48 protein-coding genes and 1 pseudogene (1 of these 49 running past the window's edge) are annotated in these 57,671 nt (G+C 39.9%); 19 read left to right on the top strand and 30 right to left on the bottom strand.

Annotated features, from left to right (window positions below; translation table 11 throughout):
* Positions 1-268 precede the first annotated feature (268 nt).
* From H5154_RS06180 to H5154_RS06205, 6 genes are all read right to left on the bottom strand, one after another.
* The gene (locus H5154_RS06180) at positions 269-829 is read right to left on the bottom strand and encodes an LPP20 family lipoprotein (RefSeq protein WP_145234255.1); all 561 of its coding nucleotides are present in this window, start codon (positions 827-829) and stop codon (positions 269-271) included.
* Complete coding sequence (locus tag H5154_RS06185) at positions 819-2,117, bottom strand: transglycosylase SLT domain-containing protein (RefSeq protein WP_145234252.1); 1,299 nt, start codon at positions 2,115-2,117, stop codon at positions 819-821. The genes H5154_RS06180 and H5154_RS06185 overlap by 11 nt, the downstream gene beginning before the upstream one ends.
* 9 nt (positions 2,118-2,126) lie before the next feature.
* On the bottom strand, positions 2,127-2,912 hold the full coding sequence (locus tag H5154_RS06190) for an ETEC_3214 domain-containing protein (RefSeq protein ID WP_182717752.1): 786 nt from the start codon (positions 2,910-2,912) through the stop codon (positions 2,127-2,129).
* A 67-nt stretch (positions 2,913-2,979) separates the two neighbouring features.
* Positions 2,980-3,816, bottom strand: coding sequence for a TonB-dependent receptor (locus tag H5154_RS06195; protein ID WP_220493323.1), 837 nt, complete (start codon positions 3,814-3,816; stop codon positions 2,980-2,982).
* A gap of 54 nt (positions 3,817-3,870) precedes the next feature.
* On the bottom strand, positions 3,871-4,938 hold the full coding sequence (locus H5154_RS06200) for a hypothetical protein (RefSeq protein WP_145234248.1): 1,068 nt from the start codon (positions 4,936-4,938) through the stop codon (positions 3,871-3,873).
* A 273-nt stretch (positions 4,939-5,211) separates the two neighbouring features.
* Positions 5,212-5,565, bottom strand: a complete 354-nt coding sequence (locus H5154_RS06205; protein ID WP_246175457.1) for a MarR family winged helix-turn-helix transcriptional regulator — start codon at positions 5,563-5,565, stop codon at positions 5,212-5,214.
* Between H5154_RS06205 and H5154_RS06210 the strand changes: the two are divergent.
* Both H5154_RS06210 and H5154_RS06215 read left to right on the top strand, forming a co-directional pair.
* Positions 5,557-5,742: pseudogene (locus H5154_RS06210) on the top strand (hypothetical protein); the annotation flags it as partial. The gene H5154_RS06205 and the pseudogene H5154_RS06210 overlap by 9 nt on opposite strands.
* A 357-nt stretch (positions 5,743-6,099) precedes the next feature.
* Complete coding sequence (locus H5154_RS06215; RefSeq protein WP_182717754.1) at positions 6,100-8,832, top strand: choice-of-anchor I family protein; 2,733 nt, start codon at positions 6,100-6,102, stop codon at positions 8,830-8,832.
* A gap of 305 nt (positions 8,833-9,137) precedes the next feature.
* On the opposite strand, the gene H5154_RS06220 is transcribed toward H5154_RS06215, so the two are convergent.
* From H5154_RS06220 to H5154_RS06230, 3 genes are all read right to left on the bottom strand, one after another.
* Positions 9,138-9,530, bottom strand: coding sequence for a GreA/GreB family elongation factor (locus tag H5154_RS06220; RefSeq protein ID WP_182717755.1), 393 nt, complete (start codon positions 9,528-9,530; stop codon positions 9,138-9,140).
* 230 nt (positions 9,531-9,760) lie between these two features.
* Positions 9,761-12,850, bottom strand: coding sequence for an efflux RND transporter permease subunit (locus H5154_RS06225; protein ID WP_182717756.1), 3,090 nt, complete (start codon positions 12,848-12,850; stop codon positions 9,761-9,763).
* Positions 12,850-13,899, bottom strand: a complete 1,050-nt coding sequence (locus H5154_RS06230) for an efflux RND transporter periplasmic adaptor subunit (protein WP_182717757.1) — start codon at positions 13,897-13,899, stop codon at positions 12,850-12,852. The genes H5154_RS06225 and H5154_RS06230 overlap by 1 nt, the downstream gene beginning before the upstream one ends.
* 170 nt (positions 13,900-14,069) lie before the next feature.
* Between H5154_RS06230 and H5154_RS06235 the strand changes: the two genes are divergently transcribed.
* Positions 14,070-14,675, top strand: a complete 606-nt coding sequence (locus tag H5154_RS06235; RefSeq protein WP_145234238.1) for a TetR/AcrR family transcriptional regulator — start codon at positions 14,070-14,072, stop codon at positions 14,673-14,675.
* Between the two features lie 17 nt (positions 14,676-14,692).
* On the opposite strand, the gene H5154_RS06240 is transcribed toward H5154_RS06235, so the two are convergent.
* Together H5154_RS06240 and H5154_RS06245 are read right to left on the bottom strand one after the other, a co-directional pair.
* Positions 14,693-15,382: a VC0807 family protein gene (locus tag H5154_RS06240; protein WP_149980025.1), complete on the bottom strand. Its 690-nt coding sequence runs from the start codon at positions 15,380-15,382 to the stop codon at positions 14,693-14,695.
* A 107-nt stretch (positions 15,383-15,489) separates the two neighbouring features.
* A complete protein-coding gene (locus H5154_RS06245; RefSeq protein ID WP_182717758.1) occupies positions 15,490-16,398 on the bottom strand; it encodes a LysR family transcriptional regulator in 909 nt (302 codons plus the stop codon).
* Positions 16,399-16,518: 120 nt separating this feature from the next.
* Between H5154_RS06245 and H5154_RS06250 the strand changes: the two genes are divergently transcribed.
* The 3 genes from H5154_RS06250 to H5154_RS06260 all read left to right on the top strand — a co-directional run bounded on the left by H5154_RS06250 (position 16,519) and on the right by H5154_RS06260 (position 22,075).
* Entirely contained in the window at positions 16,519-18,507 is a 1,989-nt protein-coding gene (locus H5154_RS06250) for a ligand-gated channel protein (protein ID WP_182717759.1), read from the top strand.
* Positions 18,508-18,939: 432 nt separating this feature from the next.
* Positions 18,940-20,967 carry an ATP-binding protein gene (locus H5154_RS06255; RefSeq protein WP_182717760.1) on the top strand — a complete coding sequence of 676 codons (2,028 nt, stop codon included), beginning with the start codon at positions 18,940-18,942 and terminating at the stop codon, positions 20,965-20,967.
* A gap of 244 nt (positions 20,968-21,211) precedes the next feature.
* Entirely contained in the window at positions 21,212-22,075 is an 864-nt protein-coding gene (locus H5154_RS06260; protein ID WP_145234228.1) for a diguanylate cyclase domain-containing protein, read from the top strand.
* A gap of 72 nt (positions 22,076-22,147) precedes the next feature.
* On the opposite strand, the gene H5154_RS06265 is transcribed toward H5154_RS06260, so the two are convergent.
* The 3 genes from H5154_RS06265 to H5154_RS06275 form a co-directional block, all read right to left on the bottom strand.
* Positions 22,148-23,011: a DMT family transporter gene (locus H5154_RS06265; RefSeq protein ID WP_182717761.1), complete on the bottom strand. Its 864-nt coding sequence runs from the start codon at positions 23,009-23,011 to the stop codon at positions 22,148-22,150.
* Between the two features lie 131 nt (positions 23,012-23,142).
* Complete coding sequence (locus H5154_RS06270; RefSeq protein WP_182717762.1) at positions 23,143-24,717, bottom strand: PepSY domain-containing protein; 1,575 nt, start codon at positions 24,715-24,717, stop codon at positions 23,143-23,145.
* Positions 24,714-25,010: a hypothetical protein gene (locus H5154_RS06275; RefSeq protein ID WP_145234221.1), complete on the bottom strand. Its 297-nt coding sequence runs from the start codon at positions 25,008-25,010 to the stop codon at positions 24,714-24,716. The genes H5154_RS06270 and H5154_RS06275 overlap by 4 nt, the downstream gene beginning before the upstream one ends.
* A gap of 356 nt (positions 25,011-25,366) precedes the next feature.
* On the opposite strand from H5154_RS06275, the gene H5154_RS06285 reads away from it, so the two are divergent.
* Positions 25,367-27,442 carry a TonB-dependent receptor gene (locus tag H5154_RS06285; RefSeq protein ID WP_179959130.1) on the top strand — a complete coding sequence of 692 codons (2,076 nt, stop codon included), beginning with the start codon at positions 25,367-25,369 and terminating at the stop codon, positions 27,440-27,442.
* A gap of 61 nt (positions 27,443-27,503) precedes the next feature.
* Here H5154_RS06285 and H5154_RS06290 read toward each other — a convergent pair whose 3' ends face one another.
* From H5154_RS06290 to H5154_RS06310, 5 genes are all read right to left on the bottom strand, one after another.
* Complete coding sequence (locus H5154_RS06290; RefSeq protein ID WP_182784241.1) at positions 27,504-29,165, bottom strand: methyl-accepting chemotaxis protein; 1,662 nt, start codon at positions 29,163-29,165, stop codon at positions 27,504-27,506.
* Between the two features lie 228 nt (positions 29,166-29,393).
* A complete protein-coding gene (locus H5154_RS06295) occupies positions 29,394-30,383 on the bottom strand; it encodes a Gfo/Idh/MocA family protein (protein ID WP_145234213.1) in 990 nt (329 codons plus the stop codon).
* 2 nt (positions 30,384-30,385) lie between these two features.
* Positions 30,386-31,189 carry a class I SAM-dependent methyltransferase gene (locus H5154_RS06300; RefSeq protein ID WP_182717765.1) on the bottom strand — a complete coding sequence of 268 codons (804 nt, stop codon included), beginning with the start codon at positions 31,187-31,189 and terminating at the stop codon, positions 30,386-30,388.
* Between the two features lie 8 nt (positions 31,190-31,197).
* The gene (locus tag H5154_RS06305; RefSeq protein ID WP_145234209.1) at positions 31,198-31,569 is read right to left on the bottom strand and encodes a hypothetical protein; all 372 of its coding nucleotides are present in this window, start codon (positions 31,567-31,569) and stop codon (positions 31,198-31,200) included.
* Between the two features lie 57 nt (positions 31,570-31,626).
* A complete protein-coding gene (locus H5154_RS06310; RefSeq protein ID WP_149980032.1) occupies positions 31,627-32,046 on the bottom strand; it encodes a DUF3429 domain-containing protein in 420 nt (139 codons plus the stop codon).
* A gap of 245 nt (positions 32,047-32,291) precedes the next feature.
* Here H5154_RS06310 and ahpC point away from each other — a divergent pair, with 245 nt between their 5' ends.
* From ahpC to H5154_RS06325, 3 genes are all read left to right on the top strand, one after another.
* Positions 32,292-32,861, top strand: coding sequence for an alkyl hydroperoxide reductase subunit C (gene ahpC, locus H5154_RS06315; RefSeq protein WP_145234205.1), 570 nt, complete (start codon positions 32,292-32,294; stop codon positions 32,859-32,861).
* 103 nt (positions 32,862-32,964) lie between these two features.
* Entirely contained in the window at positions 32,965-34,539 is a 1,575-nt protein-coding gene (ahpF, locus tag H5154_RS06320; protein WP_182717766.1) for an alkyl hydroperoxide reductase subunit F, read from the top strand.
* Positions 34,540-34,674: 135 nt separating this feature from the next.
* The gene (locus tag H5154_RS06325; protein WP_182717767.1) at positions 34,675-35,079 is read left to right on the top strand and encodes a GFA family protein; all 405 of its coding nucleotides are present in this window, start codon (positions 34,675-34,677) and stop codon (positions 35,077-35,079) included.
* 98 nt (positions 35,080-35,177) lie between these two features.
* On the opposite strand, the gene H5154_RS06330 is transcribed toward H5154_RS06325, so the two are convergent.
* Entirely contained in the window at positions 35,178-35,648 is a 471-nt protein-coding gene (locus tag H5154_RS06330) for a DM13 domain-containing protein (protein ID WP_145234199.1), read from the bottom strand.
* Between the two features lie 200 nt (positions 35,649-35,848).
* Complete coding sequence (locus tag H5154_RS06335; protein ID WP_259398462.1) at positions 35,849-36,661, bottom strand: transporter substrate-binding domain-containing protein; 813 nt, start codon at positions 36,659-36,661, stop codon at positions 35,849-35,851.
* 140 nt (positions 36,662-36,801) lie between these two features.
* Between H5154_RS06335 and H5154_RS06340 the strand changes: the two genes are divergently transcribed.
* Entirely contained in the window at positions 36,802-38,427 is a 1,626-nt protein-coding gene (locus tag H5154_RS06340; RefSeq protein ID WP_182717769.1) for a methyl-accepting chemotaxis protein, read from the top strand.
* A 156-nt stretch (positions 38,428-38,583) separates the two neighbouring features.
* Here the strand turns inward: H5154_RS06340 and H5154_RS06345 are convergent, their stop codons facing one another.
* From H5154_RS06345 to H5154_RS06380, 8 genes are all read right to left on the bottom strand, one after another.
* Complete coding sequence (locus tag H5154_RS06345; RefSeq protein WP_259398468.1) at positions 38,584-39,429, bottom strand: patatin family protein; 846 nt, start codon at positions 39,427-39,429, stop codon at positions 38,584-38,586.
* A 29-nt stretch (positions 39,430-39,458) separates the two neighbouring features.
* A complete protein-coding gene (locus tag H5154_RS06350; protein WP_145234192.1) occupies positions 39,459-40,694 on the bottom strand; it encodes an ABC transporter permease in 1,236 nt (411 codons plus the stop codon).
* Positions 40,694-41,890 (bottom strand): efflux RND transporter periplasmic adaptor subunit, encoded by a 1,197-nt coding sequence (locus H5154_RS06355; protein WP_182717771.1) that lies wholly within the window; start codon positions 41,888-41,890, stop codon positions 40,694-40,696. The genes H5154_RS06350 and H5154_RS06355 overlap by 1 nt, the downstream gene beginning before the upstream one ends.
* Entirely contained in the window at positions 41,887-43,047 is a 1,161-nt protein-coding gene (locus tag H5154_RS06360; protein ID WP_182717772.1) for an efflux RND transporter periplasmic adaptor subunit, read from the bottom strand. The genes H5154_RS06355 and H5154_RS06360 overlap by 4 nt, the downstream gene beginning before the upstream one ends.
* Positions 43,037-44,008, bottom strand: coding sequence for an efflux RND transporter periplasmic adaptor subunit (locus H5154_RS06365; RefSeq protein ID WP_182717773.1), 972 nt, complete (start codon positions 44,006-44,008; stop codon positions 43,037-43,039). The genes H5154_RS06360 and H5154_RS06365 overlap by 11 nt, the downstream gene beginning before the upstream one ends.
* A complete protein-coding gene (locus tag H5154_RS06370) occupies positions 44,002-44,676 on the bottom strand; it encodes an ABC transporter ATP-binding protein (RefSeq protein ID WP_182717774.1) in 675 nt (224 codons plus the stop codon). Before H5154_RS06370 ends, H5154_RS06365 begins: the two co-directional genes overlap by 7 nt.
* A gap of 318 nt (positions 44,677-44,994) precedes the next feature.
* On the bottom strand, positions 44,995-45,447 hold the full coding sequence (locus tag H5154_RS06375; protein ID WP_145234181.1) for an NfeD family protein: 453 nt from the start codon (positions 45,445-45,447) through the stop codon (positions 44,995-44,997).
* Positions 45,448-45,465: 18 nt separating this feature from the next.
* Positions 45,466-46,419, bottom strand: a complete 954-nt coding sequence (locus tag H5154_RS06380; protein ID WP_145234179.1) for a slipin family protein — start codon at positions 46,417-46,419, stop codon at positions 45,466-45,468.
* A gap of 339 nt (positions 46,420-46,758) precedes the next feature.
* On the opposite strand from H5154_RS06380, the gene cas6f reads away from it, so the two are divergent.
* Together cas6f and tkt are read left to right on the top strand one after the other, a co-directional pair.
* Positions 46,759-46,968, top strand: coding sequence for a type I-F CRISPR-associated endoribonuclease Cas6/Csy4 (gene cas6f, locus H5154_RS06385; protein ID WP_182717775.1), 210 nt, complete (start codon positions 46,759-46,761; stop codon positions 46,966-46,968).
* Positions 46,969-48,241: 1,273 nt separating this feature from the next.
* The gene (tkt, locus tag H5154_RS06390; protein WP_182717776.1) at positions 48,242-50,242 is read left to right on the top strand and encodes a transketolase; all 2,001 of its coding nucleotides are present in this window, start codon (positions 48,242-48,244) and stop codon (positions 50,240-50,242) included.
* Between the two features lie 107 nt (positions 50,243-50,349).
* Here the strand turns inward: tkt and tal are convergent, their stop codons facing one another.
* A complete protein-coding gene (gene tal, locus H5154_RS06395) occupies positions 50,350-51,303 on the bottom strand; it encodes a transaldolase (protein ID WP_182717777.1) in 954 nt (317 codons plus the stop codon).
* 238 nt (positions 51,304-51,541) lie between these two features.
* Between tal and H5154_RS06400 the strand changes: the two genes are divergently transcribed.
* The 6 genes from H5154_RS06400 to H5154_RS06425 all read left to right on the top strand — a co-directional run.
* A complete protein-coding gene (locus H5154_RS06400) occupies positions 51,542-53,194 on the top strand; it encodes a ribulokinase (RefSeq protein ID WP_182717778.1) in 1,653 nt (550 codons plus the stop codon).
* Entirely contained in the window at positions 53,191-53,892 is a 702-nt protein-coding gene (locus H5154_RS06405) for an L-ribulose-5-phosphate 4-epimerase (protein ID WP_182717779.1), read from the top strand. The genes H5154_RS06400 and H5154_RS06405 overlap by 4 nt, the downstream gene beginning before the upstream one ends.
* Before the next feature lie 22 nt (positions 53,893-53,914).
* A complete protein-coding gene (gene araA, locus H5154_RS06410; protein ID WP_182717780.1) occupies positions 53,915-55,414 on the top strand; it encodes an L-arabinose isomerase in 1,500 nt (499 codons plus the stop codon).
* Between the two features lie 88 nt (positions 55,415-55,502).
* Positions 55,503-56,093, top strand: a complete 591-nt coding sequence (locus H5154_RS06415; RefSeq protein WP_182717781.1) for an HAD family phosphatase — start codon at positions 55,503-55,505, stop codon at positions 56,091-56,093.
* Between the two features lie 216 nt (positions 56,094-56,309).
* Positions 56,310-57,377, top strand: coding sequence for an aldose epimerase family protein (locus tag H5154_RS06420; RefSeq protein WP_259398463.1), 1,068 nt, complete (start codon positions 56,310-56,312; stop codon positions 57,375-57,377).
* On the top strand, positions 57,377-57,671 hold the 5' end (the start) of the coding sequence (locus H5154_RS06425; protein WP_182717783.1) for a glycoside hydrolase family 97 protein. It continues 1,673 nt past the right edge of the window; only the first 295 of its 1,968 coding nucleotides appear in the window; its start codon is at positions 57,377-57,379; its stop codon lies beyond the right edge, outside the window. The genes H5154_RS06420 and H5154_RS06425 overlap by 1 nt, the downstream gene beginning before the upstream one ends.

Consider the following 57,671-nt stretch of genomic DNA (forward strand, 5'->3'; position numbering starts at 1 on the left):
TGTTGGATTGCGATACGTCAAAAAACAGTCCATTAAATTGCGACGGCGAGATTATTTGGAAGGACTAGCCTATTTCGTACAGGTAGTAGTGCAAATCGATTGGAAAAATATGGATGTGAGTGATGCGATTGAAAATTAAAGATTATTTTTGGGGATCTCTTAGGAGTTTAATGGTGCTAGTGGGGGTTTGGTTAATACTAGGGTAATTTATTGTAGTTATTTAATTAATATAACAACCCTAACTTATATTAGGGCTGTTATAAAACGCTTATTTATCTAGCGCTTTAAGCTCATCAGTTGTTGTTTTTAATTTGAATTCACGGTAAAGCATATCTTCATCATTAGGGCTTAAATTCTTTCCTGACGTTTCGATTAATTTATCAAATAAAGGCTTAGTATTTTCCATAGTTACAAGCGCACATAACTGTTTCTTTCCATCTAAGCGAGCAAAACCAATTTCTTTAGCAATAGCCCCTACTAAGCTTTGCTCAGCTACCTGTTTACTTATTTGCGTAAATGATGAATTAGTCGTCGTTGAGTCTTGCTGTTGGGTTTGTTTGTTTATTAGTGTATCCATTACTTGCGCTTTAGCACTAATTTGAGTTACTAGATCGGCACGTGCATTGGCAATAGCTTGTGCTCTACTTGCAGCCATATTGCCCGTCCATACTACACAGCTAGATGAAGCCAAACCGCCCTCGGGTGCTGTAGGTTGTAAAACCCAGCTTGGAACAGAATCGTTTTCAGCAAGAGGTTGAGACTTTTGTGGTGTTGTACCACATGCTGTAATAACTCCAGCAACTGCCAATATTAAAAGTTTATTTCGCATGATTTACTTCCTTATTGTTAAGGTTCCATTGTTCTAAGTTTTTTTGATATTGAATATCTAATTTACTTACCTTTTGTAAGTACTTTTTTGTTTCGTCGTACGGTAAATTATTTATAAGTTGTGCGTATACACCTTCGCTATCTAATTGGTTTATTAAGGCTACCGCTTTATTTATATTCGTACTTCTATTTAAGTTAAATGCTTTAGCTACGTTACCAGCGCCAGTATTATAAGCTGCAATGGCACAATATCTTCGGCTTATGGGATTATTAATTTTGCGCAAATATCGAGTCGTTAAAATGTCTAAGTACCCAGCACCGTAAGTTATATTAGTTTTTGGGTCGAATAATTCTTTAGCTGTAGGAGCTATATCCTTTTTAAATTGTCTGCGAGCAACATCTAAGCCTGCTGAGTTTGGCACTATTTGCATTAATCCAAATGCTGGAATATGCGATTTTGCATTAGGATCAAATGACGACTCAGCATGTGAAATAGCTAATAGTAAAGATAATTGATCTTTAGAAAACTGGCTATAATAAGTAACAAAAGGCGCTACTTTTTTTTGTAAATAAGTATCGGGTAGAGCGAAAGTATGCGACTTAATGCGTTTGTAGGTAAGGTTTTGCTCTTTTGTTTTTTTTAGCGCATTATTTAAATTACTAATACGTTGTTCTTTTTCTTTGGTAAGCTGCTCTTTTTGGATATCAATTTGTGCTTTAGGTAATTGCTCGTTTTTATCTAAACTACTCAATGATTGCTCGTGTTGAGAAGTAATTTCATTAATTAATGCGACTTCGCTTTCATGTTTGTCTGGCTGTGCTTTTATATCAACTTTTGCTGTTTTTACTGCTTTATCGAGTAAGCTAGGGTCTTTAAAAATATCAGTTAAAACCGGCGATAATTTAACATTATTTAACAATTGATTTGTTGTTAATGCTTCTTCTTGAGAAGTCGCTTTTAGTCCTGTTTCATTTGAGCCTTCAAGTGTTTGTACAGTCACGGTCGAATTTTGTTCATCAATAATAATACGTGTTTTTTTATCCGCACTATATTCAACACGTTCTAATAATGAGCTTTGTACAGGTCTTGACCAGTTTTGCAATAATCTATCTCTAAATTTATCGTATTCCTCGAGATATGCTTGTCTGAATGCTTGATATTCCAACTGATGATCGTTTTTAAAAGTGGTTTGTTTTGCAAGTTGCTGTTTTTTAAATTCTTCGAACGTCGGCGTGGTAGCCCCGCTGTAAGCACTAAATAAAGCAAAAAATAATAAAGTGTGACGCATTTTTTATCCTTAAAAATAAGCGTTAAATTCATACGTTGTCAGTAATGAATCAGAGATGTATTCACTAGATAGCTCAGATACTGCATAAAATGTAGCCGCAGTGTTAGCAAGTATCTCGGTTGTTTTAGCTAAGGCTTTTTCGTCATCTTGAGTAAGCATTAACTCATCAAGTTTAAATAAAGCTTTTTGCGTTTCATCAAGTAATGGTGCGTAGTTACTAAAGCCAACGCTAAGGTTCAAAAACATACCTTGAGCATTTAACTGTTTTGACTGCATATAATATTTAATATTATGAGAATCAAAATAAAATTCGTTACTTGATTTTATAACATCGCTTAGACTATTAACTCTGAGCATTTTTTTATTAAAAGGTATTAAGGGTGTAAATTCCGGTACCATAGATTTATCGTATTTTAAACTATGTACGGCGATGCCGACTATACGAGTATTTTTATTAATAAGTGTAAGTAAATATTTCGTATTTTTGTAATACCTATATTCGTAATCAGTATTCAAAGATGATGTTTTAATTACTTGCGGAATACCAATTTTTTTTTCAGCGTAAGGTAAGTAGTTGCCAATATCTAGCGCAGTAATCTTTTTTTCTTCGATTTGGTTCGTAAAGTGAGTAATGAATCCGTTGTACCCTTCAATTATGAGTGCTTTACTATCGGCCCAATTTCCAAGACCCATTAAAGTAACCATAAGTAAAATAAAGTAACCTTTCAATTTAGCTAACAAAGATTTATTTTCTTCAGTGTTAGCCTCAGGCTCTAAGTTATTTCCTACAGACATTTTCATCCTTAAAATATAGTTTATCAGTGTTAAATATAACTGTTTAAAATATGGCTTAATATAATCGCTAATAAGAATTGATAGCAGTATTTTTTAACTTTACAATGCTATTTATTAAATTAGTTGTGCTGTCTTGATTGGCTAAATGAATTAACTCGGTTTTTGAGCGTTTAGAGTAGCTCAAACCTTTTCCTTCAAAACGTTGTTGCCAAATAGACTTTTTGCTTTGTGTATCTATTTGAAGTTTTAACTGTGTAATTACAAGTTTACTTTGTGCTTTTATTATCGAGTTTTTAACTAAATAGGTCACTTCGCAAGCCGAGTTTGTTAATTTATATCCATGCTGTAAAAGTTGCTCAGTGAGTAACTCTGTAAGTTGAGAGCTATTTTCGCCCGTTACTTTTAAGCAACTATTTTTTGCGCCTAGCATTGCTTGTTGTTGTTTTATTTTTTCTTGTTGGCCTTCTTCAAGATCGGCTTTACTAATTGAAATAGCTGCATATACAGTACAGTTAATAGGGTCTACATAACGATCATATACTTTTGCGCTTTTTAATAGCTGATTGGTTTGAGACTCAATCACCGATTTGTAATCAGAATGGCTTACTGTGCTTGACGAGGTGTTTTTAATTATTTCTTTCACTGAAATATCAGTATTTAGTAATTTTGCGAGCTCTTCACGCGCATTTTTAGCTGACCGACGTTCATCAATTGTTTTTAAACCAGAGCATTGTGAAGAGCCTGAACTAGCTAATTTTTCATCATCAACAATATCTATTCCTACCCACTTAGGCTGGGCATTCTTTGCATAGTATGAGCTGCAACTACAATGTGATGCTGCATTAGTAAGGAAAGGACTTAGCGCTATTGCCGCTAATAGTAGTGAGGATGTTCTAGTAGTCATAGTTTTACCAACAGCAATAAGGCCTAACACAAAAGTGGTAGGCCTTAACTTAAATTACAAACGGTTTGAAGTTGTTGCTAGAGTTAGCTTTGCGTTATCCGATTCACGCTCGACAAGCCGTGTTTGGCCTTCAATAACAAACTTAAGTTCGTCAACGTCTAATGTTAAGTTGCTCGCTTTTTCATAATATGCTTTTGCTAATTCTAAATCATTCGCTCTTTCTGCACACACACCATTGTTGTAGTTTATAGCCAGTGACTCTGAATACTGACTTTGAGCTTTTGCAAAGGTTTTGCAGGCGTGGTCAGGCATGTCTTTTTCTGCAAATTCAACAGCGAGGTCTAATAACTCTTCTGCTTTATCAGTTAAATCTGAATCATCAGATTCCATCAACTTTACATTTTTAGTCACTTGGTGTGGTGCAACATCTTGTTTTAATTCTTCTATTACAGCGGCAAGTGCTCTGCCTCGTAATACAGAGTCAGATGGATGAGGGTCGTCACCTTTACATACTTTACTACTTGATAGGCGTGAATATTGTTTAGTAAAAACAATTTGCCCTGTTTCTACAGATACAGCCTTAGGTTTAAAATTTACTTTCGCAATTTTTTCTGAGCACTTAATGGTTATTTCTCTAGACTTCTCACACTTGTACCATTTATCACCTTTTTGTATACATTCACTGTCTTTTTCGTAGTAAGTAGAGGTATCTACATCAGCAGTGTAGTCAGCAGTGATAAGTGTATCTGCGCCTGTAAGTTTACCTAGGCGGGTTCTGTTTTTTGAGTTACTGATATCACTTTCATTAAACCGTTGTTGTTCTATAATTTTACTAAGAGAAGCTTTATCAACAAAGGTAAAGTAAGGTTGGCCATTCACACGAATATTTGAAAGGTTTGTTTCAATTATACCTGTAGATGCGTTTCTGTTATTTGAAATAACTGCAAGACGCTTCATTTTCTCAGTGCCACTTTCTTTAGCCGCTTTTGTGTATGTAATAGGTAATTCAGCAGTTGTGAAAGAGTTATTTAAACTAGCAATACCTCCATTAATAGTTTCAGTAACTACACAGCCAGAGAGCATTACACTTGATACTAAAGCGATTTTTATTCCCTTTATCATACAATTATTCCTTTATTAAGTTAGTGTTCATTTTCACTTTTTAACACTTGTAACTAGATGGGTCAACCTTATAGCTATAACTCTCATTAAAACGGTTCTTTTTTCTTATTTTAAAAAAGGTACAAGGGGGGAATACCTTTACAATTTAAAAAGATGCATGAATTTTATAACTATAATCGAATCCATCTTTACCTAATTTCATGTAAGAAAAACGACTAAAGTGGCTGTTATCATTCTTTAACTTATTGGATAAGTTTTTAAGTGGGGTGTACTTTATTTAATTGCATTTTCTACTGGGCAACCACGCTTTCTACATACACCTTCGTTACATAGTTTGCATATTTTACGGGCTTTTATCTGCTCGCTTGTTATGCTGCTAAGCGCTAGTTCTATCAAGCTTAAAAAGCTTTGTTTTTGTTCATCATTAAAGCTATTTAGTATTTTAGAGGTGGCTGTTTCTCGGCTGTTTAGTACTCGTTTAACCCTTTGACTTCCTTTATCAGTTACGTATAAAACAACAGAGCGAGCATCCTTTACCGATTTACGCCTCTTTACAAGCTCTTCTTTTTCAAGCGTATTTATTAATCTAACCGCACCAGAGTGCGTTAAGCCTAAAACCTTGCTCATTTAGGTAAAGAAGCGCGTTTAGTAATGTTATCTTACGAAGCTCACGGCTTCCGTGCTCGCAAGAGTTTACTGCATGTGCTTTGGGAGCAAGAGCAATGGCTCGAAAAGTACTTGTTAAGTGACGAAGCTCCTGTAAGCGAAGCTCAAGCAAATACTGAACCTTCTGTATCAGAGTAAATTGAAAGCGCGGATTATGCTGCGCTTTTTATGCCAAAAAGTGCCCCTCACAATTTTAAGCATTTTATAAATTTTTTCTATTGCGCAGAGTTACAACCTGATATTCAGTACATCACTACAGCTATTAGTTAGAGAGCAACGGCAAGTAAATTCAACGTAGTTAGAGTTGGAAATTACTACCTGTACGTCTGAATTTTGGTTATTTAGAATGAGGTGAATTATAAATTAAATCATGATCTTATAGTTTATTCTCGTTCGCAATGTCATCCCATTGACATGATAATTACATTTAGCTGTCAATATTACGCTTTAGGGTATCGTGATTAATTAAAACTAAAACGATACCAAGGAAATGTGATGAAATTGAAACCGATAGTAGGCAGCTTATTAATGCTAGGTCTATTAAGTGGCTGTGATCTAGCAGATGATGATAATGATTTAGAGCCTTTGCGTTACCAACTGATATTAAATATCACAGAGCAAAGTGCTGGAAACGTAGTAATAAGTCCAGAGCGTGCTGATTATGAGCAAGGTGCTATTGTTATGCTAAACGCTCAGGCTGCACAAGGATATAAATTTGTTTCATGGTCTGGCGATATTGGTAATGCAGACTATAGCGCGACTTCTTTAACTCTTACAATGAATAACCATAAAGAGGTTACTGCAACATTTAGCCAAATTACTGAGACACCATCAGCAGGGCAAGTGGTGATCAACGAGGTGCGTTCAAATGAAGGCGGTTATGATTTTATTGAGTTGTTTAATAACTCTGAACAAGCATTTACCTTTAGTGACGCTAATTGGGCAGTAAATGATTTAAAAGGCTTTGAGATTGATAAAGAGCCGGGCATTAAAATTCCACAAGGTACAACCATCGCTGCAGGTGGGTTTTTAGTGATTGCCACAGATCAAACTAGCATTCCATTTGATGCACCAACAGATACTTTAGTTGCCACTGCTGGCGATACTGATTTTGGTTTAGGTAAAGGCGACACCGCATTACTGGTGCACAACAATCAAATTGTAGATAGCGCACATTGGAGTGATGGTAGCCATGTGTCTACATGGGGGCGTTTACCAGATGGTGGTAATTGGCACACTCAAGATGAAGCGCTCGCGCCAACGCCTGGTGCTGCCAATAAATTACCAGCGCCGGTTGATGGTGCAACTGCCGCTAATATTGTGATCAATGAAGTGGTTTCAAAAGGCCGTGATGACGCCGATTTTGATTTTGTTGAGCTGTACAACACATCTTCTGAACCATTTGTTTTTGCAGCTAATGAGTGGGAGTTAGTTGATTTAGACCGTGAAGCGAATAACCAAGCGGGTTTAACTATCCCTGCAGGTACAGAAATTCCTGGCCACGGCTTTATTGTATTATTGCCGAATTTAGTTACGGGTGCTCAGTTACCTAACGGTGCACCCGCAACGGCTATTTTAAATAATAATGAAGACTTTGGCTTAGGCAAAGGCGAAACCATTAAACTAAAATACCAAGGCCAAGTGCATCAACAAGTCAGTTATGGCGATTTCCATGTTAATAGTTATGGCCGTTTTCCTGATGGTATGGAATTTATAGAGCTTGTTGATGAGAATGCGCCACAACTTTATGCCAGCCCTGGACGTAAAAACTTCAAAACTCCTATGCATGTGGGTGCTGCAACTACATTAAATTTCACATCATTTAATGATCAAGAAGCGGCTCTTGAAAGCAAAGGCTTCCGAGTATTTGGTAAAGGTGCAGATTTAGCTGCAGACGTTGAGCCTGAGTATGTCGCCGTATCAGCTGATTCAAGCACTGCATGGGTGTCATTGCAAGAGAATAACGGCCTTGCAAAAATAGACTTAACCACGAAAACTATCACTGATATTTTTCCGCTGGGCTTTAAAGATTATGGTATGGCTGGCAATGAAATCGATGCCAGTGATAAAGATAAAATGATCAAACTACAAACCCGCGCAAACGTAGTGGGTATGTATCAACCTGATGGCATCGCAACATTTACACAAGATGGCATAGATTACGTTTTAACTGCCAACGAGGGGGATATACGTGACTGGTTTAGCAACTTCGCTGAAGGTGAGAAAGTTGCAGATATCGTGCTTGATGAGTCGGTATTTACAGACGTAAGTATATTACAAAACAACGTCGAATTAGGGCGTTTATTAGTATCGCAATATGTTGATTCTGATACTGCAGCATCAAGTCATAATAAACTCTATAGTTTTGGTGCACGTTCATTCTCAATCTTCAATGGTGATACCGGTGAGCAGGTGTTTGATAGTGGTTCATCACTTGCCTTTGAAGCTAATAAAGCCGGCGTTTACCCAGATGGTCGCAGTGATGCGAAAGGCACTGAGCCTGAGAGTGTAACAACAGGTATGGTTGCCAATAAGCGCTATGCATTTATTGCTTTAGAGCGTGCTGATGCGGTTGCAGTATATGATATTAGTGATGTTAATGCCGTAAGTTTTGTGCAAATGCTCGTTACCCAAGGTGATGATGCGCCAGAAGGGGTGTTATTTATAACCGCTGATCAAAGCCCAACGTCAAAAGCGCAGCTGGTAGTTGCAAACGAAGACAGTGGTAATATCACCGTCTATAGTGAAAACAACGAAGGCAAGTTTGATTTTGCATCACGCTTGTTAATTGAAGGTGGTGAAGGCGCCGCAGAGATCACGGCTTATGATGCACAAACAAAACGTTTATTCGTAGTAAATAACGGCAGCTTGCTTAACGCTCCTCGTATTGAAGTGATTGATTTTGCTAACCCAAATAACATTGCAACACTTGGTGCAATTGATATTAGCTATTACGGTGCAGGTGTTAATTCTGTCGCAGTATCAAACGGAAAACTTGCCGCTGCGATCGAGTCAGGCGTGAAAACTGATACTGGCGTTGTTGCTATGTTTAACACGAGTAGTTATGAGCTTGAAATGATATCTGCGGTCGGAGCACTGCCAGATATGGTAACTTTCAGTCCCGATGGTAAATTAATCATCACCGCTGACGAAGGCGAACCGAGTGAAGACTATAACGTAGATCCGCTAGGCTCTGTATCAATTATTACCGTGCCAACAATACAGTAGCTAATTCAGTTTTATTTAAACTTCATCTATAACAAAGGTCTCTATTGAGGCCTTTGTTATTAATATATTTAAACGATAAAAGCCCGACATTATTATAATGCCGAGCTTTGGACTTTATTAAGGTTTCCATGAAACGTTATATGTAAAGTGACAACTCTTTACTTTTCGGTTGTCTTTGTTTTCTCCTTACGTATTTTTCGCTTTTCTTTTAACGTCATTTTTGCTGGTTTTTTAGCTTTTTCTTTACTCATTATAAATAACTCCAATTAAATATATAAAAATTAATAAATAAAAATTGAAATGATTTACTCTATATAATTCTCCTTACTATTAATTGCTAATATTTGCCAAGAGTGAAAACATCCATATTCTTTACACTCAAAAATGTGACCTATTTTATGTCCTAAAAGATCAGTACCTATAGGAGAGTGTAATGACACAACATTATTACATAGCCCCTTTTCTGCAGCCGGAACTAAGCTTATACGGCGTTTATAACCCGTATCAGTATGCTGGATGACTACGGTACAGCCAATTTGTACATGTGGGCTAAACTTTGACCAAGGTCGTTTTGAATACTCTATTTTTTGCAACACATGCGCGAGTTTCAGCGGATGTAAAAATGCTGAACTTTGGCTTAAATAGTTTTTATACTTATAAAAAGCAGGGGTTTTGTACCCGAACAGAAAAGCAAACACGGACTATACCTCCACGAAAACTGAACCGAACTTAAATTTAAAATAATACAGTGAGACTGCCGAGTGTAAGAGTTACACTCGGCTTAAATGTCGAAGGTGAGATTTGTTTTTTGTGGATGAGATATTAATATAAACATGATGTTCCTCTTATTTAAAGTAATCATACCTTATAAAAATATTATATCAATGGTGTTTTATAATTTAAAAATAAAGATATTAATTTAAATTTACTAGTGTGCGTTAATTCCATGTTTTTTTGTGCGTAGCGTGCGTTTTGATACTAAATAATATGCCACAGGAACAAAATAAAATGACAACACAGTGGTTAATACAGTACCACCTGCGATAGCGACGGCAAACGGAGGCCAAAAACCTCCGCCGGCGAGTATGAGTGGTAAAAAGCCACCAACGGTGGTGATGGTAGTGGAGCTGATATGGCGTGAGCAAGTCATCACAGCGGCAACGATTTTGTTTTTATCAGTGAGGGCTTGCAGTGAATTTAACTCTGATAAAATGACAATGGCGGCATTTATGGCCAGTCCCATTAAGCCCAATAAACCAATGATCACAGTAAAACCAAACGGGTAGCCAGCAATAAATACACTGAGCAAGCCCAGCATTGCAGCTTGCAGGGCGTTTATTAAGATTAGCCCTGTGGTGGTAAATGAATTAAATGACATCACCAGTACGGTGATCAATAACACGACAATAATCCCCACTTGGCCAAGCAATTTACTAACCGCTTCGTTGCGTTTTTGCGACTCACCACCGAGCTCTAATCTGTAGCCATGGGGTAATACAAAGCCTGATTGTGCAATGGTGGCGGTCACTTCATTCAGTACGGTTTGCGGTAATACGCCAGTTGCTAAATAAGCTTCGATAATATTAACACGTTCACCGTCACGGCGAGCGATAGAGCCACGAGAAGGGCTCAGTGTTGCACTGGCAAATGATTCAATCACTAGCGGTTGTGCAGTATCTATTTGGTTTGAACTAGCTGGCGTATTTAACTGCGTACTAAATAGCGAGCTAATATCATCTCGGTGCTTATCTGCAACTCTAACGCGTACGGGAACGGTTTCGGTATTATCAATAATACTGCCGACCACGACACCATTGAACTGGTTTTGTAGTTGGGTTGCCATGTTACTTAGGCTTAATCCTGCATGAGTCAGCGCTGCTTCATCGGTGTTTAACCATAGTTTAGGCGAGCCCGACAATAAGGTTGGACGGGTGTGGGTTATATCGTTATGAGCAATGAGCTGCGTGCGTAATTGTTGGCCCAGTTCAGAGAGAGTATCTAGGCTTGGGCCATAAATACGCATTTCAATTGGTGCATTGAATGGTGGACCTTGCTCAAGCTTTCTGACTAAAGTTTGTGCGTTTGGAAATGCTTTATCAAGTTGTATTTGCAAGCTTTTTATTAACTCGTTGGCACGTTTAAAGTCGGTTACTTTTACCATCGCTTGCGCATAGTTATTGGCGCCGCGATTACGCTGGAGCATATTATAGTAAAAGCTTGGGAAATTAGTTCCGATCATCCAATCGAGCTTTTCAATGCCTTCAGATTGCCGAATTAGTTGATCCATTTTCTCTATGGCTTGTCGAGTTGATGTAATACTCACATGAGGGGCAAAATGCACTTCAATTTGAAACATATCGCGATCTGAGGGCGGGAAAAACTGCTCGGTGAGTTGTCCTGCCCCAAAAAAACCGGCAACAGGGAGTATAAAGACCAGTAGTAAAGTGAGTATTGGTTTTTCTAGGCTACGTTTTAACGTTGCTTCAAAGCGTTTACTGAGTTTAGGTGTGCGTATACCTTGATAAAAGATACCAGTACGCTGTTCGTTATTGATAAATTGCCCTGCAAATACCACCACTAAAGAGTGTGAAATCAGGTATGAACCAATTAAGGCAAAAATAACACTTAAGGCAATACCGCCAATAAACTCTCCTGCAGCACCTGGCATCAACACAATCGGTGCAAACGCTAAAATAGTTGTTAGAGTTGAGCCAAGCAGTGGAAGCCAAAAATGTGCCACGGCTTTTTCTACTGCGGCTAAAGCTGTTAGGCCTTGTTGGCGAAAGCGCTGAACAGCATCGGTGATGACAATGGCGTTATCAACCATAATGCCCAGGGCCACGACTAAACCGGTAACCGACATTTGATGAATAGGTAAGCCATAGAGCTGCATACTTACTAACGTAAACAATACGGTTAAAGGTAACGCGGTGCCGACAACTAGAGCAGCTTTAAAACCTAAAGTGATAAATAGTACCACTAGAATAAGCACAAACCCCACGGTAATATTGCTGAGTAAATCGGATAAACGAGTTTGGGTATAACCGCGTTGATCAAAAATATCTTGGAGTAAAATTTGGCTTGGTAAGTCTTGGCTAAAGTTATCGATGGCGACATCAACACGCTTAGAAAAAGTATCGATACGCAAGTTTGGTAACATGCGGATCGCAATATAAATACCGGGTTTTCCATCAATTAATGCAATTTCGTTCACGGGGGTTTTTACTGAGCGAGTAATTTGGGCTACATCAGAGAGTTGATATTGCCCTGCATTTTGATTACTACTTAGTGGAATTGCGCCAATGCGAGCAATCGAGTCAAACGCACCGGTCACTTCAATTTGCATTTGCGATTTGTCATTTGTAAGGGTACCAGCGGCTACTTTTGCATCTGCACCTTGAATAGCTGCATGAATATGCGCTAAAGGAATACCAGCTAAACTGGCTTTTTGTTGATCAACCGCAACTAAAATTTCCTCATCAACTTGGCCAAAAAAATGCACCAACTCCACACCTGAAACATTACGTAATTGATTTTGCAGTTCTTTTGCATAGCGATTAACCGTTGCTAATGTGGTTATATCGTCATTGGCGTTAAGCGATAAGATACGAGTATAAGCATAGCCACGCTCGTCATCCAGTAGCGGTGATGAAGCATTTACTGGCAACTGGTTGTTGACATCACCTAATAAATCACGCATTCGCGACCAAATGGGTTTAACGTTCGTGACTTCGTCTTTTAGCTCAATGGTGATCACTGAGAGCCCAGGACGAGAAATCGACGATAAATGCTTTACTTCAGCTTGGGATTTTAGTTTTTGTTCGATTTTCTCACTTATTTGCACCTCAACTCGTTCAGCACTGGCGCCAGGTAAAGCAGTGGTTACGATAGCGATACGATTAGTTATTCGAGGATCTTCACTGCGCGCTAAGCCACTGATCGCAGCTAAACCACTAACGATAAGTAACGCCACTAAAAGCGCTTGGACACGCCCGTGATTAAATAAATAGCGGATCATCACAGCACCTTGGTTGGTTGATTTGCAACAACATTAACCGAAATGTTGGCCGACAGCTTATGCATGCCATTGGCAACAATTTGCGCACCATTGTGTAATGGGGCGCCAATAAACGCATAGCCATCATGGGCATAATAAAGCTGCACAATGATAGGTTTTAGTACCTTGTTTTTTATTTGATAAACCTGCCAAGTACCGCGCACACCATCGGCAAGGGCATCAAGAGGCACCCAAAAACCGCTTTGTTGCTGATATTGTTGCACTGTTAATTTTGCTAATTGACCAGCATAAACAACTGCGCTACTTGGCAAAGCAAAGCGCATTGTTAAGGTTTGTGTATGTGGGTCGATACTCGCTCCTTTACTGATAGATTGTGCAGTAAAGTTTTGTCCGGCAATCTCAATGTCCATGCTATTTTGGATGGTGCTTTGCAGTGTCAGTGGGATCCCCATGCTAACTTGCGCATGTTGGTTTTCGATTAAACGCACAATCGGTGTACTGGCTGCAACAATTTCACCTTGTGAGGCAAAGCGCTGGCCTAAAATACCGTTGAATGGCGCGGTTAAATGTGCCTTTTCAGTGCGGATACTGACTTCATTCAAGCTTGCTGCTATTGCGGCTAGTTCTGCGTTAAGTACAGCGATATTGGTTTTAACTTGGTCAAGTGCCGAGGTGGCCGAGTAGTTCTTTTTATCAAGTTCTGCTAAACGCTTTTTTTCAAGTTCAGCGAAGGTAAGTTGTGCTTGAATTCGTTGTTTTTGCGCCTGAAGTTTTTGTTCTTCGATAACTAAAAGCTGCGTATTTTGGCGTGCAATAATATCACCTTGTTTTACTTGCTCGCCTTGATCAAAATAAATTTGTGCAATTTTTCCTGGAAATTCAAAACTCAACTTTGCATCGTTTTGTATGACCACTTTGCCACTAAGCGTACGTGTTTGATAATAGCCCGCCTCTTGTTGTACTGTGTAGGCAGCTACATGAACCAGACTTTCGCCGTAACATATAAATGGTGTGAATAAAATGAATGCACTAAGCAGATATTTTTTCATTATAATATCCTTATTTATCGCCATGTTAAATCAGCGTGGTTAGTCAGGTGCATTAAACACAGTTATGCTTTGTGCTAGACGCAGAATGATTTAGAATTGGACTCAAGAGTCTAATTTTGTATAAATATAAATCAATCAAACTAGACTGTCTAGTTTGATTTGAGGTGAAAATGGAAATAACTACCCTAAGTCGGTCAGAACAAAAACGACAACAAATTATTACAGCTGCAACGACCTTGTTCATGGATAAAGGCTTTCCTAATACCAGCATGGATCAAATTGCTAAATTAGCCCAAGTATCTAAACAAACGGTTTATAGTCATTTCAAAGACAAAAATAATCTATTTGTTGAAACTGTAACAGCGCATTGTTCCTCCTCAAACTTACGTAAAGAGCGTTTTGAGCCAGCGCAAAGCCTAGAGGAAAACTTACTACGTGTTGTGACTAATTTTATTACACTGGTATTTTCACCCGAGGCATTGAAAGTATACGACACGTGCGTAGCGCACAAAGATGAATACCCTGAGTTGGCCTTATTGTTTTATGACGCCGCCCCTAAAGTAGTGATGCAGCAGGTAGAGGTCTGCTTATGTAGTATTGCACAGGCGGGCTTGCTTGATATCGACAACCCTAAGTTTGCCACGTTACAGTTACTGGGCATGGCCACAGGTGATTGGAAATTACGCCATGCACTTGGGCACGCAAAAATTAATGATGTACCGCCAGCAGCATATATTGAAGATTGCGTAAGGCGGTTTATTAAAATGTATCGCTAAGGCTTTTGAGTAACCACTTACTGCAATATAAATTCATCGATAGGTTGTTTAGTTAATTTACCTATTTGCTTAAAAATGAAAATAATTGCTCCGCCTAATAGCACCATAGTCGGCGCCACAATGACTGGGTAGCTTAACCAAGTCATACGTCCTAACTCTTCGGCATAAGCTGTGGTGCCTGGCATACTAACAACAATACTTTTTGCTAAAAAGTAGTTGAGTGTTGCAGATAAAAAGAACGCACTGGCAACAATAAAACCGGCAAGACGCATTTTTGCATCAAATACCGCGGTGTTGTTTTGTTGCTCTAACGAATGCATAAGTTTATCAATATCAAGCAATTCAGGATTAATTAGTAATTTACGGATCAGCGGATAAGGGGTGTACTGGCTGATCAATACAATCACACCAATAATTGCTGGTACCATCGCTTCTTTAATCGCGATATAAGCTGGGTCAAGTTCAAATAAACTGATACCGCCAGTAAGTAGTACGCTGATAATGCCAAGTACTGAGAAAAAGTTTACTTTGCCTGATTGTTTAAGTTCCCACAAACCAAATAACAGCGGAAAAGCAAGTGCTACCACTACTGCCCATACCGGGCCTAACGTATCAGGTGTACTAAAGCGGCTTAAAATCACCGCAGGTAAAATAATATTAAAAATTATATTACTGAAAAAATTACTCTTCTTTTTTGCCGCTGTCATTATGCATCAATCATTGGTATTCAATACATAAAGTATATACACAAGTTACTTTAAGATATAGACCCGCTGTGTTGCAGTAGTTACAAGTAAGTTTAGGATAATTTGCTTTATGCAGACTGCTTTAATGAATCTGAGATTTCATCACAGTGCTGTTTTAAAATTTCGATAGCCACTTTGGTTTTACCTGCCAAAATATCTCTTGCTGGGGTAATTGCATACACACTGTAGGTTGGCAGTTGCCAGTCAGTGCATAACTCAACGAGTTCTCCTTCTAGCAATAATGATTGTACTTCTGGCTTTGGTAAAATTGCATAACCAACGCCATCACACACTAATTGAATAATACTGTGCATGTTATTAACCACGATACGTGGTTTTGGGAGCGCTTTTTTTTGGCTGTTTAAACTATGCGTTAATGGGTGATCTGCAGTGCAATGCGAGATACGAGTATAATGGTTTAACTGCCAAGGCGACAGTGTGCAATGCTCAGCCAATGGGTGACTTTTATGTACACATAATACGAGTGGCCACTTCGCCAAAGGCCGAGCAACTAAACTTGAATCATCCAGCGGGCCAATCGCTATAGCCAAATCAGCGCCCGACTTTATTATATCAAGGGGTTCGTCAGATAAAGTCAGTTGCACATCAAAATAAGGGTACTGGTTGGTTAATTTTTTAAGCGGTTCACTTAATATTCCGCCACCAAATCCAACCGGTGCTACTAACTTTAATTGACCACTAGGGCTGTTTTGTAAAAATTGCAGCTTTTCACCAGCTTGTTTTGCAGCGGTGAGGATGGTTACACAGCTTTGATAATAAATCTCGCCAGCCTCGGTGAGTGTCAGTTCTCGTGGACTGCGATTAAATAAGCTCAACTTAATATCAAGCTCTATTTGTTTGATTTGTTGGCTAATTGCTGATGTGGTCATGGCAAGATCAACTGCGGCTTTACTCATACTACCCGTTTCAACAATGCGCACAAATACAGTTAATGCGCGAAGTAATTTTGTATTCATTTGGTTAAGTCTTACTTAATACTGTTTTAAGAAAATACACATTGTAGAAAAAGGAACATCTCACTACCATGCAAACGCTAATTATTATCATTTAAACTGCATTTGTCACGGAGAAAAATCATGAACACGGTAAGTTGTAAGTTAATACCGTTAACTAGCGCCATTTTAACCGCGCTTAGTTTATCCAGCTCAATAGTGTTAGCTGATGAAACGAAACAAGATATGGAAGTTATCGTGGTATCAGCGTCAGGTTATGAGCAAATGTTAAAGGACGCGCCAGCAAGCATCAGTGTGATTGATCGCGCAGATCTGGAAAAACGCTTTTATCGTGACTTAACCGATGCAATGACCGATGTTCCTGGAGTTGTGGTTACCGGCGGTGGCGATCGCAAAGATATAAGCTTGCGAGGCATGGCTAGCCAATACACATTAATTTTAGTTGATGGCCAGCGACAATCATCACGTGAAACAAGGCCAAACAGTGATGGACCAGGTGTTGAAGGTGCATGGACACCGCCAATCTCTGCAATTGAACGCATTGAAGTGATACGTGGGCCTATGTCGTCCTTGTATGGCTCAGACGCTATCGGTGGGGTGATAAACATTATTACTCGAAAAACACCCCTGCAGTGGTATGGTGAGCTGCGTTTAGACAGTACAGTTCAACAAAGTAGCGACTCAGGTAATACTAATCAAGGTAGTTTTTTCGCAGCTGGTGGACTTGTCCCAGAATTATTAGGTGTGCAATTATATGGGCAGTTTTCAAAACGTGACGAAGATAACTTTACTTCAGGCTTTAGGGGCAAAGAGCAAAGTAACCTTAAAGCAAAGTTTATTTTAACGCCAAACGATAATCACGAAATAATGCTAGAGGTTGGCAGCGCGCAGCAAAAATTTGAAAACACACTGGGTAAAACAGTTGAACCATTGGCGCCGGGTGAAAGCTGTGGCCGAAGAGGTTGCCCAGAATCATCGACAACAGAGTATGAGCAACAAACTTACTCGTTAACCCATAACGGTTATTATGACTTTGGTAACTCGCGCAGCTATTTAAAATACGATAAGTACGATAATACTTCTCGTGAAATGTTTGTTGAAAACACGGATGCGCAAACCAGTTGGACTTTACCGATTTTTGCCGGTCATAACGCGACGCTTGGTGCAGCCTACTTAAAAGAAGTGCTTGATGATTACACGAGTAATAGGATCAGCGAGTTAACCCATGTAGAAAATAAACAGTGGTCGGTATTTGCTGAGGATGAGTGGAGCACCAGCGACAAATTTAAGCTCACCACAGGTTTGCGTTACGACCACGACGATAATTTTTCAGGCCATTGGAGTCCACGTTTATATGGTGTTTATACCGCCTCTAAGGCTATCACTATCAAAGGTGGTATTTCGACAGGTTTTAGAGCGCCTAATATTCGTCAATCAAATGCAGACTGGGGACAAGTAAGTCGAGGCGGCAATATCTATGGCAACCCAGATCTTAGTCCTGAAAAGTCATTGAATTATGAAATGGGTATTTATTACGATCCACGTGGTGATTACACAATCTCAAGTACGGTGTTTTACAATGAGTTTGATGACAAAATTACGCGAATTGCATGCCCACTTACGCAATGCACGGATGGCCAAAATCAGTTTGGTTCAGATCCGACAACCTATGTAAATGTTGATGAAGCCGTGACTCAAGGGTTTGAATTTTCAGTTTCTTACGACTTAACCAGCGATTTAGGTTTAAGCGCTAATTACACTTATACCGATTCTGAGCAAAAAACCGGGCAATATAAAGGCAGTCCTCTCAATCAGTTACCTAAACATATAGTGCAAACATCGTTAAACTGGCAGCCAAGCGATAAGTTAGGGGGGTGGTTACGTGTGCATTATCGTGGTGAGGAAAGTCAACCAACCACAGGACCTTCACAAAGCAGCCTAATTGCACCTAACTACACGTTAGCCGATGTGGGTGGTAATTATGTTTTGACTAAAAGCGTAAAGTTAGGCTTTGGTATTTATAACCTATTTGATAAAGATATCACTGAGAATGAATATGGTTATGTCGAAGACGGACGCCGTTATTGGGCATCGCTCGGGTGGCAGTTTTAATGCATACCACTTAGTAACCCCTGCTTAGGTTAAGTAATAAGGTCTCAATTGAGGCCTTATTTTATAAATGGAGCTTTATAACTAACTGAAAATATAAATAAACTATTGCTGATGAAAAGTTTCTACTCTAAAGTTAGGGTAGCGTGTGTTTCTATTTCGAAGTTTGCAGCAATGTGTTTGGCTTTTAGGCTAGGCTGAGCTTATGTAGTGTGGTAATTCCCCATAAATAGGCGATAACGCAGCATAACTGGCAAACATACTATGCTCTAAGTGTTAAACCTAAATTGAACAAATTTTAATCCCGAAAGGTCAGTCTCCTTAGTAAGGTAAATATTTAATTACACGCTATAATAATTAACCAATATGAAGTGGTTAGATAAGATTTTTTAGCTATAGCATCTGTCGCTATGCAAAATAATACGAGGTATTTATTTGAATTTCCTTCGAAGCTTCCATGATATTGTATCTGATCAAAGTCAAAGTTTTGACGAGAAAACGCATAGTTTGCTCAAGTTTGGGCTTGATGTATTTAATTTAGATATCGCGATTGTTAGTAAAATTGAACAAAATATTTATACCGTGCTCTACGTTATAACACCTGATAATTCTTTAGCTTCTGGTACAACGTTTGATTTAGAAGGCACTTATTGTGTACATACACTCGCAGCAAATGCCGCGCTTACTTTTCATAAAGCGTCGAGTAGTCGCATTGCAAACCACCCATGTTACCTAAATTTCCAGCTCGAATCTTATATTGGGGCGCCAATAAAAGTCGGTTCAAATGTATTCGGTACAGTTAACTTTTCATCACCGGCTGTATCAACTCCCTTTTCACAACAAGCCCATGACTATGTTGAGTTATTTGCACAATGGCTGGGTGCTGAGTTTGCCCGCAAGATCACCAATGAACAGCTTATTAAAAACAACAATACGCTGTTAAAATTAGAGGCTGTAGCAAATATTGGCACGTGGGAAGTTGATTTACTCACTGATAAAGTCACTTGGAGCGAGCAAACACGACGTATTTACCAAGTTAGTGATAGCTATGTTCCTGATCTTAATGCTGCGACTGAATTTTTTAAAGCAGGAGAAAGCAGAGAAAGCATCGTTAATGCAGTGAACTCTGCAATACAAAGTGGCGAGAAATGGCATCTCGACCTCGAACTTGTTACCGCTAATGGACAGACTTTGTGGGTATCAACATTTGGTGAAGCTGAATTATTAAATGGTCGATGTGTGAGGTTATTTGGTACCTTACAAGACGTGACTGAATCGGTCATGCTTCGCGAAGAGTTAAAAAATAAAAAAGCAGAAGCAGAGCGCATGTTAGAAGATAGAAGCATGCTACTAGCTAAAATAAGTCATGAACTCAGGACACCATTGAACGGCATAACCGGAATGTTAACTACGCTATTAGGTGAGCGCCGTGAAGATAAGAGAGTTGAAAAACTAAAGATAGCTTTGCGTAGCGCGGATATTTTATTGAGTATAATTAACGAAGTGCTCGACTTTTCAAAAATAAACCACGGTGAGTTAAAACTCGAACCAAATCATTTTTTATTAAAAACAATTTTTGTTGATCTTGCTTCGTTGTACATTCCATTGTTTAGAGATAGTAAGGTTGATTTTCAAACAAATATAACGATAGCAGATGACTGTTGGGCTTATTGCGATAATGCTCGGCTGAGCCAAATTGCGTCAAACTTATTAAGTAACGCGTTAAAATTCACTGACGAAGGCTTGGTAAAATTTAATGCTGATGTGAATGTAGTCGGTGATAAATTAGCCTTGCATCTTGAAGTGTGTGACAGCGGAAGGGGGATGACCAACTCATTTTTAGATTCATTGTTCTCACCTTTTACACAAGAAATAGACGCCAAAAAGAGTAAAGGTGGTACCGGCTTAGGCTTGGCAATCGTAAAAGAATTGATTGATTTTATGGGGGGGACAATAACGGTTGATAGTACTTTTAATCAGGGTACGACATTTATCGTGGATATCCCACTTGCAGTCGGCGCCGTACAAATCGAAAATAACCCTCGGGTAAACGTTGTCATAGCGGCAACTAATTTATCGGTTTTAGTTGTTGATGATAACCAAATAAACCGATTGGTACTGGACGCTTCGCTTGAAAAATTAAATATTAAAGCCGATTTTGCAGTTGATGGCGAAGACGCAATTTTAAAATGTAAGCAAAAAAAATACGATCTTATTTTTATGGATTGCGTGATGCCGCAGCTGGATGGACTTGAGGCCACTAAAATTTTGCGAGCGCAACATATTTGTCCTTATGCAGATACCTTAATAGTGGCATTAACTGCAAATACATCATCTACCGATAAAGTTGCGTGCAAAGAAGCTGGCATGGATATGTTTATTTCAAAGCCTTTTAAACTACATTCGATTGAGGAAGCGGTAGTTAATGCTGTAGGAAAGAGCAAAACTAAAGAAATAAGCTAGTTTATTAACAGAGAAAAATAACGTGGCCTAATATTTGTATGTTTTTTAATGTGGTATTTGATAAAACGCACTATGATTAGTTTTATTATCGCAATATATTATTATTTCTTTATAGATCTCAACAGCGATGAATCGTATTCTAAGATACGTTATACACTATTGGGTAATGATTGATTACTTAACTGATGGGTACTGTAAATAAATAATAAAGTCTGTATTTTTACTGTTTGAGGCATGGAGTTGAATGAAAAATAGTGGTGTGATTTGTCTCTCGGATGTACTTGAACTGATGCTTGACGCTGTTTGCGTGGTTGACAAGCAAGGCGTATTTGTTTTTGTGAGCGCGGCTTTTAAAGATATTTTTGGTTATGAGCCTTGCGAAGTAATTGGTAAACCAATGCTCGACTTTGTTTATAAAGAAGATATTGAGATCACGCTTGACGCAGTAAATACGTTATTATCTGGGGGCTCTAAACCGCGCTTTGAAAATCGTTGGGTGAGAAAAGACGGGCGAGTGGTGCATATATTATGGTCTGTCCGCTGGTCTGATTCACATCAGTTCAGAATTGCTGTTGCTCATGATATCACCGAGCGCAAAAAATTTGAAAAGCAATTACAACATATGGTGGGACATGATCAGTTAACTGGGTTGCCCAATCGCATGCTGTTACTTGACCGAATTCAATCAACATTAACGAAAGCTGACCGACAGCAAGTTGAATTATCGCTACTATTTATAGATTTTGATGGTTTTAAAGAAGTTAATGATTCATATGGGCATCAATGTGGTGATCGATTATTACAAGCCATTGCTGCTCGGCTGCAAGGGTGTATTCGAGGATCTGATACTGTTGGGCGTTTAGGTGGCGACGAATTTTTAGTCTTACTTCATGGGATTAGCTTACGCTCAGACGTACATAAAACAGCTGAAAAAATCCGCAAAGAGTGCGAACAAGCTTTTGTGATAGATGAACATTCATTACAGCTTTCAGTCAGTATCGGTATCGCCAGTTATCCTGAAATGGGCGAGAATGAACAACAACTTATTCAACATGCAGATCAAGCAATGTATGTTGCAAAAAATGCAGGGGGTAATCGTATTGTCTAAACACGTTACTCCCCTTTGATCAAAATCAACATTTAGCTTTATAACTAATATTTTTACGTCTTTTTTGGTTTGTTAGTTGCTGTCTTTACTTGTAGACATTGAACTGCCAACCGATGCAACTATCACCAAAAGAATGGCTAACCATTGCCAAAGAGTTAATAACTCGCCTAAAATTATAAAGCCAGCAAGTGCCGCAATAGCGGGCTCTAAGCTCATCATAATACTAAACCCTTGTGCAGGCATATTACGCAGTGCAACCATTTCCAGCGTATAAGGTAGGGCACTTGACATAATAGCAACCAATAAACCTAAAGGGATCACTTCCCAGCTTAGTAGTGCACCACCTTGAGAAATAGCACCATAAGGCACTAATATAAGCGCCGCGACACTCATACCAAGGGCAACAGTCATCCCGCCAGAGCTTTGATTCCCCGTTTTTTTGCCAAATAAGATATAGCCAGCCCAACATGCACCAGCACCCAGTGCCAGAATCACGCCCAGTAGATCGAGACTTTCTTCACCTTTCATATCCGGGAGCAACATTACGATCCCCGATATAGCACAGGCGACCCAAAATAAATCTCGCTTACGTCGCGATGATAGCAGCGCTACCGCTAACGGGCCGGTAAATTCAAGGGCGACCGCAATCCCCAATGGAATACGCGCAATGGCGTAGTAAAAAAAAATGTTCATACCGCCTAAGCATAAGCCATAAACAATAATTGGCATGCGTTGACCCAGTGGCGGAAAGGCGCGCCAAGGTTTAAACACTAAGCACAATATCGTTGCTGAAAAACCTAAACGAAGTGCGGTTGTCCCTTCAGGGCCAATTAATGGAAATAGTTGCTTAGCAATTGAAGCGCCTGACTGAATAGTCACCATGGCAAGTAATACACATATAACAGCAATGAAAAAAGGAGAAATAACTCGAGACATAACGTATAAAAAATGAAAAAGGAAATTATCTGCAGAGTGTACAGATTAATGTAACAATTTAATATATTTGCGATAAATAGCAGCCATTAAGTGATGCAGGCTCACGTATTAAACAATGCGTGAGCCTTTATTTACCTTATGAACTCTATTGTTTTGTGATCCAGAATTACTTTATCTTTAATGGGTTTTTGCTTTAAGCGTTTAGCGATAAAGAAAAACATAACTGAGAAAAGTGTGGCTATAAAATCAACAGAATAGCTTTCGTAATAGGGGAGCAGAGCTAAATTATTCAGGCCTTGAATAACACTCGAGATGGGTAAACATACGGTTAAAATCGATAATGTTATTAAGCCAGTATAGCTTGCTTTGTTAGCGCCTAGTGTAAAGCAGTAGGCTAAGGAAATAAAAAAAACAACATAATAACACTGCATATAATGGTGATTAATGTTATTTATCAGTATGTTACTCCATTTTGCTAACAATAATACTGCAACAACAGCGAGCATGGATCCTAAACACACGCCAATCGTTAACTTTGCCATAATATGTGTGCCGGTTTTATTTGCATCTTTTTTCATTCGTTTGTCTATCCATAATAAGTTGCCTGAATAAAAAAGCAATGCGCCGAATAGTCCCATTATAAAGTAAGCCCAGCGACCCCACTCACCGCCATATGTTCCAAAATGCAGTGAAAAGATACTCGCGACAAAATTGCCCCAGAAGCTTTCTTCACCCTGTGGGTAAGTTGATCCGTTGATCTCTAAAGTATACGGGTTCATAAATAAATAATCCGTATCAGGTCCACGTACCACTGCAGAATCATTACTCATTTTAAATACAGCGGAAGGGGACGCTAAATTCAATCGACTGTAGCTAATATGTATTGGCTCATAGCCTGTAGCATAGCCCTTAGCCGCTAGTATTTGTGTATCAATACGTTTCAGTTCGCTGATGTTATAAGCGTGTGTTGCGGTTGGGGGACGCTCAAATAGTGGTTTGTCACCATAAAACTGGGCCAAACCATCATAAATTAAGTCGTGAAAAGCAAATACAATAACAGTAAACGCAATGATCAAATGAAAGGGCAAACTCGCAACGCCAATAAGGTTATGGCTATCTAACCAAAAGCGACTCGGGCCTTTTTCTTTTCGCAGCGCAAAAAATGTTTTTACCAGTGTTGGTAAAAGGATAATTACACCGGACACCAAGGCTAAAAAATACAGTCCTGCAGCAATACCAAGAATGTAAACGCCAGATTGGTCGTGGCCAATTTCACCAATAAAGCCTGCGGTACGGTGTAGGTAATCGATTAAATCAGCAAGTTTATGTTCTGCTTGATCAGCAATTATCAGCTTTTGATCTTCATCAAGATATGCTGTTTGCTGTTGATTATCTAGGTGCATGCCACGAGCTTGACCTTGTGTATACCACGACAGTGGCGCAGCTGTTGTTAAAAGGTCGAGTTCAAAACCTTTTGCCATTTGCTCAGGATAAACAGTGATGGCTTTGTCGACTAAGCTTTGATAGTTTGTAGTAGTGGGATCGGTAAGTGGTGCAGTAGTTGGCTCTGCCCATTGTTGGATTTCATGTTTAAACATGGTCAAACTACCAGCATAAAAGCCGATGAAAAGTACTAAACCTGCAATGATCCCCGTCCATGTATGCACACCTTGGTAGGTGCGTAAAATATCGGCTCTTACTTTCATAATCCACCCCTTAACAGCAAAAATAAACTATACAAAATAACATTTGCTCCACCGAGTATGAGCCAAGCTTGCCTCGCTGAATTAAATAAATAAGTAAAACTAAAGAGCGTGAGCCATAAAATCGGGATCATCCACATATTAAATTGAACCTTGTCTTGGGCATCAATTCCGCCTGGGCCGTACCAAGCAAAAAAAGCAATCAGAATATAAGCCAGCGCTAAACCCAGCAATACACCAGCTAAACTTTTACCAAGCCAAGTTGGTTGAATTTTTTGTCTTTGCTCAGATGTCATTTCTTAGCCCTTTCACTTTAATTAAGCTTGCAAATGGCATGACCATTAAAGCGAGCATCAGTATTAAAATAATAAAGAAGCTTGCTGCTAATTTAGACAGTGTAGAAAAAGAAATGATAATTGCAGTTATAAACAGCATTAGCGCAAGTGTACGCCAGTGTTTAGAAATAGGTTTAGTAAGTAATCTTTGATGGCGATTACTGCAGTAGAGCACAGTTATAGCAATGAGTAAGATAACAATAACGGTAAATTGAGACATAAGAGCAATAATAGTTTATTTTTAATGCCATTCTAAATGATAAGTAAACTCAATTGCAATACTGTAGTTGATATGGTATTTTTTCGCGCAATTTAAAATGTCTCAAAAAAAGGAAATTATTTTGGCTGCTTTATTTAAACGCAATAAGCTTTCACTGCTTATTGCCAGCGCGCTGTTATTTACTCAAGCTCAGGTATTAGCAGATGATGAGGGTAATCGCGAATCAATCGATACTATCGTTGTTACGGGTGAAAAAATAGCAAAATCACTTAAAGACACTATTACCTCAGTTGCGGTCGTCGATAAGTCGTTATTAGAAAATGGTCAGCTAGCATCTGTTTCAGAAGCGCTTGCAGAAATGGCGAATGTAGTGGTGTTAACGGGGTCAGTTCCTGATATGCGTGGTGTGTCAGGTAACGGTGGAGCAACAGGGTTTAATTCGTTTAGTGGTGGCTCTAAAGCGCGAGTATCAACGTTAGTTGACGGTGTAAGTCAGCCGTTTGTCGCTGATTTAACCGGTGATACTGGTTTGTGGGATATGGAGCAAATAGCAGTGTATCGAGGTCCACAATCAACAAGTAATGGTCGTAATAGCATTGCTGGCGCTGTTTATATGACAACCAAAGCACCGACTCAAGACTTTGAAGGCGCAGTGCGAGTCGGTTACCGCAATCAAGATAGCTACCTTGACACCGCAGCCGTTGTTTCCGGTGCATTAGTTGAAGATGTACTTGCTTTTAGGTTATCGACTCAATATGTTGATGGTGAAACTTACAGTAACCCAACTGTCTATGAAACAAATCCGACAGATCGCGATCTAAATAAATTAAACACCTCAAGCACCCGAGCAAAATTACTTTATACTCCATTTGATGATCTATCAATTCAACTAAGTTATTCAAACTACAGTGAAAAAGGAAATTCTGGTCGTCATTATTATGAAGGTGACAACCCATCTGATTATATACCACTGTTTCAACGTATAATGGATACAGATTCAGATACAACACAAATCGATTTTGAATATAAGATTGATGAGAACTTCTCTGTGGATCTGCTGGTGGCATATATGGATTATCATTGGGCGTTTGATGCTTATGAGCCGCTAGCAACAGCAGAATCTGATGTTACTATGGATGAAAAAAATATTACCATTGATGGTAAATTAAACTTCGGTCTTAGTAGTGATTTTTACTCAGGTTTTATTGGCTTAGCTTATTTCGATCGAGATCAAGATTTCGACAGTACTGGAGCAACAGATTATTTTGGTGATGATAGCAGTGATTCGATAGCTATTTACTCAGAGGCAAGCTTCAACCTAACAGATAAGTTAATAGTAACAGGTGGCTTGCGGGTTGAACATGAAAGTCAACTTCGTAACTTTAACATGGCATTTAGAGGCGATACCTTAGCTGAACAGCTAGATGATTCTAATACTATTAAATTACCTACCTTAGCTATTCAATACAAAGTTACCGAGGCAACTACTTTATCAGCCAGTGCGCGGCGTGGTTATAATTCCGGCGGTGGTGCACTCGACTTTAATGCTGAAGATTATTATTACTATGATGAAGAAACTGTTAATACCTATGAGGTAGGCACACGTAGTGTATTAAATAACGGCGACATTAATATCAGTGCAAATGTCTTTTACAATAACTTTGACGGTTATCAGGCATTAAGTTCAGATCGTAGAATTACTAATATCGATGACGCTCATAGTTATGGTTTAGAGCTTGAGGCTTACAGTATGTTAGGTGAGCAATGGCAGTTACATGCTGGTCTAGGATTGTTAAAAACAAAAATTGACGCATCTACAACGTATTCTGAAGCGGTTGGTAACGAACTTAATTCAGCCCCTTCATTTACAGCCAGTTTAGGTCTGTCTCATTGGTTTACTGACAACCTTAAAATCAATGTCAGTGCAAATTATGTCGATGAGTATTACGGTGATCTTACTAACAGTGAAGAGCGCATGGCAGGTGATTACACTATTACTCGCGCTACAATAAGCTATGACACAATGAATTGGTTAATTAGCGCTTATATTAATAATGCCTTTGATGAACAAGGTTATACCAGTGTAGAGCCTGTAAGTGGCAGGTATCCAACTGGTTATGTCTCTGTTGTTAGCCCACAAACATTAGGTGCTTCAGTTACTTATCGTTTTTAGCTACTCTAAAACCTTAGGCTGTTGCTGTATAAAAGCCTGAGGTTTTTAATCCAGAGATCCGTTAACTTAATTTAAACTTATTTATTTGTGTATTTAAATTAATCGCAACTTGCGCGAGTTCACTAGACGAAGACGAAATTTGTGCGGTTTGCGACTTCGACTGCATACTGGCATCTTGAATACCAGTTAAGCGTTCAGCTATATCTTCGGTTACTTGTGCTTGTTGCTCGGATGCAGCTGCAATGGTTCGGTTTGCATCTGAAATTAAGCGCACTTGGGTGCTTATTTCTTTGAGCATTGAGCCCACTTTTTCTGAGTTTGATACTGCGTCTTTAACCCGCGTATCACTGCTACGGATCCGTTCGGTTACAGCGTTACTTGCAGACTGTAAGCTATTGATTTTTTGTTGTATCTCAACTGTTGAGCTTTGTGTTCTGCTCGCTAATGTCCTTACCTCGTCGGCAACGACGGCAAAACCTCGACCTTGTTCGCCAGCTCGTGCGGCCTCAATTGCAGCATTAAGTGCTAATAGATTAGTTTGTTCAGCAATATTGCTGATCACATTTAAGATCACCGCTACTTCGTTAACTGAAGATTCGAGATCATTTAAATCATTAATTGACTCGGTTAATATTTCAGCAACCGATTCGACAGAATGAATACTCTGATTAACGACATCGATCCCTGCTTGTGTTTTAGCATCTGCATCTCCTGCGTTTTGAGCCGCTTCAGAGCAGTTTTTTGATACTTCTTTGACGGCGGTGGAGTTTTCATATACTGAACTTGAGATCACCTCAATTGCTTGACTCTGCTCGTCATTAAGCTGTCTTGCCTGCTGTGCAATAGAATCTAGCTCGTTTGCAGCAATTTGGGCTTGTTGGGATTGCGAGTTAATTTCTGACAGTAAGGTAGATAGTTTATCGATCATAATATTAAAACTGGCTGATAACTCTGCAATTTCATCGTTACCGGAGTGAGCAATTTTATGCGTTAAATCACCATTGGCGATTCGTTGTGCTTCATTGACTAATAGCGTGGTTGTCTTTATTACGCGCTTCTCAAGCTGTAAGTAGCATAAAATTAAAATAGTGATTATAACTAATACCATCACAATACTAATAAGGCTTAAATTAGCAACACGATTGTTATTATTCATTACTTCTTGCAAGCTGCTGTTTTCTACCGCAGCTAAAAATTCTTGCACCGGTGTCTGTATTTTAGCTACTTCATCCATATATCCCTTATCGGTTAGCAGTCCTATTGCCTGTACCCACTGTTTTGATTCGCTCGTATTTAATAATGATGGTGATTGCCCAGCAAAACTACTTACCAATTGAAAAGCTTGTTCTTCAGTGTTGACTAACTGCAAAGAGAGCGAGTTAGATTTATTTAGCAAAGCAAGTTCTTGTTCATTTACATTAAATTCTTTTAAGCGATCAATATAAGATTTTTTACGACCGTCTAACCAGGGTTCAGTTCCTTCAATTTGATTTACAAGTTCATAGTATTGTTTTTTATAGCTAGGTTGTAGGGTGACAACATATTGTCGGGCGAGTTCTGTTAGCTCGATAGAGTTGGAGGCCGACAGCTTAGCAAAATGACTTAGCTGATAGCGTTGCTGAGCTGATTGTTGACTATCAGATAATCCTGTTTTTAACAGTAATATGATAATGAGTAGCCCTGCTGCAATTGTGATTGCTAGAGCAAAAACAGTTCTTAGCATTAATCTTATTGTCAAAATTGCCTCTGATGCGATTTAATAATAATGCTAAATAACTATAGAATATAATTTCAATTAACTAAAGAATTCATGAATTTTATTTGCAAACTAGGAAGATTTGGATACGCATTAAATTAGTGAGCAGATTGCAAGAGTATGATAAAAGTGACAACAACATTGACAAGCCTCAAAGCATTGAGGCGTTGTTTTGCGTGAATAATATTTTGTAGCTTATAGTCGGTCGGCTGGATAAATAACACCAAGTTGCTGTCTTGCTTTATCAAGTACAGCCATCACATTGATACTTAGTTGATGGGTATTGATAGGTGATTCGAGTTGTCCTGCGTTGGCAATTGTAATGAAATGGGCAACTTCGTGGCGCATAAAGTGTTCATCAAATGGCTGTGATAATTCTTCAACACTGCCATCATTAGCAATAAATTGTATCTGTTTTAATAACGAAACGGCTTCAATTCTGATACGGCCCAGCTCACCTTGGATTTCTGTAAAATTATCACCTTGAGATATTTTTGAATAACTGATCACTGCTTGCTTATCACTATAATTTAGTAATACATCACCAGCACCATCTACCCCTGTTTCAAGTAATACTCCACTGGCTTTTACCGTGTTTGGTGCACCCCAAAGTGCAATCAAGATATATAGCGGATAAACCCCTAAATCGACGAGCGCACCATTAGCGAATGCTGGCAAAAAGGTGTTAGGGCGCTCACCATTTTTGTATTTATCATAGCGTGATGAATATTGACTATACTGACCTATGTATTTACGTGGCGTCCCAATTTTGGCAATGGCTTGTTGTAAAACGGCAAAGTTAGGCAAGTGAGTGGTCATCATCGCTTCCATATAAAGGCGATTATTTTGTTTTGCTGCGTCCACTATCGCGGCTAATTCTTGGCTATTTGCTGCTGCAGGTTTTTCACCTAACACGTGTTTTCCTGCATTTAAACAGGCCACAGCATAGCTTTTATGCAAACTATTGGGGGCTGCTATATATACAGCGTCTACACTGTCGTCGCTGCATACTTGCTCAATAGTCGTAAATACTTTTGCATTTTTTATAGCGTGCTTAGCTAAAAATGCATGACCGCTTTGTTCGGCTCGCGAACATACGCCATATAATGAAAACTCACTGACTGTTTTAGCCGCTGCAAGTAAAGTATCGCTAATAAAATTAGTGCCGACTATCACAAAATTCATGGTCACTCCTGATTGTTGAATTGTGCAAGCCAAGCTTGCCAGTCTGCCTCAAAGCCTAACATTTGTTGGTGCTTTTTAGCTAATAGGTGTTTTTGTTTATCTTCACTGGCTTGAAATGGACCTACTCGGCACAGCGAACAGCTATCAACTGCTAAGTAGCTTGGTATAGTTAATCGATTATGGAGTTCAGTCGTTTCTTTGGGGCTGAATACATAAGTGGTGCCACTGGTGTCTTTTACGTGTTTGTCACGATCAACATTACGGATTTTATAGCCAGGGAAAGGACTGATATCAAATGGCATTTGGCCGATATAGCGTGATGCTAAGCCATAATTTAAGCTGCCTTCAATATTCCACTCACGATATGGTTTAACATCTTTTGAGGTGATGTAGCACAACATTGGGCCATTGTTATCAAGAGCATAGCTGGTGGCATATTTAATATATTGGTGTAGCAAAGCCCGGTTGAGGGTGTTCATACTGGTTGTTTGGGTGTTTTCACGATAAGCACTCTCCCCGACAAAAGCAGGAATAAGCGGAAATTGAAAAATCACCACATCAAATAGCTCGCCATTTAAGCGTTGCCAGGCTTGTGGGTCAGTCACATCAAAACTATCAAGTACCGTAATGTGATGATCTTGCAGTGCATTTAGTGCGTTATCAGCATATTTGGAGGTGATCGTGGCTGCACTATCATAGGTAGAAGCAACTAACTTGGCCGGCTTTAGATCAGTAGATAAAGCATGAGAAAACGATAAGTCGCCATCGCCAACGGTAAGGATCCGCCAATTAGGATTTAAATACATTAATTCAATTATTCTAGTGGTGTGTTTTTAGCATCATGATCAATTAAACGTAAAAACGCTAAGCGAGTCTTTAGTCCTTCAATCGCGATTTGTTTGATAATTAAATTAAACGTGATTAATACTGCAAACGCAATATGAATAGGGCCATGAGTAAAGCCTGCGTCAGGATCGAAGAGCATTAAGCCAAACAGTAAAAAGAGTACCACGAGTGCAATTTCAAGCCATTGATTAGAATAAAACGATAATCGGCCTTCACTCTTATGATCTTTCTTGATTTGAATAGCACAAAAAAAAGGGATCACTTTAATTTTGAAATGAGCGCTTTTCTCAACATAGTTTTCACCGAGTTGATCAAGCTGTTGGCGCAATTGGTCTATCATTTTAGTTCCTCAAAAAGCAGTGCACGGATGGTACATTAATCCGTTTTAAAGGGCGAGCTAGTTAGGGTATAAACTAATGCCTATTACTAATATATGGCAAACAAACACCACTGAGGTTAATACAAAGCGCATTTTTTGATAATCAGCATGGTAGCTTTGCCATTGCGGGCTGGTTTTTTCAAATAGTAATACCAGCCAAAAACTAACCGCTAACCAAGCCAAGGTTATGTGTTGTGGTAAAAAAGCTAAAAAGCCAAGCGGTAAAATCGGTAGTATAGCCTTAATCGCATCTCGATAACTCTGTTGTCCAGCGTGCCATAAGTTACCACTCATAAAAGCCAAAATTGCAATACTATAAAAAGTAAAAAACTGCATATTAAAGTTATTACTACCGACTAATAACGGCCAACCGACACACGCTAAAAAGGGCAATAAGCCTAAATAGCCTAACTGGATATGATTGATGAATTTATTCATGGCTTACCCCAAAATTAACTAAAAATACGTATTCGCGATATTTTTCAGTGAGCATTGTAACATTAGACGCAAAAAAAGCTTTAGCCCTATCTGTCCAGATGACAATGACCGCTTCAGTCAATAAAATCGATTGAATTAATCTAAACAATCAATTTTATTAATTTTTATTTACACCTTATTGTATTACTCAAGCCAACGCAGCAACCTGCGTTGTTTACACTTTAAATAAACAAATGAGGAATACTATGAGCACTTCATTAATTAACACTAAATTACAACCTTTCAATGCAACGGCTTACCACAATGGTGATTTTGTTGAACTATCAGAACAAGATGTTTTAGGTAAGTGGTCTATTTTCTTTTTCTACCCAGCTGATTTTACCTTTGTATGTCCTACGGAACTGGGTGATGTTGCAGATCACTACGCGCAATTACAAGAAATGGGTGTAGAGGTTTACTCCGTATCGACTGATACTCACTTTACTCACAAAGCATGGCACGATACATCAGACACTATTGGTAAAATTACTTACCCTATGATCGGTGACCCAACAGGACGTATTACACGTAACTTTGGTGTAATGATCGAAGACGAAGGCCTAGCACTTCGCGGTACGTTTGTAATGAACCCTGAGGGCGAAATCAAAATCATTGAAACACATGATTTAGGTATTGGCCGTAGTGCCAAAGAACTAGTACGTAAAGTACAAGCGGCACAATACATTGCGACTCATGATGGTGAAGTATGTCCGGCTTCTTGGCAGCCAGGTGAAGAAACATTAGCACCATCGCTTGATTTAGTTGGCAAAATTTAAATCTACTATTACAAAGCATTAATATGCTTGACGGCTCATCATCACAATTTTATTAAGCACATTAGCGTGATGATGGGCATTTTTGCTAAAACAAGGGTAAGTCATGTTAGATACCAACATTAAAAATCAATTAAAAAGTCACTTTGCAGCTATTGCTGATCCTGTTGAGCTACTTATCGCCTTGGATGACAGCAAAAAATCAATAGAAATTGACAATTTAGCCAACGATATTGCGTCGTTGAGCGACAAATTTTTGGTGCGAGATAATCCAGATAGTGGCGTACGCCGTCCATCAATAACGGTATCTTCACCTATTCGAGATAGCCAAATTACCTTTGCTGGTGTGCCGATGGGGCATGAGTTTACCAGTTTGGTATTAGCGTTGTTACATACGGGCGGGCATCCGAGTAAGGCGTCGGCTGCAGATCTTGACCAAATCAAGTCACTGACTCAGCCACTTGAGTTTGAAGTGTATATTTCATTAAGTTGCCAAACATGCCCGCAAGTCGTACAAGCGCTTAATTTAATGGCTGCTAATAATAGCAACATCAAAGCAACTATGATTGATGGGGCATTATTTCAAGATGAAGTAGAGCAGCGAAATATACTTGCAGTACCCGCGGTGTACTTAAATGGCCAGCCCTTTAGCCAAGGTGCGATGAGCTTAACTGATATTTTAAATAAAGTTGATAGTAAAGGGGCAGAGCGCCAAGCCGCTTCTCTCAATGAAAAATCACAATTTGATGTGCTTGTCGTAGGTGGTGGTCCTGCTGGTGCATCTGCAGCAATTTATTCAGCACGTAAGGGCTTAAATACGGGCATTGTTGCTGACCGGTTTGGTGGACAAGTAGCTGATACGCTAGCAATCGAAAATTTTATATCTATTAAAGCAACCGAGGGGCCTAAGCTCGTAGCTCAGCTTGAAGAGCATGTTAAAGAGTACGATGTAGATGTCATGCATAATCAACGAGCCGTCGCTCTTAGTTATAAAAATGGTTATGAAATCACGCTTGAAAACGGAGCTGTGCTCAGTACTAAATCGTTAGTACTGGCAACGGGCGCTCGCTGGCGTGAAATGAACGTAGCTGGTGAACAACAATACCGTGGTCATGGTGTAGCGTATTGTCCACATTGTGATGGACCGTTATTTAAAGGCAAACCTGTTGCCGTTATTGGTGGTGGTAATTCGGGTATAGAAGCGGCAATTGATTTAGCTAATATTGTTGAGCACGTTACGGTACTTGAATTTGCAGATACGTTACGCGCCGATGACGTCCTTATTCGTAAAGCCAATAGCTTAGAGAATATCACCATTATTAAGAATGCCCAGACTACAGAAGTACTCGGTGATGGTAAAAAAGTGACGGGCTTAAGCTATACTGACCGCACCTCAGGTGAGAACAAACAGTTAAACTTAGCCGGTATATTTGTGCAAATTGGCTTAATACCTAACACTGAATGGTTAAAAGACAGTAATGTTGAACTCAGTCAGTTTGGCGAAATAATAATAGATGCAAAAGGAGCGACATCTTTAGCGGGAGTATATGCTGCGGGAGATGCAACGACCACACCATTTAAGCAAATCATCATTGCGATGGGCAGTGGTGCAACAGCAAGCCTAGGGGCATTTGATTACTTAATTCGTCAAACACCTAGTGAAGAGCAACGCGTAGCATAAATCAAATTATAGTCTCTTGATATAACAGCTCCCACCCATAGCTGTTTGTTCACCCAAGCCGCCCTCTCCAAAGGCGGCTTTTTTGGATAAAAAATTGTGCTAGTATTTAGGCTTATTTTTTTAAAGAGTTTTAGCATGTATCAAGGAAGTTGTTTGTGTAACAAGGTCACAGTGCAAATTGATGGCCCGATCCAGAGCATTATTCATTGCCACTGCTCGTTGTGTCGTAAAGCCAGTGGCACTGCATTTGCAACCAATGGATTTATCTCTCGTGTTGACTTTAAAGTAACCAAAGGCAATGAGTGGTTAAGCAGCTTTGAATTTAAACCAGGGCGTATCCGCTATTTTTGTAGTGCATGCGGTAGCCCAATTTACAGTGAAAACCTTGATGATATAAGCAGACTAAGGTTGCGTCTGGGTATACTCGATAGTGATATTACAGAGCGGCCAATTAGTCATAATTTTGTCAGCTCAAAAGCGAATTGGGAGCAAATAAATGCTGATATCCCACACTATGATGGTTTTGAACCGACCCGCTAAGTTCGTTGGCTGATAGTGTTTTTATAATAAGTAAACTGGTAAATAGTCTGTGCCGCAACTCTCTGTTGCTTTTAAAGCAGTTGTTTCCCAGTACTTGTTCATTGGTACTGAGCCGCGGTTATAAATTGTTCAAAACTCTCACACCACACAATAACAGTGTTAAAGCGTGCAATATTAATATCGGCTGGCACCTTAATTATAAAACCATCGAATGTATTTATGCTTGCAACCCTTGTCATTGTGCCTTTATAGGCTAAAAAATCGGCTTCATTATCAATAAAGCGATTAGCTAAATAAAGTTGGTAATCTGGGCCTGGGCTCAAGGTGCCATCAAAAGAGATCATTGCATTGGTTAATCTGACTTGGCCGTTACCATAATGCAAAGCATCGGAGCCTGCGAGGTCAGCTTTGAATTCACCACTATAAAGTGCTTGCTGAGCATGTGTGGCTAGCTCAAGTTTGCTGGGGGATGGTGGGGCCGTTAAAATTGGCAGTGTGTATAACCCCGCAACAAAGCCAACACAAAATATCATCAGATAAACGACTACCTGCCACAATTTACGCATCATAATAAGACCTTATCCATGAGAGTATTCAGTATATAGGGCAAAACAAGCGGATGCCTTCATCTATAGTTATAAGCTAGCTTACAAAATTGGATTGGGCGAGTTCAATCTTAATTTAAGTATTTACTTTATTAGGGTGCTTGACCCTATTGTGAACTGACTTAGTTGTTAGCTCGCAATAAGTAATGTGAGCTATGGTGTCGCTAATTTAGGTGAAAAACTTTTCTCGATGATAATGCGAGATCTCGTTCTTTTTCACCAAAAAATTGTTGATAAAGCTGCGCAAACTTACCGTTTTTTTGAAGTTTTAGTAACCCTGCCTCTAACTCCATTAGTAAAGCATCGTTTTGTTTATGAGTGTAAAAATAATAATGACTCGGGTATTGCAACATGATCGTTGGTTCAATCATTAAGTTTTGATGCTGCAGTTTAGTCACCTCAGCGGCAATAGCTGATACAGAGCGAGGAAAATAATCTGCCAAACCTGTCTCGAGTGCTCTAGTCATGCCTTTATAATCTAGCTCACCATTAACAGTGAAGCCATTGCGGATAAGTACATCATAATCAGACCAACTTTGCTTTTGTAATGCGATTAAAGGCTTAAGCTGTGCTGAAGTTGATATTTCAGCGAAGCGCGGTTGTTGATTTTTATTAATTATTAGTAATCGCTTGCCGTGTAAACCTTGGTAAATTGACAATGAGGTATGATGTAAATCTGGGTAGCTAGTAGCAGGGAGCGATAGCCAAGCTAAATTAATACTGCTTGCTTTTGACAACTCTTCCACCACGCGTTTTTTATTCATTGGTCTAATGGAGTATATAAAATTAACCTGTTTTCCTTGCTCAGCAAAGGCGAGCGTTAACAGCGCATGAATATAGTGATTACGAGGGGTATCGGTGTTGCTGGGGCTGGCTAAATGAAGATTAACGATTGCTTCATTTGCGTGTACAAAGCTAGTAAACGCCAGAGGCAATAACAATAACCAGAGCACGCCAAAATTATACAATTTCATCATTGAGCTATAACTTAAAATTTTATGACTCTAGTATAGCAAAATTATAATACCTTATTTTTGCAAAAAATATTATAAAAACGTAGAGGCTTTTGAATTACGTATTATACTTGTAAATATTAAAGATGTAGCTTTGGAATACTATGTTAAATAATTATTTGGTCCGTTCCCGTTTAATTGTATTAGCGCTTTTACCTGTTGTAATATTTACGATTACTGCCATATATTCAATTAGTACTATGGGAGGGTTAGTCAAAGGAATTGACAGTTTATATGAAAACCGTGTCGTACCATTGAAACAGATAAAAACAGTGTCAGATAACTACGCAGTTAATATTGTTGATTTACTTCATAAATTTAGAGCTGGGACTATAAGCCAAAATGATTTATTAGCGGCAGTACAGCAGTCTCAAAATACAGCCGATAAAGAATGGAATACTTACCTTAGTACAGACTTAATCAGTGAAGAAAAAAGCTTAGTAAATACTGTTGAACAAAAACTTAAGCCAGTTCAAGCGCACCTCAAAAATTTGTTGAATAAAATACGCAATGGGGATTTCCAGTCACTCTCTCAACAGCAGTTTGTTACTGATCTATATGATGTATTCGATCCGTTAAGTGCGAGCTATCAAGCTTTAATAGAGCTGCAATTAAATGAAGCGAATCACTTTAAAAAACAAGCCGACGAAAACTTTGCGTTAGTAAGTCTAGTGATGAAATTATCAGTAGCACTGTTGATTTTTTTGTTGTTAGCCATTGCTTATTTTATTTATCGTTCAATTCAAAATCCATTGATGGCGCTGCGCGATACCATTACGCAAATTGCAAATAATGCTGACTTGCGAATACGAGCCAATGTACTTGGTGAAGATGAAATTGCAGATACTGCGCGAAACTTTAATAATATGTTGTCACGTATACATACTTTAGTAACCGATGTATCTGGGGCGACGTTAACTTTATCTTCTGCGGCAGAAGAAATGAACTCAATTAGTGAGCAAGTGGCCTCAACAGCCACAGAGCAAGAGCAACAGTCTACAATGATTGCGACAGCCATTACGCAAATGAGTAGTGCGATTGAACAAGTGGCACAAAATGCGATGGCCACATCAGAAAAAGCCACTAATGCAGATAGTAAAGCACAACAAGGGCAGCAAGCCGTTGCTGATAATATTAGCTCAATCCAAACGTTATCTAAGTTAGTAAATACAAATACACAATTAATAAACGATCTTAATACACAAACAAATGATATAAATCAGGTTGTAATGATGATCCAAGGCGTTGCAGAGCAAACTAACTTACTGGCTTTAAATGCTGCGATTGAAGCCGCAAGAGCAGGGGATTCTGGTCGTGGTTTTGCTGTTGTTGCCGATGAAGTAAGGCAGCTTGCTCATAATACCCAAAAAGCCACAGCGAGTATTAATGAAATGATCAGCAAGCTACAAGGTATGGCTCAACAAGCTGTTGTTGCTATGGGCAACGCTGAAAGTAGTGCACAAGAAAGTGTTGATCATGCAGAATATTCATCACAAGTTTTAACTGAAATAAATCAAGAGGTAACCGAAATTGCCGATATGAACACGCAAGTGTCAACAGCCACTGAAGAGCAAAAAATGGTGGCCAATGAATTAAGTAGTAACATCAACGAGTTTAGTTCTAGTATTGCATCAGTGAGTGAAAGTTCACAGCAAAACGCACAAGCATCACAGGAGTTGGCCTTACTCGCAAGTATGTTACAACAACAAGTAAATGAGTTTAAAATATAACACTGTAATGAGTGTACCTTGTTATTAATAGAGTACGAATGACAAGGTACAGTCTAAATTTATTCGTTTTCACAAGGTTTGGTTCGCGCAGTTTTGTGACAACATCAGCAAAAAAAATAAGCTGCCACACACTTTTTTATAGATAAAATCATTGTTCTATAGCTGTATGCTTTGCAAATGTTGCTGTGCAGCCACAATCCCCATTTGGTAACCATCGCTGAGCTTTTGATAGTTTTTAGTGGTGCGGCCAACGTTAAAGTCAGCCGGTGGTGCGATGATATTTATTTTACAGTCTGCAGGTGGATTATGAATAAACGCAATACTGGCATTATAGTTATCAGCTCGCGCTAAAGATGCACTGGCAAGTGCCGGGTGGTTTTTATAAATGCGGCGTGTAAACCATGGGGCCTTACTGGTTTTTTTACGATATCCAAGTGGTTGTGATAAAACGACCGTGATTTCTTCAGCTCCCATTTGATAGGCTTTTCGGATCGGAATTGAATCAGCCACACCGCCATCGGTCATGGCAACACCATCTATGACTGGGTAATCTCGATAAGCAATAGGAATCGCACAGGAGGCTTTTAACTGTTGCTCCATTTGCTCTGCTGTCGCTTTTAAATATTGCGCTGATGCTGTGTCTATATCGGTAGCGACAATATAAAATTCACAGTTCTGTGTTGCAAATGTGCCAAGATCTAAACGAATATCAGCCATGGTGGTTTGCCATAACCAATCTAAGTCAAATAAATGTCCGCCACGGATAAAGCGCGCTAAATTAATAAACTCGGGTCGACATGAATAATCAGTGATCACTTTATGATTACGTTTAGCTTGTTGGCATAAATAAGCCGCAATATTAGTTGCCCCAGCAGAAACACCAAAGCAGCGATTAAATGGTTGGTATTGTGCCCCTAAGAACGCATCAAGTACGCCGGTGGCAAATATGCCGCGCATTGCACCACCTTCTACAACAAGGGTGTGTTTGTTGTTGCTCACCAAATTTTCTCCTTTAACTACTAACATTCGAGTTAATCACTTTGCAGTGCTTCAATAGGGTCAAGCTGTGACGCTTTGATCGCGGGGTATACACCAAAAATAAGGCCGACTAACGCACAAATACTAAACGATAGCACGATGGCGGTCATTGACCACGATACCGCCCACTGCGAGTACATAGAAATAATTTCAGACAAGCCAATACCAAATACCACACCCAGTAGGCCACCTAAAATAGAAATGGTAAAGCTCTCGGCAATAAATTGTATTCGAATGTCTTTTTGTGTTGCACCAATAGCACGCAGTAAGCCAATTTCTTTAGTGCGTTCAAGCACCGTCGCCAACATGATATTCATAATACCGATACCGCCAACCAGGAGTGAAATGCCTGCCACGCAGGACATTACAATATTAAATATTTGCTGGGTTTGTTTTTGCTGGGCTAATAATGCGGCAGGAATAACTAATTCAAAATCATCAATATCACTGTGGCGATTTTGCAGTAAATGTTCCAGTGCTTGTGCGGCAACAATTGGATCAACCGATTTATCAATGGCTAGTTTCAAGCTGCTGACTTCACTATCAAGTAAGCCACTTTCAAAGCGGTGTAATGCAGTACTAAGTGGAATAAATACTTGGTTTTGTTCGTTACCGAGTTTGACTCCTTGAAATTCTTTTTTCTTTAAATAAGGCGCTTGTAAAATACCGACTACTTTAAACCATAAGTGGTTAATTTTTATTTGTTGACCGAGTGCGTCACCTAACGGAAATAGTTGCTTGGCAGTATTTGCGCCAAGCATTGCCACTTGAGCAAACCGTTGTTGATCGTTTTTATTTAATATACGCCCAGCAAATAGTTGAAAATGTGACAGCTGAAAATAATTAGCGCTTACACCTACGGCATTGGCGTCGCTGTTATTGTATTGGCTAAAAATATGATACGTCTCGATGGTTTTTTGTGCGGCAAAATCGGTAACAAAAGGCAGCGAGTCGTGGGCAACTTGGGCATCACGCAGGCTTAAACCGGCCGAATGCTTACGTTGCTCTTTGAGTTCTTTTTCATCGAACTCTTTGCCATTAACAATCAAATTATATAACCCCATAGAGTCAATCATTTTCATGGCTTCACGTTCAGCACCTTCACCAATATTGAGCATAGCAATGACGGCACCGACACCAAATATCATCCCTAATAAAGTCAGTAAAGTACGTAATTTATGCTGTGCAAGCTCTAAGGCGGTGTCGATAAATAAAGTTAAATATTTCATCAGATGTCCTTTATATCAATGAGTGAGATCACATCATTAGCAGCTAAGCCTGCGAGGATCTCTACATGACTAAGGTTATGTTTGCCTAATGAAACGGTCTTTTTGACAAATTCGCCAGCTTCTTCAACATAGACATAATGCGCATTTTGTTCGGTAAAAACACTTTGTTTAGGTACCACTAAACGCTCACTTTGCGGTGTCACTAAAATAGTCGCATTGAGTTTTAAACCCGGGCGTAAAGCGTCACTTTGCTGATTTATCGTTGCTTTTAGTTCGTAAAATTTTTGTGGGTCGCCGCGTTTTATTGATTTAGGAAACGGTGATACTTCAATTAACTCGCCACTAAATTGCTGCTCAGGCAATGCAATAAGTTTGAATGTAAGTGACTGACCTACGGATAAATCGATTGCTTCACGTTCAGACACATATAACATCAACTGCATTTGGCTAACATCAGGCAGTGCTGCTATTTTTTGACCAGGCCATAAGGATTCACCCGCTCGCGGTTTTTCGCCGCGCCAATTAGTACTATGGGTTAATAAGCCATCGTGAGGGGCGATGATCTCAAGCAATGATAGGTTAGTGTTCAACGTTGCTAATTTTTGTTTGTATTGGTCTTCTTTCATTTTTAATAACATCAACTCTCCGGTGGCACTTTGCTCAAAACGGCCAGTTTGCCAGTCGTAGTAGTTATGTTTTGCATTTAAAAACTCAACATTTTGTTGTGACTCTAAAATATCTAATTTAGAGCGAATGCGTTCATCTTCAATTGAGTAATCTTCGGCAAATTGCTTTTCTTCATTAACCAATACAATATCGTGCTCTAAAATAGTCTTATCTTTATCTATTTCTCCTGATTTTTGTGCTAAATCTTGCGCTGCTAAAGCCGCTTGATTAGTGTTTTTTTGGCTTTGCCGACGCATTTGTTCGCCATCAAAACGAGCAATGACCTGACCTTTTTTAACTTGGCTATATTCTGGCATTAACCACGCTAAAGTTTGTGGCCCACGGCTTGATGCTGGCGCAACAATCAGGGTTTCATTTGCCGCGATCAAATGCCCTTTGGCTTCAACCTCAGTTTTAAAACTGTGTTCACTAACCGTATAAGTAAGCGCGTTTTGAATTTCATGTTCTTTTGAACAACCGCTGATAAATAAAGCTGTAACGATTAAGCTAAGTGCAAAGCTCGTTTTCATAATTTTACCTCGTCGCCTAGTTGTAGGCCACTTTTAACTACGGCGAGATTATCGGTAAAGTGACTTATCTCTATAAATTGTTTGTTATTTTCAGTGGTTGTAACATAGGGACCTTGTTGATCATATTGCAAACTGGTTAAAGGAATACTTAATACCTGAGGTAAGCGAGCGGTGGTGATCTCTAAGCGCGCAGTAAGTCCTGGGCGAATAACACTGGTGTCAATATTATCAATACTAACAATGGCATCCACAATCCGACGCTTATCTTGATATGACTTTTCTCTAAATACACGACCCAAACTCTTTATTTTCCCTGACACAACTAGTTCGCTACTGCCATCAATGGTTATTTTAACGGTTTGCCCTGGGGCAATTTTACCGCTGTCGGGTTCATCGATTTGTGCTTTTACTTGCATATTTTTAAGTACAGCAAGCTCAATAACAGGCTGACCAAATTGCACACTTTCACCAATGGATGACTTTTCACCTTCATAATTGGTTTTATAAATTACCAGCCCATCAATTGGGGCTTTTACCTTAAGGCGTTCAATATCTTGTAAATACTCGTCTACCTCACTTTGCAGCCGTGCAACTTTACTTTGCACCATTTTTAAGTTTAGTTCTTTGCTCTGTTGCTGAAACGTTTGCTTACTTTTAGCAAGCGTTAGATCGTTGTTTGCAATAGTAAAATCAATTTGTGACTTTTTACGTTCAACTTCAGAACGAGATTGATCAACAATCTCTGCTTTGCGTTTAGCTTTATCGTAGTTCATTTTCATTTCGGCAACGCTGAGGGTCAGTTCTTGCTCTTTGATAAGCTCTTTATTTTGCGCATTTTCGAGTTGTTTTTTTGCTCGCTCTAATGAAGATTGTTTGTCGATTAGCTTATCGCGAACTTGTTTGTCGTCAAACGATACCACCACTTGGCCTTTTTTAACTTGGGTGTTCTCCGCTAGCATAGTCTTAATTTGGTATTGCCACATACGGGCAACTGACGGCGGGGCAATGATCGCACTGGTTGATGACTCCAGTTCGCCATTGGCATTAACCGTGATAGCAATATCACTCTTTTTCACTAGATAATGTTGTTGCTCATCGTCATTACATGCAGTTAATAGCAACATACTCAATATTATGCATAAAACGTTATGATTCATCAGAGTCTTCTCCGATTGTTAATTTTGCACTCATGCCCGGTAACAGTTTTAAATTCTGAGCGTTAAAGTTAAAGCGAGTTCTAAAGTAGGCATCTTTGCCCCACTGAAGGCGTTCTTCTGGCTGAGTTGAAATTTCGCTTAAAGTCGCATTGAGCGGCTGTTGTAAATAGGCGTCAAATAACAATTGCGCTTGTTGGCCAAGTTGTAAATGTTGATAATCAATTTCGTGTACCCAGGCTTCAATGTAGAGTTCACTCATGGCCGGTATTTCGACAATTTTCCAGCCTGGTTGGGCTGTCATACCAACAAATGCTTTTTCGCCATTCCACGGATGGTTTGCATATAAAACGGGCCCTGTACGCTGTGCCTTAATGCTCATACTTGCCAGTTGCGTTTTATTGTATGCAAGGTCTGTTTTTAGTTGTTCAATAGTCAGTAACTGCTTATTGCGCGCAACGGTATTTTCAGTTTTAACTTGGCTGAGTTCTTCGGATGATTTTTGTTTATTGATCAGGGCTTTTTCAAGTTCGAGCTGATTTTTTTGATAATCATAGGTACTTAAGTTAGCGTGTGGAATAGCAGCATCTATGCGGGCACGCGCTAGTAAAAGCTCAGTGCGCTTAAAGTTAAACTCAGCTTCTATTTGTTTTTCTTGATTGCTAGTGGTGATCCTAAGCAGCTCTTCTTCGGCGGCCTCTAAACTTACTTCATCTTGTTCAATTTCACTGGCAATCGAGCCACTATCAAACACCACAACAACATCACCTTGTTGCGCTATTTCGCCTTCTTTCATCATCCATTGTACTTGTACTCGCCAATTGTCTGATTTTGGAGCATAAAAAATTTGCTTATCGCTGGCTTTTAGCTCACCACTGAGTAATAAACTTTGCGCGTTGCTTGAGAAAGCTAAGCTGTAAAGTAATAATCCTAAACAGGCTTTGAAACATTGATTTTTTAACATCCGCTATCCTCTATAACTATGCCATCTTTCATCCGAATAATTCGCTTAGCATAAGCAGCAATATCTTCTTCATGGGTTACCATGACCAAAGTATGCCCTTGCTGGTGGAGTGAGCAAAGCAACTGCATAATTTCATGAGACGTTTTACTATCGAGGTTACCCGTTGGTTCATCAGCAAAAATGACTTTTGGCTCGTTTACTAATGCTCTGGCAATAGCAACTCGTTGCCGCTGACCACCGGACATTTCAAAGGGTTTATGGTGTGCGCGATTTTGCAAGCCAACCTTATCCAGCATCGCCATAGCGCGCTCACTGGCTTGCTGTTTTGGGGTGTCGGTATAGCGCAGTGGCAAAGCCACATTTTCTTGAGCACTAAGGCGAGTTAATAAGTGAAAGGTTTGAAATATAAAGCCAATTTTTTTATTACGGATAGCTGACAAACTTTCGTCATCTATTTCTTTAATACTTTCACCAGAGAGCAAATAACTGCCTGAGGTTGGTGTATCGAGACACCCAAGGATATTCATTAAAGTCGACTTCCCTGAACCGGAAGCGCCCATTACGGCGACAAACTCACCTTCTTCAATATGCAATGAAACATTACTTAATGCAATGACTTGCGTTTCGCCTGCGCCATAAGTACGGCAAAGATTTTCGACCCTGATCATACAGTTACTTTTTGTTTTTATTATTATCTGATTGGTTAAACTAGCGAGTTTTATAGCGAGACACAAGTCCAAATATAGTAGTTAAACATACGTCTATTTGCAGCCTTTAATTGTTTTAACATTTAAAGGCTAATTTAATCATTGTCAGTTAACAATTGCGTGGTTTTATATTTCATTTATTGCGTTTTAGCTAAGAGTTGTGCGGGTTTAGCGAATATTTTTTGTTACAAAAAAGCCAAGTAATTCGATAAAAACTTCTTGGCTGGCTTTATGGTAAAAATCATACAGCATATTCAGAGTGTTATACCCACATCTAGGTTAAATTGCTGCAACCCACATAACACCGACTTCTTTTTTTACCACTTTTACATGGGTGCCAGCGCTTAGTGGTTGCTGGCTTTTTAGTTTCCAGCTCACTCCAGAATACGAGTAGGTACTAACACCTAACTCATCAACATCGCTAGTGAGCACAAAATCAAGCTCTGCAAAGTCACTTTTCACTTCTTTATTATCAACATTATCTTGCATGCGTTTTAGCGGTTTCCATAGTAAAACAGCGCATGCGGCGGTGATCAAGGTGTTACTCCAAAGTGCGGTGGTTAATGAGTCTTCTAACAGCGCGAAGTTCATCATTAATCCAGTTGCAAATAATGATATACCCAAAAACAATAATATAAAGGTCGACATTCCCAGCACTGCTACTTCAATTATCAGTGCCAGTACACCTAAGATCATCAGTGTTTGGGCTAAATTATTGGTAATGAACTCCATAGTTTGCTCCTTTACAGCTTAACCTTTTTGTTTGGTATTTAAGGTATTAATAATCGACATCGCTTGCGCTACCATAGAGCTGGCATCGGTGCCGTTATCGGGTAATAAAACAACTGACGATTCTTTAGCAATGGCTTGTTTTGCGGCAATTGCTTTTGAGGCGAGGTCTAATTGAATGGCTTTTTGACCTTGCTCAGTATCAGCTGCTTCACCTACTTTACGTAGTGCATCAGCTTGTGCTTCGGCTACCGCAATAATGGCTTTAGCTTCACCTTCAGCACGCAGGATTTGCTCGGCTTTTTCTGCTTCAGCGGCTAGTACTTGCGCTTGTTTTTTACCTTCAGCGACATTGATATTAGCTTGACGATCACCTTCTGATTCTAAAATTTGTGCACGTTTAACACGTTCCGCTTTCATTTGTGCTTCCATCGCTTCCATTACTGATTGCGGTGGCACAATATCTTTAATTTCATAACGTAATACTTGAATACCCCAAGGATCTGCGGCTTGGTTAATTGCCGCAACAATATTAGTATTTAGTACATCACGTTCTTCAAAGGTTTTATCCAGCTCCATTTTACCAAGCTCTGAACGCATCGTTGTTTGCGATAATTGCGTAACGGCAAACACATAATCATCAACGCCATAAGTGGCTTTGTATGGATCCATAACACGGAAATACAATACACCATCAACAATCAATGAAATATTATCTTTGGTAATAGCAGATTGCGACGGCACATCTTGCGCTTGCTCTTTTAAACTACGATCAGCGGCAATACGATCAACAAACGGCACAATAAAGTTTAGGCCTGCTTCTTTAGTTGATTGATACTTACCAAAACGTTCAATGAGCCACGCACGGTTTTGCGGCACAAATTTAACACTACTTTTTAGCAGTACTAAAACAAAAATGAGTAAAAACGCCTCAACAGTGAATAACATGTTGAGAACTTGCGTTATCGGGTCCATAGATACTCTCCTTTAATAGTGGCCAATATGGCGTGTCACATATTTATTTAATTTATATACTTATAAACGTGACTAACCCTACATTACCATTGAGCTGTAAGCCCAGCTAGTGAAAAATCGTGACAAAGTATGTCGGTAAGTTAATTACGATTGCAATATTATGGTCATGTTTTTTGAAGATGCACACAGAAAGTATGTTTGATTTTTGATCTAAAGCAAATAGTTCAGGCAGAAAGGGAAGTCTGTTTGTGAGCCTCTCAGTTAATTTAAGATTAGCAAACTCAAAGTGAATACCTTACATAGTTAAACTCACCTTCATGTAAGAATAGACCCCGCACCATGTTTAGCTCAAAACAACGTACACATTTTTTCAAACAATGTAAATATGTACTTGGTGCTGCTGATAATCCTTATCTAGATTTGTTCAGCGGTTCAACAGAACAAGTGCATCGCAAATTCTTTGCGTTTAGTGATTTAAAAGATAAACCTATTGATGGTAAGTTTGATTCTTATGGATTAAGTAAAGTTGCCACGATACCTTGGTTTTAACCCTTTATTTTTTCTCTTTAAAATTTTCTATAAAAACAATGGGTTATAACATATCGTTTTTGATAAGGTAAAATAGTAATATTTAACCTAATGGCTTGTTGTAACTTATTTTTATGCTGATATTCTATAGTTTACTGCCGCACAGGCAGCTTAGAAAATTAACTAAAAAGAAGTTTTACCATTTAGATTGTTTACTGCCGCACAGGCAGCTTAGGTGATGAGTGACCGAAACGAAGTTTCGCAGCGCGAAGAAGTGAGGTCATGGATGACCGATGTGACCAAGCTCCATGGACGGATTCAAACGCCGATGTTAATTTAACAACAGTTCACTGCCGCACAGGCAGCTTAGAAATCATAGCAATGATCCTTTATAAAAATCATCTGGTTCACTGCCGCACAGGCAGTTTAGAAATTTCATAATTTGCAGCTCTGCGCCATTATCACGTTCACTGCTGCACAGGCAGCTTAGGTGATGAGGGACCGAAACGACATATCTAATAAAGAGTGCAGCCTGAGGAAGTGAGGTCATGGCAGATTTTTGTTCCCGACAAAATCTAAGTACCTAAATCCATTTAGGCAATGACCGATGTAACCAAGCTCCATGGATGGATTAAAACGCCGATGTTTTTTTTCGCGCCAGCAAGCTTAGCGCCTACGACACAGGCAGCTTAGGTGACGAGGGACCGACAAAAATATCGGGAATATTTTGGAACTGCGAAGCAGACCTTTATGGCGAAGGGCATGACGCCTAAAGTAAACGACTTACCTAGCAAAGAGTGCAGCCAGAGGAAGTGAGGTCATGGCAGATTTTTGTTCCCGACAAAATCTAAGTACCTAAATCCATTTAGGTAATGACCGATGTAACCAAGCTCCATGGACGGATTGTTAAACCTTTGGTTTATTTGAAGTACTGTCGCGCCAGTAAGCTTAGCGCCTACGACACAGACAGCTTAGGTGGCGAGGGAGTGAAACGAGTTTTTTGATCACTATTCGGCGCTAAAGCGCTCTTCTACAAGCCACACTACGGATGTTTACGGCGACGATATGCTTAAAGTGCTAAGCACGAGCTACAAATTATTTCATGGTTTCTCATTTACCCTCATTGTCTGTTTTTTGTGCAAAAAATCGTTAAGTTCTAGGAAAATGATTTGCAGAGCTGCATTTGTATGCGCTGAAAAACTGTTTTTAGCGAGTTCGGGCGATTTCTGATTGCTATTTATATTACATTTTGAGATATTATTTATAATATAATATTAACAGGAAATAGTAACAGATGACTCTTCCCAGTTCTCAATCTGCAAATGCAATCCGCATGCTTGCTGTCGATGCCGTTCAAAAAGCTAATTCAGGTCACCCAGGTGCACCAATGGGGATGGCCGATATTGCTGCTGTTCTTTGGCAAAACTTTCACCGCCACAATCCATTAAATCCTGATTGGCCTAACCGCGACCGGTTTGTGTTGTCAAACGGCCATGGCTCTATGTTGCAGTACGCATTACTACATTTAAGTGGTTATGATGTCAGTATTGAAGACATTAAACAGTTTCGCCAACTGCATTCTAAAACGCCGGGTCATCCAGAATATGGTTATACACCAGGGGTTGAAACAACAACAGGACCACTTGGTGCTGGTATTGCCAATGCTGTTGGTATGGCAATTGCTGAAAAAACCTTAGCTGGACAATTTAATAAACCGCATTTTGATATTGTTGATCACTTCACTTATTGCTTTTTAGGTGATGGTTGTTTGATGGAAGGTATCTCTCATGAAGCATGTTCATTAGCGGGTACATTAAAGTTAGGCAAACTAATCGCTTTTTGGGATGACAATGGCATCTCAATTGATGGCGAAGTAGAAGGCTGGTTTACTGACGATACCCCAAAACGCTTTGAATCATACGGTTGGCAGGTTATTAGTGGCGTTGATGGTCACGACATGGCCGCGATTGCCAGTGCTATTGAAGCTGCGCAAGCTAATCCTGATCAACCAACGCTTATCTGTTGTAAAACGGTGATTGGTTTTGGTTCGCCCAATAAATCGGGTAGTCATGATTGTCATGGTTCGCCACTGGGTAACGATGAAATCGCTGCGGTTCGTGAGCAACTAAATTGGCCACATCCAGCATTTGAAATTCCTCAAGATGTATACAATGAGTGGAATGGCCGCGCCAAAGGTCACGATTTAGAAAGCGCATGGCAACAAACCTTTGCCGCTTATAGCAAAGCGCACCCAGAGCTAAGTAAAGAGTTTAACCGCCGTGTAACGACTAAATCATTACCGAGCAACTTTGCCGAGCTTGCCGATCAGTACATTGCTAAGTGCCAAGAAGATATGCAAAACATCGCAACGCGTAAATCATCACAAAATGCGATCACCTTTTTTGCCAAGCAGTTACCTGAATTAATGGGCGGCTCAGCTGATTTAGCTGGTTCAAACTTAACTTTATGGCCTGACGCGAAAGGTTTGCAAGATGATGCTGCGGGTAACTATGTATTTTATGGCGTACGCGAGTTTGGCATGAGTGCGATAATGAATGGTATTGCGCTGCATGGCGGCTTTATCCCATTTGGTGCAACTTTCTTAATGTTTATGGAATACGCGCGTAATGCTGTGCGTATGGCGGCATTAATGAAAGCACACAGTATTTTTGTGTATACCCATGATTCAATTGGTCAAGGTGAAGATGGCCCGACCCATCAGCCAATTGAACAAATTGCTAATTTGCGTATGACGCCAAATATGTCGACTTGGCGCCCATGTGATGAAGTTGAAACAGCGGTTGCATGGAGTCAGGCGTTAATCAAAGAAGCTGGCCCAAGTGCATTGATCTTTAGCCGCCAAGGTACTAAAGCAATGCCGCGCACTAAAGAGCAACTAGCGAATGTTGCTAAAGGTGGCTATATCTTAGTTGATAGCGAGCACACACCTGAACTGATCATTATTGCTACTGGTTCTGAAGTTGAGTTAGCGGTAAATGCAGCAGCTGATCTAACCGAACAGGGTAAACAGGTTCGTGTTGTATCTATGCCATGTACCAATCAGTTTGACTTGCAAGATAAAGCCTATCGCCAGAGTGTATTACCTGTTGGTGTTGCTAAAATTGCGGTAGAAGCTGCACATAGCGATTTTTGGTATAAATATGTTGGCCAAGATGGCGATGTACTAGGTATGACTACCTTTGGTGAGTCAGCGCCAGGACCAGTTCTGCTTGAATACTTTGGCTTTACTGTGAGTAACCTAGTTGCTAAGGCTAATGCGTTACTAGACGCTTAATTGTTTTGAACTTGGGTTAAAAATTTACCTGAACAAAAAGCCCGCTGATTTAATTAAATCAGCGGGCTTTTTTATTTGCAGAATTGATTTTATATAACGACTGAAGCTTAGATCAGCTCAGCTAGAATGGCTTCTAGTTTTTCTTGGTCAATTGCAAATTGGCGAATACCTTGGCTTAGTTTTTCAGTGGCCATGGCATCTTGATTCATTTCCCAGCGAAATGCTTGCTCAGTCATAGGCGTTGGCGGGGCAACTGTTTCAGTTGTAGGAGCAAGTTGACGCTCTAAAGGCGCATCTGTTGCGGCTAGTTCTGATAATAGCCCTGGGCTGATAGTTAATCTATCACAACCTGCCAGTAATTGGATTTCGCTGATGTTTCTAAAGCTTGCACCCATAACGATGGTTTTATAATCGTGCTTTTTGAAGAAGTTATAAATATGTGCAACAGACTGTACGCCTGGATCATTAGCACCGCTAAAATCGCTATCAGTTTGGTTTGCTTTATACCAATCAAGAATACGACCAACAAATGGTGAAATTAGGTAAGCACCTGCTTCAGCACACGCACGAGCTTGAGCAAATGCAAACACCAACGTTAGGTTACAGCGAATACCTTGTTGCTCGAGTACTTTTGCTGCTTGAATACCTTCCCATGTAGACGCCACTTTGATCAGTACGCGCGAGGTATCAATATCTTGCTCTTTATAGAGCGCAACAAGCTCAAGGGCTTTATCAATAGTTGCTTGAGTGTCAAACGATAAGCGCGCATCTACTTCGGTAGACACTAACCCTGGCACTTGAGCCATTAAATTTGCACCAATTAGTACCGACAGTTTGTCAGCAGCTTTGCTGATCACCAGTGCATTGTCACTTGTTTGTTGCTTAGCCCAAGCAACGGCTTCAACAGCCAGTGGGCGGTATTTTTCAATTTTAATCGCATTGAGCAATAACGATGGATTGGTAGTGGCATCTTGCGGCTTATATTGATCGATTGCTTCAAAATCACCGGTATCAGCAACCACAGTGGTCATGGTTTTTAATTGTTCTAATTGGCTAGACATAGACATCCTATTTTCATCATACAAAATAAATTAACGGCTTTTAGCATTGCTTATGACATGGTTTAAGCCCTTTATTAGTGCAAAACATTAGTTTAAAGGGCACAGGTGTCACGAATATTTCAGAATAAATCTGTTAATAATATTTTTATAATACCTTTACAACCCGTCATTATTGATATTATCATACAAATAACAGTAATGACTAACATTGTTAGTATCCAATTAGTGAAAGGTATTTATGTCTCGTTATACATTGGGCTTAGATTATGGCTCTGATTCAGTAAGAGCACTGCTTGTTGATGTAACCACAGGTAAAGAGCTGGCTAGCCATTTAGTGAATTATCCGCGTTGGGCGCAAGGTTTATATTGCGATCCAAGTAAAGACCAGTTTCGCCAGCACCCACAAGATTATATCGACAGCTTAATTGAGGTTGTAAATGGTCTATGGCAACAAGTACCTGCGGGAACTGCGGATAAAGTAATAGGTATGAGCTTTGATACCACAGGCTCAACGCCAGTGGCGATTAATAGCCAAGGCACGCCTTTAGCGCTGACTGAAGAATTTGCTGAAAACCCTAATGCGATGTTCATTCTTTGGAAAGACCATACGTCGATTAAAGAAGCGAATGAGATCACCAAAGCCGCGACCAATAACGAGGTTAATTATCTTTCACACATGGGCGGCATCTATTCATCAGAATGGTACTGGGCTAAAGCATTACATATTTTTAGAGATGATGCGGCTGTAAAAGCGGCAACTTACTCGTGGGTTGAGCATTGTGATTGGATGACGGCATTGATGTGTGGCACCACTCACCCAGAAGTATTAACACTGGGACGCTGTGCAACGGGCCACAAACAAATGTGGAATGAGCAATGGGGTGGTTTCCCACCAAATAGTTTCTTCAGCAATATTGACCCATTATTAGATGGTGTGGTTGATACGCTTAATGCAGCAACCCAACCAAGTGACCAAGTCGCTGGTAAATTAACCGCGCAATGGGCTGATAAACTTGGTTTATCACAGAATGTAGTTGTAGGTTACGGTGCGTTTGACTGTCACATGGGGGCAGTTGCTGCCAATGTGCGTCCAGGTGTTTTAACTAAAGTAATGGGTACTTCAACTTGTGATATTACTGTTACTTCAAAACAGCAACTTGGCGATACCTGTGTTAAAGGTATCTGTGGTCAAGTAGATGGCTCAGTGATCCCAGGCATGATTGGCCTTGAAGCGGGTCAATCTGCGTTTGGTGATTTATATGCATGGTTTAAAAACCTGATGTTATGGCCGACTCGCCAATTAACAAATTTAAACGACGTTGAACAAAGCTTGATCAACAAAATTGAAGACTCAATTTTAGTTGATTTATCAAAAGCTGCCAGTGCGTTACCGGTTAAAAATACCGATGTAACGGCACTTGACTGGGTCAACGGTCGTCGCACTCCTGATGCTGATCAAAGCGTAGCAATGGCCATGACGGGCATGAAAATGGGCACTGATGCGCCGCAGTTCTTTAAAGCATTAGTTGAGGCGACGGCCTTTGGCGCACGCGCCATTACTGAGCGTTTTCAAAGTGAAGGCGTGCCGATTGAATCAGTAGTGGTAATTGGCGGCATTTCAAAAAAATCAGATTACGTAATGCAAACCTGTGCGGATGTATGGAACTGCCCAATTGACGTACTTGAAAGCGAGCAAAGCTGTGCGCTTGGTGCTGCAATTATGGCTGCTGTGGCAGCGGGCGAATATGCAACAGTGGCGGATGCTCAGCAAGTTATGGCTTCTGCTGTATGTCATCAGTATTTACCTAACCCAGAGCGGGTTGCGGTTTATAACGAACTCTATGCTAACTATCAAGCGTTAGCACAGTATGTTGATGGAGCAAAAGCATGAGCTACACAGAGTTAAAGCGTGAAGTATTTGAAGCTAACATGGAATTACAACGTCGTGGTTTGGTGATTTACACCTTTGGTAATGTATCGCAAATTGACCGCGACAAAGGCGTGATTGCCATAAAACCAAGTGGTGTTTCGTATGACCAAATGAAAGCAGAAGACATGGTAATTGTTGATTTACAAAACAACATTGTTGAGGGCAGTATGCGTCCATCTTCTGATACCAAAACTCATATTCATTTGTATCGTCATTTTAATGACATTGGTGGCGTAACGCATACTCATTCAACGTATGCCACTGCATGGGCACAAGCAAAGCAGAGCATTCCTTGTTTTGGTACTACACACGCTGATTATGTGCACGGTGACATTACCTGCACCCGCGAGCTTACTGATGCGCAAGTAAATGGTGATTATGAGCTTGAGACCGGTATTCAAATTACCGATGCTTATAAAGACCGTGACCCAAAAGCGGCACCTATGGTGATTGTGGCAGGACATGCACCGTTTACTTGGGGTAAAGATGCTGCGCAGTCTGTGTATCACGCTGCACTACTAGAAGAAATTGCTCGCATGGCTTACTTAACTCGCACCTTAGATCAAAATGCCGGTGCACTTAAGAAGTCTGTGATGGATAAACATTATTTAAGAAAACACGGTAAAGATGCCTACTACGGCCAAAGTAACCGTGGCTAACAAGTACAAGAGGAATTTATATATGCCGTCGTCAATGAAAGAAGTTTGGTTTGTAACTGGGTCACAACATTTATATGGCCCAAAAGTGTTAAATACCGTTGCAGATAATAGCGCTGCAATTGTGGCTGGTTTAAATAGCGAAGCTAATTTACCAGTTAACTTAGTGTGTAAGCCAACGGTGAAAACGCCTGAAGAAATTCATGCCGTGTGCCAAGCAGCCAACACCGATCCTAACTGTGTGGGTTTAGTATTATGGATGCATACGTTCTCACCTGCGAAAATGTGGATTGCTGGATTAAACGAGTTACGTAAACCATGGTTACACCTTCATACGCAATTCAATGCCGCGCTACCGTGGGCTGATATTGATATGAACTACATGAATACCCACCAAAGTGCCCACGGTGACCGTGAATTTGGTTTTATCGGCACAGTGATGCGTAAAGAGCGTAAAGTGGTTGCAGGTCATTGGCAACGCGCTGACGTACAAAAGCAAATTGATGATTGGTGTCGCGCTGCTAAAGGTTGGGCTGAAAGCCAAACACTTAAAGTGGCACGTTTTGGCGATAACATGCGTCAAGTTGCGGTTACTGAAGGTAACAAAGTATCAGCACAAATCACGTTTGGTTATGAAGTACATGCCTTTGGCGTAGCGGAGCTAGTTAAAGTTGTTGATACCGTCACTGATGCCGAAGTAGATGCACAGCTTGAAGTATACAAAACTGACTATGTGATTAGCGATGAAACGCTGCAAGATGATTACAAAGTATCGATGCTACGCAACGAAGCACGTTTAGAGCTTGGTATGGAACGCTTTTTAGAAAAAGGTGGCTTTAAAGCATTCACTAACTGTTTTGAAGACTTGTCTGGTTTATCAGGTTTACCAGGACTTGCAACGCAGCGCTTAATGGCTAAAGGCTATGGCTATGGCGGTGAAGGCGACTGGAAAACAGCCGCTATGGTACGCATCATGAAAGTAATGGGTGAAGGCCGTGAAGGCGGTTGTTCATTTATGGAAGATTACACGTATAACATGGGTGATACCGACCAAGTACTAGGTGCTCACATGTTAGAAGTGTGTCCATCAATTGCTGCGCAAAAACCACGCCTTGAAGTTCACACTCACACCATTGGGGTGAAATGTGATGTGGGTCGTTTATTGTTTACCGCTAAAGCCGGTGCGGCAATTAACGTTTCGCCAATTGATATGGGTAATCGTTTCCGTATTTTGATCAACGAAGTAGATATAGTAACGCCACCGGCTGAGTTACCGCATTTACCAGTTGCATCAGCATTGTGGGAACCAAAACCGAATCTATCAGTGGCGTCTGCTGCGTGGATCCATGCCGGTGGTGCGCACCACACTGCGTACAGCCAAGCTGTTACCACCGATATGATTGTTGATTTTGCTGAAATGGCAGGTGTTGAAACGATGATTATCGATGCTGATACCAGCATCCGTGGTTTCAAAACAGAGCTACGCCACAATGCAGCGTATTACATGTTAAAACGTGGGCTTTAATCACCTATAACAGCAGTGATCTAAGTTAACTAAATAAGCCAACTTTATAGTAAAGTTGGCTTTTGTTTTCTAAGACTTTGGAGTACACATGCTCGATCTCACAAAATACCAAGGCATTATTTTTGATATGGATGGCACGCTTATCGATTCGATGGGCTCTCATTTACAAGCATGGGAGCTGACCTGCCATGCATTAGGTTATCCGTTTGACTATGACTATATGTATAGTTTAGGTGGCGTACCAACACTTGCCACTGTTGATATTCTCAATGAAAAATATGGACTTAGTCATGATCCTGATGAAGTTGCCAAGCAAAAACACCAATTTTGGTTAGGCTTAAACCATCAGCCAGAAATCATTACTGAGACAGTCGATGTATTAAACTATTACCATGGCAAAATGCCTATTGGGGTAGGTACTGGCGCGGACCGTGCGCATGCCATTGAGCATCTAACTCAAACAGGGTTAATCGATAAAATAGACGCATTAGTTACTGCCAGTGATGTTCGCCACGGTAAACCACACCCAGAAACTTTTTTAAGCGTAGCCAAACAAATAAACATTCAACCACAAAATTGTGTGGTGTTTGAAGACACGCAAATAGGCTATCAAGCAGCTCAGGCTGGTGGTATGGACTGCATTTTAGTCAAAGACGGCAAAATACAACTAAAAAGTTAGGCGAATAAATTTGCAATCGATCACTATATTGTATTATAAAAGTATAAATACAATTATAATAAGGTTATTGTCATGTCATTGCAATGTGTAACTCAGCGCCTAACAGCGGTTCATCAGTCGTCAACATCGATTAAAAAATTATCTCGCGGTATCTTTGCAATAGCAGTGTCCTTTGGGATTGCTTTAACCCCCGCGTGTGCTCACCAAGGAGACAATATGACCAATTCACCTTCTGCATTACTGCACGCTTATGGCAAGCTGGCAGACCAAACTCCGATCAACCAAGTTACCCTAACCAATAGTAATGGCGTGAGCGTTGATGTGATCAATTATGGCGGCATTATTACCCGTATCGAAACGCCAGACAGCAATGGCAACATGGGTAATATTGTTTTAGGTATGGATAATTTAGAAGATTACACTAATGCAACCACATACTTTGGCGCGATCATTGGCAGATTTGGTAACCGTATTGCTAATGGTAAATTTAGCTTAAACGGCACGGATTATCAGTTAGCAACTAACGATGGTGCTAACCATTTACACGGTGGTGTGCAAGGCTTTGATAAGAAAGTCTGGAATATGGTGCCATTTAGCACGCAAAACAGTGCTGGTGTAACACTAAGCCTCGTAAGTCCTGATGGTGACCAAGGTTATCCTGGTGAGCTGACCACACAAGTCACCTATACATTGACCAACAAAAATACCCTTGATATGCAGTTTGTGGCAAAAACAAATAAGCCAACCATCATCAATATGACCCAGCACAGTTATTTTAACTTAGCCGGTAAGGGCGATATTCTCGATCATCAAATGCAAATCAACTCAAACGCAATCACCCCTGTGGATGGCGGTTTGATCCCAACGGGTGAGTTAATGCAAGTGGCGGGTACACCGTTTGATTTTAGAAATCCAAAAGCAATTGGTAAAGAAATTAATGTGGATGATGAGCAGCTGAAGCTTGGTAAAGGTTATGACCATAACTTTGTGCTGAAAAACAAACCTAATCATGATTTGATTGAAGCAGCTAACGTTTATGAGCCAAGCTCAGGTCGAACCCTAACTGTGTATACCGAAGAACCTGCGGTACAGTTTTACTCAGGTAACTTTTTAGATGGAAGCAGTAAGCAAGCCTCTGGTTTAGTACATAAATTAAGAAGTGGTTTTTGCCTAGAGCCACAGCACTTTCCTGATGCACCGAATCAGCCAACATTCCCCAGTACAACTTTGATGCCTGGTGAGGTTTATTCAACGCGTATTGTGTATGAGTTTGGCACTAAGTAATGCACTTCGTTAATCAAATAGGGCTGCTGTTTGCAGCCTTAGTGATAACAACTGTGGCGCAAGCGACTGAGGTTGCGACTATTCATAGCCCAGATCAGCAGTTAGCCGTATTGGTTGATTTAGATGAGCAAGGGCAGTTAAGTTATCAAGTACAGTCAGGTAGCGATAAAGTAATTGAGCCATCTTTATTAGGTATCACGCTTAATAATACCGATTTTACTAAAAAGCTTAGATTATTAGCTGTTAAACAACAGCCGACAGTGAATGATAGCTACCAGCTTTTTACTGGTAAGC

Origin of the sequence: Pseudoalteromonas sp. SR44-5, from assembly GCF_014163675.1 — a bacterium.
Classification (GTDB): domain Bacteria; phylum Pseudomonadota; class Gammaproteobacteria; order Enterobacterales; family Alteromonadaceae; genus Pseudoalteromonas; species Pseudoalteromonas rhizosphaerae.

What these genes read in the sequence shown, in the direction of transcription:
- H5154_RS06195 (WP_220493323.1), bottom strand. Translation starts at nt 3,816, where the DNA reads ATGACTACTAGAACATCCTCACTACTATTAGCGGCAATAGCGCTAAGT.
- H5154_RS06360 (WP_182717772.1), bottom strand. Translation starts at nt 43,047, where the DNA reads ATGAATCATAACGTTTTATGCATAATATTGAGTATGTTGCTATTAACT.
- H5154_RS06270 (WP_182717762.1), bottom strand. Translation starts at nt 24,717, where the DNA reads ATGAAAGTAAGAGCCGATATTTTACGCACCTACCAAGGTGTGCATACA.
- araA (WP_182717780.1), top strand. Translation starts at nt 53,915, where the DNA reads ATGCCGTCGTCAATGAAAGAAGTTTGGTTTGTAACTGGGTCACAACAT.
- H5154_RS06225 (WP_182717756.1), bottom strand. Translation starts at nt 12,850, where the DNA reads ATGATCCGCTATTTATTTAATCACGGGCGTGTCCAAGCGCTTTTAGTG.
- H5154_RS06365 (WP_182717773.1), bottom strand. Translation starts at nt 44,008, where the DNA reads ATGTTAAAAAATCAATGTTTCAAAGCCTGTTTAGGATTATTACTTTAC.
- H5154_RS06230 (WP_182717757.1), bottom strand. Translation starts at nt 13,899, where the DNA reads ATGAAAAAATATCTGCTTAGTGCATTCATTTTATTCACACCATTTATA.
- H5154_RS06245 (WP_182717758.1), bottom strand. Translation starts at nt 16,398, where the DNA reads ATGAATACAAAATTACTTCGCGCATTAACTGTATTTGTGCGCATTGTT.
- H5154_RS06250 (WP_182717759.1), top strand. Translation starts at nt 16,519, where the DNA reads ATGAACACGGTAAGTTGTAAGTTAATACCGTTAACTAGCGCCATTTTA.
- H5154_RS06215 (WP_182717754.1), top strand. Translation starts at nt 6,100, where the DNA reads ATGAAATTGAAACCGATAGTAGGCAGCTTATTAATGCTAGGTCTATTA.
- H5154_RS06305 (WP_145234209.1), bottom strand. Translation starts at nt 31,569, where the DNA reads ATGATAGACCAATTGCGCCAACAGCTTGATCAACTCGGTGAAAACTAT.
- cas6f (WP_182717775.1), top strand. Translation starts at nt 46,759, where the DNA reads ATGTTTAGCTCAAAACAACGTACACATTTTTTCAAACAATGTAAATAT.
- tkt (WP_182717776.1), top strand. Translation starts at nt 48,242, where the DNA reads ATGACTCTTCCCAGTTCTCAATCTGCAAATGCAATCCGCATGCTTGCT.
- H5154_RS06375 (WP_145234181.1), bottom strand. Translation starts at nt 45,447, where the DNA reads ATGGAGTTCATTACCAATAATTTAGCCCAAACACTGATGATCTTAGGT.
- H5154_RS06415 (WP_182717781.1), top strand. Translation starts at nt 55,503, where the DNA reads ATGCTCGATCTCACAAAATACCAAGGCATTATTTTTGATATGGATGGC.
- H5154_RS06355 (WP_182717771.1), bottom strand. Translation starts at nt 41,890, where the DNA reads ATGAAAACGAGCTTTGCACTTAGCTTAATCGTTACAGCTTTATTTATC.
- ahpC (WP_145234205.1), top strand. Translation starts at nt 32,292, where the DNA reads ATGAGCACTTCATTAATTAACACTAAATTACAACCTTTCAATGCAACG.
- H5154_RS06290 (WP_182784241.1), bottom strand. Translation starts at nt 29,165, where the DNA reads ATGCTAAGAACTGTTTTTGCTCTAGCAATCACAATTGCAGCAGGGCTA.
- ahpF (WP_182717766.1), top strand. Translation starts at nt 32,965, where the DNA reads ATGTTAGATACCAACATTAAAAATCAATTAAAAAGTCACTTTGCAGCT.
- H5154_RS06185 (WP_145234252.1), bottom strand. Translation starts at nt 2,117, where the DNA reads ATGCGTCACACTTTATTATTTTTTGCTTTATTTAGTGCTTACAGCGGG.
- H5154_RS06300 (WP_182717765.1), bottom strand. Translation starts at nt 31,189, where the DNA reads ATGTATTTAAATCCTAATTGGCGGATCCTTACCGTTGGCGATGGCGAC.
- H5154_RS06400 (WP_182717778.1), top strand. Translation starts at nt 51,542, where the DNA reads ATGTCTCGTTATACATTGGGCTTAGATTATGGCTCTGATTCAGTAAGA.
- H5154_RS06340 (WP_182717769.1), top strand. Translation starts at nt 36,802, where the DNA reads ATGTTAAATAATTATTTGGTCCGTTCCCGTTTAATTGTATTAGCGCTT.
- H5154_RS06310 (WP_149980032.1), bottom strand. Translation starts at nt 32,046, where the DNA reads ATGAATAAATTCATCAATCATATCCAGTTAGGCTATTTAGGCTTATTG.
- tal (WP_182717777.1), bottom strand. Translation starts at nt 51,303, where the DNA reads ATGTCTAGCCAATTAGAACAATTAAAAACCATGACCACTGTGGTTGCT.
- H5154_RS06330 (WP_145234199.1), bottom strand. Translation starts at nt 35,648, where the DNA reads ATGATGCGTAAATTGTGGCAGGTAGTCGTTTATCTGATGATATTTTGT.
- H5154_RS06335 (WP_259398462.1), bottom strand. Translation starts at nt 36,661, where the DNA reads ATGATGAAATTGTATAATTTTGGCGTGCTCTGGTTATTGTTATTGCCT.
- H5154_RS06260 (WP_145234228.1), top strand. Translation starts at nt 21,212, where the DNA reads ATGAAAAATAGTGGTGTGATTTGTCTCTCGGATGTACTTGAACTGATG.
- H5154_RS06205 (WP_246175457.1), bottom strand. Translation starts at nt 5,565, where the DNA reads ATGAGCAAGGTTTTAGGCTTAACGCACTCTGGTGCGGTTAGATTAATA.
- H5154_RS06265 (WP_182717761.1), bottom strand. Translation starts at nt 23,011, where the DNA reads ATGTCTCGAGTTATTTCTCCTTTTTTCATTGCTGTTATATGTGTATTA.
- H5154_RS06200 (WP_145234248.1), bottom strand. Translation starts at nt 4,938, where the DNA reads ATGATAAAGGGAATAAAAATCGCTTTAGTATCAAGTGTAATGCTCTCT.
- H5154_RS06370 (WP_182717774.1), bottom strand. Translation starts at nt 44,676, where the DNA reads ATGATCAGGGTCGAAAATCTTTGCCGTACTTATGGCGCAGGCGAAACG.
- H5154_RS06325 (WP_182717767.1), top strand. Translation starts at nt 34,675, where the DNA reads ATGTATCAAGGAAGTTGTTTGTGTAACAAGGTCACAGTGCAAATTGAT.
- H5154_RS06405 (WP_182717779.1), top strand. Translation starts at nt 53,191, where the DNA reads ATGAGCTACACAGAGTTAAAGCGTGAAGTATTTGAAGCTAACATGGAA.
- H5154_RS06350 (WP_145234192.1), bottom strand. Translation starts at nt 40,694, where the DNA reads ATGAAATATTTAACTTTATTTATCGACACCGCCTTAGAGCTTGCACAG.
- H5154_RS06380 (WP_145234179.1), bottom strand. Translation starts at nt 46,419, where the DNA reads ATGGACCCGATAACGCAAGTTCTCAACATGTTATTCACTGTTGAGGCG.
- H5154_RS06275 (WP_145234221.1), bottom strand. Translation starts at nt 25,010, where the DNA reads ATGACATCTGAGCAAAGACAAAAAATTCAACCAACTTGGCTTGGTAAA.
- H5154_RS06240 (WP_149980025.1), bottom strand. Translation starts at nt 15,382, where the DNA reads ATGACAGCGGCAAAAAAGAAGAGTAATTTTTTCAGTAATATAATTTTT.
- H5154_RS06235 (WP_145234238.1), top strand. Translation starts at nt 14,070, where the DNA reads ATGGAAATAACTACCCTAAGTCGGTCAGAACAAAAACGACAACAAATT.
- H5154_RS06190 (WP_182717752.1), bottom strand. Translation starts at nt 2,912, where the DNA reads ATGTCTGTAGGAAATAACTTAGAGCCTGAGGCTAACACTGAAGAAAAT.
- H5154_RS06285 (WP_179959130.1), top strand. Translation starts at nt 25,367, where the DNA reads ATGTCTCAAAAAAAGGAAATTATTTTGGCTGCTTTATTTAAACGCAAT.
- H5154_RS06420 (WP_259398463.1), top strand. Translation starts at nt 56,310, where the DNA reads ATGACCAATTCACCTTCTGCATTACTGCACGCTTATGGCAAGCTGGCA.
- H5154_RS06180 (WP_145234255.1), bottom strand. Translation starts at nt 829, where the DNA reads ATGCGAAATAAACTTTTAATATTGGCAGTTGCTGGAGTTATTACAGCA.
- H5154_RS06295 (WP_145234213.1), bottom strand. Translation starts at nt 30,383, where the DNA reads ATGAATTTTGTGATAGTCGGCACTAATTTTATTAGCGATACTTTACTT.